We start from the raw sequence: 57,671 nt of genomic DNA, 5'->3' as shown, positions 1-57,671 counted from the left end.
ACGCTTTGCCACCGTTCTCCCTAGCCCAACGCTTCCCTCATCACCGCCTTCAACTGCGACGATCACTACCTCGGCAACAGCTACGATTCTGCCTACGATGACGATGCCTTCACCTGAGGCAACGAGTGGCACCGTAACGCCGCTGCCGGAACCGGTACAGGAGGTAGGCCTTGAGATCAGCAAGACACTGCTTGGTAGTGATGAAGTTCAGGTCGGCCAGTACCTCACTTTTACCATCCAAATCCGCAATACTGGTTCAACGGTGATCACGGAACTGCCGCTCGTTGATGAGTATCAGACCGCGATCCTTGACCCGGTGGTTGCGTTGATGGTGCCGCCACCGACGAGTCAAGAACCAGGTGTACTGCGCTGGGCAAACCTGAGCGACACTTTTGGTGATTTTGCACCTGGTGAGACTATCGAAGTAATCGTCGTCTTTCGGGCAATCACGATCGAGGAAGAGGTCATCAATCGGGTGCGCGTCGAGGCTGGCGAGGGACTGGGGGGCGAAGGAGGTGCGGCGGCTGAAGATAATGCGGGGGGTACAATCAAGGGTGGACGCATTGTGATCGAGAAGGCCCTTGTCGAGAGTTTTGTGCAACTTGATACGCCCGTGATTAGCTTTACGCTTTCGCTGCGCAACGACGGCTTCGCCGATATTGTCCGTGCGCCGGTCGTGGATTTCTACCGCCCCGATCTACTCAGTTTCCTTGGGTCAAGTGTGCCGCCCGATTTCCATAATCCCGTGACGGGCGAGTTGCGCTGGAATGATCTGCTGGCAAGCCTCGGCATCGAACGTCTGGCCCCGCAAGCGAGGGTTGCGTTTACGACGGCCTATCGGGTCAACGGGCCGATTGAAGATGCCGTCGTCAATCGGGCCAATGCCGTCAATGTGGCCGACGAGTTTGGCAATGCTGTCGTGTCACCCCGCGAGGCCGAGGTACGCATTCGCCTGCGCGGGCCGGGTGGGGCCGAGTTGCCGACACCAACCTCAGTCGTTGCGCCAATCGAAGAAGATCAACCGACCCCGGTCAGCGCGACCGCGACGGCAACGAGCACGGTTACCCCTACGCTAACCCTGGTGACGACGACGCCAACGCCGACAACGGAGCCAACGCAAGGCAGTGCCGAGACAACGCCGACGGAGGCTGCGGGCCAGCCTACGACGTTGCCGGTGACGGGGAGCCGTGGGGTGACGACGGCACCGGTCTTCATTGCTGTGCTGATCCTGATCGCCGGAGTTGCCTTGCGCTACGCAATGCGGCAACAGGGGTAACCGGGCGCGAGAGCGTCTCGCCCTCGGGGTGCATGCGAGGGCGAGACGCTCTCGCGCCCAGGCTTGAGGAGGAAGGCTAGGGCGGAGGAGGGCAACGATGAAGCATCAAAACAGGTACCGATGGTTGCGTCTGTGGCGCTATGGCACCCTCGTGATCCTATTTGCTCTGCTAAGTAGGAGTCAAGATAGTGTTGGTTCCAGTGCATCTTTGATGAACCTGCCGCTTGTCTGGCAGCGTGCGGCTCTTCACTCCACCGAACAACGCCCCACGCTCTTGAGCACGACCCCAGGGCAAACCGCGCCACCTTCGCGGTCGACCAGGGGGACAGCGGGACGAGGGCTGAATGAGCAATCCTTCCAGGTGTGGCTCCCAGTGATAGCGGAGGAGCCAGGGCCAAGTGCGAGGGTGCGTTTTGGTGCAGGTCGCAATGGTGACGAACTGCTTGAAGAAGGCACAAGCTTCAGCTTTGGGCTGACGACCCTCTACTATGCTGTCAACATCACCGATAGCAGCGAGGGCCGCTTTCGCGAAGAATGGATCATCAACGGGCAGCACCAACCAACGCTTGACCGGAGTGGCCTCTTGCCGCAGCCGGAAGGGGGCAATTATCTCAGTGGCATCACGCTCAGCACGGGGGCTCCGCTTCCCCTCGGCGAGTACGAGCTTCGTATTTTTGTTGATGAGCGCCAGGCGGGTAGAGGGCGCTTGCATATTCTGCTGTCGCCGTAAGAATGTTTTGGACAGAATGTGCTATCATATGCGGAAGCTTCAAGAAGGTGAGAGGACGGCATGACGCAGGGGTCACCTGAATGCCCACTTGTGCTGGTGGGGCTGAGCGGGGCGGGCAAGTCTACGGTGGGGCCGGTGCTGGCGGCGCGGCTTGGGCGTCCGCTGTGTGATACCGATGTGCTGGTGGCGCACGCGGCGGGGATGCCGGTGCCGACGATTTTTGCGACCCACGGCGAGGCGACGTTTCGTGAGCGCGAGGCTGAGGCGCTCGCTGAGGCGCTTGCGGGTGAACTGGCCGTTGTGGCGACGGGCGGCGGCATTGTGTTGCGACCCGCGAATCGTCAGTTGCTGCGCGAGCATGCCTTTGTCGTCTGGCTTGATGCACCCGATCGGTTGCTGCTGGCGCGCCTACGCACCGACGCTGAAGAACGCCCGCTCCTTGGCGATGAGGCAGCAACGCGCCTCGCCGCGATGCGGGCGGCCCGGGGCCCCTTGTATGCCGAGGTTGCCCATGTGACGGTTGAAACGAGTGGCCTCACGCCTGAGACGATTACCGATCAGATTGTCGCTGCGTATACAGATGCACTGGTGCGTGGGAGACGGAGTTGACTTCATGGCGAGGATTGAGATTCATGCCTGGTATCGCCAGTATCGCAAGCTAAAGGATCAGGCGGCTGATGCGATCTTGCTCTTTCGTTTTGGCGATTTTTATGAGACTTTTGATGATGATGCCAAGCTGATCGCCGAGTTGCTTGATGTGACGCTAACCCGCAAAGATTATGCGGTTGATAAGAGCAAGCCCCGTGAGCAGCAGAAGCTCTATGCGCCAATGGCGGGGATGCCGTACCACGCGGTTGAGCGCTATGTGACCGATCTCGTTGGGCGCGGCTATCGGGTGGCGATTGCCGAGCAGATGACGGAGACCGAGGCATCGCGCAATGATACGCGCCCGCGCTCGGTCTTTGCCTCGGGTTTGCAACAGACGACGCCCACTGAACACGGCAGCAAGATGGTGCATCGCGAGATTGTCCGGGTGATTACGCCCGGCACCGTCGTTGATAGCTCGATGCTGGCTGCGACCACAAATAATTATCTTGCTGCAGCCCTGGTGGAAGGTGAGGCGATTGGGTTGGCCTATGCCGATCTGAGTACGGGTGAATTTGCGGCGGTTGAATTTCACGGCGAGCGGAGCGCAGCCCAGTTGCACGGTGAGTTGTCGCGCCTCCAGGCTGCCGAGGTGCTGGTACCCGATCTTGAGAATCTGCGCCTGCCCGAGTTTGCCCCGTCGCAATCCCGTTTGACCCAGGATCTCGCGCCGATGACCAAAGATGAGCGCGACATGCTTTTGCCGCACGAGCGGGTCGCCCGACGGCTTGACCAGGCGAGTGAGGCGCGCTGGACACAGGGCCACGTGACGGCCTGGCCAGCCTGGCGCTGGGATCTGCGTGAGGCGACCGAGGTGTTGCTACGTCAGTTGCGCGTTGGTTCGCTGGCCGCCTTTGGCCTCGATGCGCACCCCCTGGCAACCCGCGCTGCCGGTGCGTTGCTCCAATATGTCCACGAGACGCAGCGCCACTATGCGGCCCAACTCAATACGCTGCGCGTCTATACAACGAGCAGTTTTATGCTGCTGGATCCCCAGACCCGGCGCAACCTTGAGTTGCTTGAGCCACAGCGCCAGGGGGCGAAAACGGCCCTGATCAGTGTGCTCGACCGTACGCGTACGCCAATGGGGGCGCGCCTCTTGCGCCGCTGGCTCAATCAGCCGTTGCTGGAACTGGAGCCGCTGCTGGCCCGCCAGGCGTCGGTGGCCCGGTTGGTCGAAGCAACGGTGCTGCGCGCTACGTTGCGTGAGGCGCTCGGCCCGGTGGGTGACATGGAACGTGCGCTCAATCGCATTGCCCAGGGCATCAGTGTGGCAACCCCGCGTGACCTTGTGCAACTGCGCAGTTCGCTGCGGGCGCTGCCGGCGGTGCTCGCAGCGACTGACGGTGCCCTCGCTGAGCTGTTGCCAGCGGAGGCAGCGCTCTTCGCTGCGGGCCACGCTGACCCTGCGCACGCGGGAGCAGCGGCGTCCGCAGCAGGCGAGGACGATCTCTTTGGGGACGCTGAAGACGCGGTGGTGGCGCAGCAGCCGCTGCTTGATCCATGTGGCGATCTGCTGGCTCTGCTCGAGGCGGGGCTTGATGATGATCCGCCAGCGCTGCTTGGGGCTTCCAATTATTTGCGCGCTGCCGAAGAGGGCGGCGAACGCCCGCGGCGCGTGATCCGCCCCGGTTTTGACCCACGGATGGATGCGCTGGTGCAGGCGAGTCGTCATGCGCAGGAATTTATTGATCGACTGGAAGGCAAAGAGCGCGAGCGTACCGGGATCAAAGCGCTCAAGGTTGGGTATAACAATGTCTTTGGCTACTATATCGAGCTCTCGCGCAACGTGGATGAGCGGCTGATTCCAAAAGATTATGAGCGGAAACAGACGCTGGTCAGTGCCGAGCGCTATATTACGGCTGAACTGAAAGAGTACGAGCAGATCATTGATCGGGCCAGGTTGCAACTGACCGATCTCGAACGCGATGCCTTCGGGCGGCTCTGCGAGGCGCTGAGCAAAGGCGTCGAGCGGCTGCGCAAAGCGGCGCGAGCGTTGGCGCACCTCGATGCGATAGCCTCGCTCGCCGAGGCTGCGGTGCGCGGGCGTTATGCCCGTCCGAACCTTGAAGCAAGTACGCGCCTCCAGATTACCGCCGGGCGCCATCCCGTCGTCGAGCAGGTCCTCGAAGATGCGTTTGTCCCGAATGATCTGGGGCTCGATACCGACGAGGCGCAACTGCTGATCATCACTGGCCCCAATATGGCGGGCAAGTGTGTCGTTGGCGCGACCCTGGTCTATAGTGAGCACGGCCTGGTGCGCATCGCCGATCTGATGCCATCTGGGGCTGTCGAAGGCACATTTGCGCCCCTCGGAAGGGTAGTGCAAGGCCTTGAGCAACCCCGCGAGGCGACTCATTTTTATCGCGGGGGGTGTCAGGCCACCATCAGGCTGACCACCCAGCACGGCTTTACGCTTGAGGGCACGCCCGAGCATCGCGTGCGCGTGCGGCAAGCCGACGGCCACGAGGTGTGGCGTTGCCTCGGTGATCTGCAACCCGGTGATCGGCTTGCCATCATCTGCGGCGTCAATCTTTGGGGGCGCGATCCGACGATCGCCCCGGCCCAGGCCTATCAGCTTGGGTATAACCTCGGGAGCCGGGGCACGATCCCGACGGTGATGGGTGGGCGCTGTATGAAGGACGCAAGGTCGCACCAGTGCCCCAACACTTCACAGGGGGATGCGACCTTGCCTACGGCGGCTGATGACAGCCTTGCCCAGGCCCATCCAGAGCAAGCTTGTTGCACGGCGACCGCCTCTGCCGAGTGTGCCTGCACCCTCCCGGATGCGCTGCTCGGTGCGCCCCGCGAGACGATTGTCGCCTTTTTGCAGGGGCTCTGTGCGAGCAAATTCGCCTCCTTCCAACCCTCCGGCATGCTTCACTGGCTTATGCCTTCAACAACCATTGCGCAGCAGGTGCAACTCTTGTTGCTCAACCTGGGCCTCATTGCGACAGTCGAAGGTACGATGGTCGGGTTGCCGCTCGATGCGTTGCCGAATGACGTGCTTTTGCATCCCAAGCGCAGCCTTCGCGTGCCAAAGCAACGCCCGTTCTACGACCCGGTGGTCAGCCTGACCCCCGGCGAGGCCGAGGTCTATGATCTGTCGGTTGACCACGATCACGCCTATCTCGCCAACGGCCTGGTGAGCCACAACTCGACCTGTCTGCGCCAGGTGGCCTTGATCGTCTTGATGGCGCAGATAGGCTCATTTGTGCCCGCTGAAGCCGCAACGATTGGCCTAGTTGACCGAATCTTCACGCGGATCGGGGCGCAAGACGACATCGCGACCGGCCAGAGCACCTTTATGGTCGAGATGACCGAAACGGCAGCGTTGCTCTTGCAGAGCACCCGGCGGAGCCTGATCATTCTCGATGAGGTTGGGCGCGGGACGTCGACCTACGATGGCATGGCGATTGCGCGGGCCGTCGTCGAATACATTCACAACGAACCGCGCCTGCGTTGCCGTACGCTCTTTGCGACCCATTATCACGAATTGACCGCGCTAGAAGCGGTTTTGCCGCGCCTGCGCAACTATCATATGGCGGCGGTCGAAAAAGAGGGCCAGGTCGTCTTTTTGCACGAACTCCGGCGAGGCGGGGCCGATCGCTCCTACGGCATTCATGTCGCGCAACTGGCCGGCATTCCCCAGGCCGTGATCGCACGGGCGAGCGCGTTGCTGCGTGAACTCGAAGGAGAGCGGAGCAAGCAACTGGGGAAAGAGTCCGGAGAGCCGCTTGCCCCCGGCGAAGCAGGTGCTGAACCGACGCCTACCGACTCGGCAGCGAGTGGGGCATCGCCGTCACGAGGGCGCAGCGACGGCGCGACCGGGCCGAGTCTGTCAGTGGAGCAAGCGCCAGGCGACGAGCGCCCTGCCCACGATGAGACAGCAGTAGCGCCAAGCGCACGACCCACGACGCGGCCTGCTGAAACAGTGTTGGAACCAGCGCCGGTCGCGCTCAGTGCACCGCCCTACGAAGGGCAATTGAGTCTCTTTGACCTTGCGCCGAGTCCCGTGATCGCCTACCTCCGTCGGCTCAACATCAACGAATTGACGCCACTCGACGCGCTCAACCGGCTTGCCGAGTTACAGCGCCTTGCCGGCGAAGAGCACCGGTCCTAGAAGCAGAGACACCATTCTATGTTGCATGTCAAAATCGCAGGTCTTGGTCACTACCTTCCCGAACGCATCGTTACCAATGCCGACCTTGAAGCTGATTACGGCCTCGAAACAGGGTGGATCGAGCGGGTCACGGGCATCAAAGAACGGCGACGGGCGACCCACGAGACAACGGTACACATGGGGGCCATAGCGGGGCAGCGTGCGCTGGCGGCTGCAGGGCTTGCCATTGATGACGTTGACCTGATCGTCGCCGCAGCGAGCGGGCGCCAACAGGCGATTCCCTGCACCGCCGCCTATCTGCAGCGCGAACTTGGCGCACCCGACGGAGGCAGCACCTGTTTTGACATCGATGCCACGTGTCTCAGCTTTCTGGTGGCCCTGCAAAGCGTTGCGCACCTGGTAGCCGCCGGGAGCTACCGGACGGCGCTGATCATCACTAGTGAGCGCACGGGCTACGCACTCAACCCCAACCAACCCGAAAGTGCCGTGCTTTTTGGCGACGCCGCCGCTGCCGCTGTGATCGTGCGTACCCCAGTCAACGAAGCGAGTGCGGTTGTCTGGGAGCAATTTGCCACCTACAGCAGCGGAGCCGACCTGACGACGATCTTGGGGGGTGGCACGCTGCACCATCCCAACGACCCGACGACGACCCCCGAGATGAACACCTTTGCGATGAACGGATCAGCGATCTACAAAAAAGCAGCGCGGATCTCTGAGCTCTTCTTAGACAGCTTCTTTGTACGCACTGGCTGGGCGCGCGAAGAGATCGATGCGGCCGTACCGCACCAGGCCAGCGGCCATGCGCTGGAAATCCTTGCCAGGCGTTACGGCTTTCGCCGCGAGCAACTGATCATCAACCTGCCCTCTCGGGGCAACTGCATTGCCGCCTCGATCCCACTGGCGCTCGCCGAAGCAGTTGCCGACGGACGGATCGACCGGGGCAACCGGGTAGTTCTACTTGGCACGGGGGCGGGCCTCACCCTGGGGGCGATTGGGGTGATCTTTTAAGCAACCGTTCCGGGTTATACCAATTACACTTGAAGGTGCCACATGGTCATGCTGAGCGGAGCGAAGCATCGCTGCCGTTGGGACCCCTGAGACCGTTCGCTCCGCTCCTGAGCAACAAATCTCATAGTCGGAGCGCAACGCCTCTGCGGTCATTCCGAACGAAGCCGCAGGCGCAGTGAGGAATCTGCACTGATCGTCATGGAAGACCCCTCACGTTCGTTCGGGGTGACATGGGCGGGCCGGTGCAACAAACTGGTTTCTCACGGTGTCACTGGCCCGCGGGCCATGTGGTACTCAGGGTGACAAGGTGGCCTACTGAACGGTACATGGGGTTAGGGATCAAACGATTCCGGTAAGCTTCTTTTGTGAGGCACTTTGTATGCCTATTTTTACCAACGCGACCGGCTGGATCTTGGCAACGACGTCAACTGCGTATGCGCTCGGCTTGAATGACGCCGGGGTGCTCACGCATTGCTACTGGGGACCACGGCTCCCCGCGCTGGCCGACTATCCGCCGCCGCCGAGTCCTGACGGTTGGAGCTCGTTTAACCCTCCGGCCCAACTGACGCCTGAAGAGTACCCCGGCTATACCGGGAACACCTTTGTTGAGCCATGTCTGAAAGTGACGTTTGCCGACGGTGTCCGCAATGTGGTGCTCGGTTATGTGGGGGCGACCGTAGAGTCAGAGCCGCTGCCTACGCTGGCGATCACGCTCGAAGATGGGTTCTACCCGTTGCGCGTCACGCTCTTGTATCGACTCTATGAAGCCTATGATCTGCTTGAGCGAGCGGTGCGGATCGAGAACCTCGGGACGGAACCGATGCTGATCGAGCGGATCTGGTCGGCGCTCTGGCATCTGCCGCAGCATGGACGTTACCGGCTGCGCCATATGGTCGGTCGCCATATGGACGAAGGGATCCTGCGGCACGAGCCGCTCAGCGAAGGGGTCAAGCGCCTGGAGAGTCGTCGGCTGGCGAGTAGCCACCACCATAGCCCCTGGTTTGCGGTCGATCGCGATCCGGACGCCGATCTGGGGCAAGGGGCCGATGAATGCGGTGGGGAGGTCTGGTTCGGGGCGCTAGCCTGGAGCGGCAACTGGCAGATCGCGGCTGAAGTGACCGATTTCGGCTCGACACGCATCGGCATTGGCCTGAATGATTGGGATTTCGCCTGGCGCCTCGACCCGGGCGAGGCCTTCACGACACCCGTGAGCTACGCAGGTTATACCGCTGCTGGCTTTGGCGCAATGAGCCGCTGCTGGCATACCTTTATCCGTGAGGTGATCTTGCCCGGTGAGCGGCAAGTGCAGAAGGTTTTTTACAACTCGTGGGAGGCGACGCACTTTGACGTTGACGAGGCCTCGCAGGTGCATCTGGCTGAGATCGCCGCCTCACTCGGCATTGAGGTGTTCGTGCTCGACGACGGCTGGTTCGCGGGGCGCAACGATGACACAGCGGCGCTGGGCGATTGGCGCCCTGATCCGCACAAGTTTCCGCACGGCCTGACGCCGCTGATCAGGCGAGTGCATGAACTCGGCATGGCGTTTGGCCTCTGGATCGAGCCCGAGATGGTCAGCCCGAAGAGTGAACTCTATCGCACGCATCCCGACTGGGTGCTCCACTTTGCGACCCGTGCCCGCACCGAGAGCCGCCATCAACTGATCCTCAATCTGGCTCGGCCCGACGTGCAGGACTACCTGATCGCCCAGTTCGATCGCCTGCTGACCGAACACCCGATCGACTTCATCAAATGGGATATGAACCGCAACATCAGCGAGCCAGGCTGGCACGATGCGCCGGGCGAACCGCGTGAAGTGTGGGTACGCTACATCGAAGGCCTCTACCGGGTCTGGGGGGCATTGCGTGAGCGGCACCCACAGATTGTCTGGCAGAACTGCTCAGGCGGTGGAGGGCGGGTCGATCTCGGCTTGATGCGGTTGGCCGATCAGTTCCAACTGAGCGACAACATCGATCCGACGCGCTTCCTGGCGATGCAGGAAGGGTTTTCACAGATCTTTCCGGCGAACACGATGCACGCCTGGGTCGCCGATCTGCCTGCCTCGCATCTCTCACTGCGGTTCCGCTTCCATGTCGGCATGTGCGGCATCCTGGGCCTTGGTGGGCACCTGGCGCGCTGGACGGCGGAGGAGCGGGCGGAAGCGGCGGCATTGATCGCGCAGTACAAAACGATCCGCCCAATCGTCCAGTTCGGCGAATTATACCGGCTACGCTCACCGCAGCGCCATGCCTTCGCGGCGGTGCTATACGTCGCGCCTGATCGCTCCGAAGCAGTCCTGTTTGCCTTCCGCACCCACCTACCGGCGCAGACGCGGCTACCACCGTTGCGCTTGCAAGGGCTTGACCCGCAGCGGCACTACACGATTGAAGGCCAACCCGAAGTGCGCTCAGGCGCGGCATGGATGCACCTCGGGCTGGATCTGCATCTCGGCGATTTTGCGAGTTGTGTGCTATTGGTGCGTCAGGTGTGAACGACATAGAGGTCTCTTCTCGTCCTTCTTTGAAACGTATTGCTGCGAGACCTGTGAGGTCTGGAAGAGCGGATTCATTTCTGGAACTCCATAAATGGAGATGCTTCCTACCGTTGGACCAATGGGAGATAGACGCGATTGGTGGTGGTGACGTTGCCTGGGACGCGCTGGCTGATGAGGACGCCGCCGATCAATTCGCCGTTGATGTAGCCCTCGACGGCGACTTGGAGATCGGTGTCCTGGAGGACAGGTTGCCCGCCTGGGTCGAGGGTCAGGATGGCCTGGCTTTGTTCGCCCGCGGCTAGTCTGAGGGCAGTCTGGTTGAGCGAAGCCCGCCAGTGCAATGGGAGATCGACGGGCCTGATGACGAGGGTGACGGTAGCCTCGCTATCAGTCGGGTTGCCTACCACAAAGGGAATGCTGTTGCTGGCAACCGTGGTCAGGGTTGTCGCATCAGCGGCGAGGGTGGCTGGCTGCAAGAAGATTCGCAACGCCTGGGCTGTTGCGCGGCTTTCGGTTGCCAGGTTGCGCAGAATGCCGTTGAGACTGGTGCTGGTGGTTGGTAGGCCCTGTTCGAGCGTTGCGATCTCGGTCTGGAGCATCGCCGTGATCTCGGCTTCGCTGAGGCCACTGGCACGGTGGAAGGCGATGGTTTCGGCGTCGTAGCCGTCAGCTTTGAGTTCAGCCAGATAGGCGCGGTACTCGTCGGGGCTAAAGCCGGGATCTTCCCCTGCCGCGAGATTGGCGCTCACCAGATCATCGGCAGCGGTAGCAAGCTGGTCGAGCAGCGTAGCGCGTTCAACCTGGAAAGCCCGGTAGGCTTCGGTCTGGCGCAGGGCGGCCTGCCAGTCTTGCGCCTGACTCGCCTGTTGCATGCGTTCGTAGGTTGCGAGCAGGGCAGATTCCAGCCCATTGAGTTGGGCCACCGTATTGGCGATCGCAGTTCCGGCCTGGGCCTGGGCCGCCGTCACTTCGTCGTCGGCGAGCAACGGTTGTGCTTCAAAACTGCGTGGCGTGACGAGCGTTTCGTACATACGGCTGCTGGCGAGCAGATTCCCCCCGATGTTCAGATTGCGCTTGACGACACAGATGACCTGTTGCATCTGTTGCTGCATATTTTTGCCATGTTTGCGCACGCCCTTCAAACCGGTGCTGCGCGGGATGAGTTTGGTCGCGTCGGTGTTACACTCTGGTGGCGGTGCCTTGGGTGGGGCGGTGCTCTTGGGGTTGCGTTGCCCCGCGAAGCGCCCGCTGTTCGCGAGCAAAGCCTGGCTGGTGGTTGTGGTAAAGTTGACTTCGTAGGCAACACAGCGGTGGGCCGTATCAGGTGGGAGGTAGCCGCCCTGGGCATTCCAGCTTTCACCCGGCGCGAGCGTGTAGCTCCGTGTCACGACGGGCGTCCACACCTGGCCGATGCCAAAGTTGCTGACGCGGAAGGCGACCTCGACATCGAGCGGCGTACTGTTGGTATTGCGCAATGGCAGGCGGAAAGTAATGGGAAAGCCGACTTCAAAAGGTTCACCTTCAACGAGCAAGTCGGGGCGAGCATAGGGTGTGCCACCGGCCTGCACGAGACCGCCGGTATTACCCGAACCTTGCCAGAAGACTACCGAGGTTTGGGTTTCAAGGCTAGTGTTGTCGGTGACGTTAAAGCCAGTGATCGTTGCCTCGCCTGCCGTGGTACTGGTAATCGTCGCGGTGGTGCGCCCGTTGGTATCCGTTGGTGCTTCTGGTTGCGCAAGCAGACCGCGGGTTGTTTCGAGCCGAACCTCTTTACCCACGAGCGGTGCACCTTCGGCATCACGGAGGGTCACCGTCAGTTGCCCCTGATCCTGGCCGTCGGCGATGATCCAGAAGCCGCCGTCGGGGGTGATCGAACTGCGATCCTGCGGCACGCCATCGACATCCTGCAGCCAGGGCCAGTAGATGACCCCATCACTTACCCTTTCGCCGTTGCCGGCATTGCTGCGCCCGCCAGGTGCGCAGGCGTCACGGGTCGAGGCCGAGGCATCAACGGGGCCGGTGGCGGTACCCCACCAGTTGCCGGCGGCATCGAAGCATAGCGTGTTGGCCCGATTGTTGCGAATAGCATCTTCGCTATGGTTGCTAAAGCGCGATCCGCGCACCACCCCACGGGCATCCCAGAGATTCAGGCCGATCCGGTTGAACTCGAAGACGCTGTCACTGATCTGGAAGCCCCCCACTTTTGCATTGCCTCCCGCATAGAGGGCCGCATTCTTGCTGAACTTGATGGTGACGTGGTCAAGGGTCAGCGTACCAGTGCCAGTCTGATTCAAGACGCCGTAATTCTGGCTCTCGTTGGGGACGCCACCACCGTAGAGCAAGTTCACCCAGTGGAGCTCGCTGTCGGCGGTAGAGAAATTATTGAAACTGATCTGGCCCCACTGGGCCACCTGATCGTTGGCCCTGGTGAAGGTGATGGGGGCATCGGGTGTGCCACGGGCGATGAGGCGCGCATCGTTGCTGAGCGCCCCGATGCTGAAGTTGCGATTCTCGTGGATCAAGAGCGTCGTGCCGGGCGCGATCTCCCAGGTGCTAAAGGCCCGGGCTGGATCGCGATTGCGCAGAGCGAGGCTACCGAGGATTTCGTAGGGCGTCGGGTGATTGCGCCAGTACTGATTGAAGTACATCGAGCCGAGCAGATTATCACCGAGGATTTGCAGGCGTTCGATGGCATTATCAGTGGTGACAATGCCTTCGCCGAGACCGCTGGCGGCAGCGGCAGCCATGCGGATGGGTGCGCGGGCGCTACTGGTAATCGTGACTCGCGAGAGGGCAGGCGGGGTCGGATCATTTTCGACATTCGGGTAGATGAAGATCCCGTTGGAGGCGCTGGCTTCGACGCGCACCTGGTCAAGTACTGGTGAGGCAAGCGCTGGCTGACTATGCCGGTTGCTAATATAGATCGTTGCGGCATCCGGATTGGAGGGCGCATTGGCCCCGCCACGCCGCAGGATCGCATGTTGGAGCAATGAGGTCTGTGCAAGGCTATCTTCAAAATAGAGCCAGCCCCAGGCGTCAACGGTTGGTGCCGGTTCAAAGACAATGGGAGCCTCGGCGGTGCCAACAGCAACGAGGCGCCCTGGTTGGAAAAGATCGCCGATCTTGAGGTTGAAGACCCCACAGAAATAGACGGTCACACCGGGTTCGATGGTGAGGGTGGCATTGCGGAGGGTGAGATTTCGTCCCAGATAGACATCCTCATTCCAGGTGGTATCGGTCGTCAGCGTGGTACCATAATCGCCGCCGTTGGCACAACGGGCAGGCAAGGTTTGGGCCGCGACTGGCAGGGTGATCGGCACGATGACGGTCAACAGGGCGAGTATCAGGGCCACAAAGGTGACACGGAGCGCAATTGATGGCAAGGGCCAGCCCATACGGACATCCTCTCTCTTAGCTTCGGCACATGTAGTATATCGCTGTTATACTGAAGGTGCGTCAATCTAGCGTCAATCTTGAAGCGTAGTGTCTTATGCTTGTCTTGCATCTGCTTGGGCCGACCCGGATTCTGTTTGACGGTGTACCGCTGACGGATCTTCCTGCGGGCAAAAATCTTGCGTTGCTTGCCTACCTCGCGCTCGAACGACGGCCCCATGCGCGTGAACGGTTAGCAGCCCTCTTGTGGGGGGATATGCCAGCGGCGCGCGCGCAGTCAAACCTGCGGATGGCGCTCTACACGCTGAATAACCTGCTCCCCGAGGTGTTGGAGAGTGGCCGTACAACAGTAGCGCTTACGGCAGATCTGCCAGTGAGGGTCGATGCGCTCGCGTTGCAAACGCTTGCCCATGAGCCGGAGGCAACGCTCGAAGAGCTTGAGGTGGCGGTTGCGTTGTGGCAGGGTGACTTCCTGCACGACCTGACCCTCAGTGGAGCCACGCTCTTTGATGAGTGGCTTGGCCCGACCCGTGAGCGGATCCGTCTAGCTCTGTTTGCCGTCAGTGAACGGCTTGCCGAGGCTTGTTTGCGCAGTGGCGAGCCAGTGCGCGCCGTGCCATCCCTCTATCGCTGGCTTGAAATTGAGCCGTGGCATGAGACGGCGCACCGTACGCTGATGTTGGCGTTGGCGCGAGCGGGGCGTTACACCGAGGCGCTGGCACAGTACAAAACGTGCGTGCTGGTACTCGACCGTGAACTTGGCGTTCCGCCGATGCCTGAGACAAGCCGCCTAGCCGAACAGATCCAGTGGGCGCGGGGCCTGGCCTCGCGGGATAATCTGCCGCAGGTGCTGACCCCACTGGTGGGGCGTGCTGCTGAACAGCGCCAGTTGCAACGGCTTCTACTCGATCCTTCCACGCGCCTTGTCACGTTGGTAGGCCTGGGGGGGATGGGCAAAACGCGGCTTGCCCTGCACATCGCCGCGATCTTGCGCCATGCCTTCTTGCATGGAGTCTGGTACGTCTCGTTGGAGGGTTCCACTGATGCCCCCGGCCTGTTAGCGGCAGTCGCGACGGCGCTCAATGTCCCTTTGACGGCCGGTGTCCCGCTCGAGACAACCCTGCTTGCGGCTCTACAAGGACGCGAACTGCTGGTGATCCTTGATGGCTTCGAGGGGGTTCACGAGCATGCCTTGTTGCTCAACGAGTGGCTCAGGGCGGCACCGGGGTTGACCTTGCTGGTTACCTCACGCCAGCGTCTGGCGATGCGTGGCGAGACAGTGTTTGTGCTGGAAGGACTTGATCCCGAAGCGGCAGGGGCGCTCTTTTGTGCCTGTGTCGAGCGTATCAAGCCCGGGTATGATCCGAGGCTTGACCAGGTGGCGCTTGAGGATTTGATCCGGCTGACCGGAGGAATGCCGCTCGCGCTTGAGCTTGCAGCGGCATGGATCGAGGGTTACCCACTGCACGCGATTGTGAGCCAGGTGGCGCAAGACAGTGAGGTACTGAGTGGGGTGTATCGTGATCTTCCTGCGAAGCAACTGAGTTTACGGGCAATCATTGCCTTTGCGTGGCATCTGCTCACCCCTGGGGCGCAGCAGGTTCTGGCGCAACTGGCGGTCTTGCGCGGCCATTTCGACGAGGAACAGGCGGCAGCCGTCAGTGGAGCCCGGCCCGAGGTCGTGACGTTGCTGCTGCATCATGCCTTGTTGCAGCGACCGACGCCTTCCACCTTGGCCATGCACGAGTTGGTCAGGCAATTTGCCTTGCACGAATTAGCGGCGCAGCCCACCTTGCAGGCACAGGCTCACGCGGCACAGCTTGCACACTTTGGGGCCATGCTCGGCACCCAGAATCGGCTTTTATCGGGAGGTGACACGACCGTCCGCGCTTTGCAGTGTCTCGCCGCCAACGTTGAGAACCTGCGGGTTGCATGGGAGTATGCCTGTACCCAACCTGATGAAAAGTGGCTGGAGGCTGCCGCTGAACCGATCCACAAATTCTGTGAAGGCCAGGGTCGGTATGCCGAAGGAGAGTTGCTCTTTCGTCGTGCGCTCGCGACGGTGACGACCCCGGCGCTTCGCAGCCGCCTGAATGTTCACTATGCCGCCCTGATCTTACGGCTCGGGCGGCTCCTGGAAGCGATTGAGGCTTGCGAAGCGTCTCACGACGCTTTACCGGAGGATCTTGCGGGGTTTGCTGCCAACCTGCTCGGCATCCTCTATGCCGCGCGTGGGCGCAGCCAGGAAGCATTGATAGCCTACGAGCGGAGCCTGGAGGTGTATCGTCGTACTGGCGACAACCGTCAGATCGTAAAGCCACTCGCCAATCTGGGTCCACTTCTGTTACGGCTGGGCCGAGTTGAGCAAGCCTTGACGACCCTGGGGGAGGGGTTAGAACTCGCTCGCACCATCGGCGATCGGCGTGGCGAAACGCACTTTCTCAATAACCTGGGGCTGGCCTATTTCCAGCAACAGAACTATGCCGAGGCCTTCACATACTACCAGGCGTGCGCTGAGCTCTGTCTTGAACTCAACAACGAGAGTGTCCGTATGGTCGCGCTCTACAACCTGGCTGAAATCGCGCTCATCCAGGATCAGGCCCTTACGGCACAGAAACTCGCCCAGGAAGCCGTTGGTCTTGCCGAAACATTCGGTGATCAGCGCAATCAGGCGCTCGCGTTGCGCATCCTTGGTATGGCCGAGTTATCCTTTGGGCAGCATGAGGCTGCGGAAACCACGCTAGCGCAGGCGTTGAACCTTGCGCGAACGACCCAAGCGCCGTCTGTCCTGCTCGACGCCGTGTATGGCTGGGCTAATCTGTTGCTTGCGCGGGGGGCAACGGATCAGGCGGCTGAATTGTTCGCCATTCTTCGCCACCACCCGGCGACCGACCTTCACCTCTTACCGCAGGCCGAACAACGGGCTCGCGGCCTGACGTTACCCGTACTCAGCCCTGCCGATGCTGAGGTGAGGTTGTCTGGACTGTCCTTGGGGTGAGCAGGGCTGAGCACCCTAATGACGAGGGTGGTAGATCCTGGCAAATGCAGGCTTACCGGCAGCGCAACCAACAACACAAGCAGGGTGGGGTGGTGCAGAGCGCAATACTCCTGCTTGTGGATTAACGCCGCCACCATAGTAGCAGTGCTCCGATCATAATGAGACTCACAGCAAGCACATAGAGACCAGGATAGCCTGGGCGTGTGTGTCCAAGCCCTGTGTAGGGTAAGCTGACCGCGATGTCGGGATTATCTGGGCCTCTGCCCGAGTCCGAGGGGGTAAACGCCTCGGAGGTTGGTTGCCCTCCCGTTGCAAGCGTCGGGATTGTCTGCGGCGTTGATATCGCTGGGACATCAGGGATGAGCAATAAGGTTGTCGGAGTCGTCTCTTCGGTGGGTGGGGAAATTGCCGTTGGTAACGCTTCCTCAGTTGGTACTGCAGTCGGCATAATGTTCGGAGGTGCAGAGGCTACCTGGGTGGGGGTGGACGACGGCACTGCGATGGGTGGAGGTAAGAGCTCATCGATGGGGGTGGGTGATGGCACTGCGGTGGACGACGGCACTGCGATGGGTGGAGGTAAGAGCTCATCGATGGGGGTGGGTGATGGCACTGCGGTAGGCAACGCGGTAGGTGACGGCACTGCGGTAGGTGACGGCACTGCGGTAGGCGACGGCACTGCGGTAGGCGATGGCACTGCGGTAGGCGGTGGCACTGCGGTAGGCGGTGGCACTGCGGTAGGTGACGGCACTGCGGTAGGTGACGGCACTGCGGTAGGTGACGGCACTGCGGTAGGTGACGGCACTGCGGTAGGCGACGGCACTGCGGTAGGTGACGGCACTGCGGTAGGCGACGGCACTGCGGTGGGTGATGGCACTGCGGTACGGGTGGGTGACGGTACTACGGTGGTAGGCGACGGCACTACGGTGGTAGGCGACGGCACTCCGGTGCGGGTAGCTGACGGCACTGCGGTAGGTGACGGTACTACGGTACGGGTGGGTGACGGCACTGCGGTGGGTGATGGCACTGCGGTGGGTGATGGCACTGCGGTGGGTGATGGCACTGCGGTGGGGGTGGCTGACGGTACTACGGCGGTAGGCGACGGCACTCCGGTGCGGGTGGGTGACGGCACTGCGGTACGGGTGGGTGACGGCACTGCGGTACGGGTGGGTGACGACACTGCGGTGGGTGATGGCACTGTGGTACGGGTGGCTGACGGTACTACGGTGGTAGGCGACGGCACTCCGGTGGCGGGAGGTGATAGCTCGTCGGTGGGGGTGGCTGACGGCACTGCGGTACGGGTGGCTGACGGCACTGCGGTGGGTGATGGCACTGCGGTGGGTGACGGCACTGCGGTGGGTGATGGCACTGCGGTGCGGGTGGCTGACGGCACTGCGGTGGGTGATGGCACTGCGGTGGGTGACGACACTGCGGTGCGGGTAGGTGACGGCACTACGGTGGGGGTGGGTGATGGCACTGCGGTGCGGGTGGGTGACGGGACGACGGTGGGTGACGGCACTACGGTGGCGGGAGGTGATAGCTCGTCGGTGGGGGTGGGCGATGGCACTGCGGTAGGTGACGGCACTCCGGTGGGTGACGGTACTGGGGTGCGGGTAGGTGACGGCACTGCGGTAGACGTGGTGGGCGATGTGGTGGGGGCAGGCTCGTCAGTGGGCGTGGGAGCAGGCTCGTCAGTGGGCGTGGGAGCAGGCTTGTCAGTGGGCGTGGGAGCAGGCTCGTCAGTGGGCGTGGGAGCAGGCTCGTCAGTGGGCGTGGGAGCAGGCTCGTCAGTGGGCGTGGGAGCAGGCTCGTCGGTGGGCGTGGGAGCAGGCTCGTCGGTGGGCGTGGGAGCAGGCTCGTCGGTGGGCGTGGGAGCAGGCTCGTCAGTGGGCGTGGGAGCAGGCTCGTCAGTGGGCGTCGATGGTGGTAGTTCACAGGTCGGCGTCGATGGTGGTAGTTCACAGGTCGGCGTCGATGGTAGTGGTTCACAGGTCAGCGTCGATGGTAGTGGTTCGCAATCCTTAGTCAGCGACATCATCACATCATCTGATGGCCCATCCGCAACAACCAGCCTCATCCTTCCGCTCACGAGGATGGTGAGCGGGAGGATGAGGACAAAGATGAAGGCAAAAGTAAGGTATTTCATCACATCTACCGCATAATCAAAGGTAAAACGCCATTCTGACGCGCCTTTGCTTTCGGCACACCCTGGGGATACGGAGCGTGCGGGTGGCCCGCACATAGCTAGCGCAAACTGCCCCGATGAATTAGGTTGACGAAGGTGAGGAGAATAACTGCTTGTGCTTGGATCAAAGCTTGTAGCGCAACTTAAGTATAATTCTGGGCTTGAGAAGAAGGTAGCAGGCAAATGGTGTGTTCCAGGTCAGGGTTTTCCTGTCAATGCCAGGAGGGTGCATCCCGACTGAGTGAGAGCAGGATGTCGACGGTAAAGGGGTAGAGTTAGGGTTCGCTCGGCAGCCGGATCAGTTCGGGCGGAAGTGCCAGAAAATCGGCGAGCGTGGCACGCGGGTAGCGCCCCCATGGCACGGCGTGCCTTGGCGCGTGCCACCAGACTGGAGGCTCGCCCTCAGTTGCGTTGCGCAGACCGACGCAGCGGATCGCGGACACGACCAATAGAGAGCACCCGCCGGCTGGCGGGCGCTGAGGACGGGCGCGCCAGGGGAGCGCTCGCCGGGCCGTGGGGTGGGCGCGTTACTCGTCTGCGGTAAGGCGGCGACGCTCCAGGCGCTCGGCGCCGGTGCGCATACGCTCGGCGGTGCGCTGCAGATCGTCCAGATAGCGGCCACCGTCGCGGATGAAGAGTAGCGAGCGGCGCAGGCCGTTGCGCTCGATCACCGCTGGCAGGCCGGTGGGCAGGGCGACAACCTGTTCGGAGACGCGGCTCACCAGGCGACTGCCAAGGCCGAGCAGGTTGCTGACCGGGTCGGTGCCCTGGGGCGGGCTGATGACCGCCAGAGCCATGCGGCGCAGGGTCTCGGCGAAGCTCTCGACGCGAATCTCGCCCGTGCCGCGGATCACTGTCTGGCAGGCCAGGCGCGTGCCGTCATCGAGCTGGGCCGGACTGAGCCAAGCACGCTCGATCTCGCTGGGCGGGCTGAGTTGATCGGCACCGGCGAGCACCTGGCAGCGGCAGGTTTGGCAGAGGCCGTTGTTGTCGCAGACAAAGCCAATGTGCGCGGCATTGCGCCGGGCGACATTCAGCACTCGCTCGCCGACCTTGGCCTCCATCGGGACATCGTTGATGATCACTGTGGTCATGGAATACCCTTTCACGTCTCTGCGGCTTGTGATTATCTTACGCCCGCCGGTGGCGTATGTCAAGCTTCGACCGTCGCCGTCATGGTCTTCCAGAAATTAATCCGCTCGACCAGACCTTGTGTGAAAGGCCGCCCTCCCCCGCTGGGCAGGCGCGCCGAAACGAAAGATCTGTGAGGTCTAGCCGGTGCCACGCATAGCGGATTATTTACTGAAAAACCATAACGGCTCGGCTCCTGCGGAGCTCAGGCCACCTTGGTAGCCTGAGCGAGTCGGCGAAAGGCCGGCTGCGCACGGGTTAGCCAGCGAGCAAACTTATCGCCGCACGAGCGGCAGATATGCGGTCGGGATATGCACGACGATCGCTGCCGACTCGCCGCCGCCCGGCTCTGGATTGATCACACGAACCAGGGCGAAGCTCCGCGCGTCTTCGGGTTGCAAGGCTACCTGGAGCGTGGTTGGGGTGACGTTGGTGGCAGCGCGGCTGACCCCGTTCCAGCGTACGATCGCCCCCGGTACAAAGTCGCTGCCCGCCAAGGTCACGATGAGTAGCTCACCATTGCGCCCCAGACCAAGCAGGCCCTGCACACTCGGACGTGGGTTGCTGCCCGGGGCCACGATGCTGAAACTCAGTCCGTTGGAGAGTTGGCCGTCGGGGTTGCGCACCCGTAGTTCGCCGGCCCCCGGTGTCAGCAGATCGGCCGCCGAGAGGCTGATCACGACTTCGTCTGCACTGATCAGCCGGGTTGGACGCGTGCTCCCGTTCCACTGACCTTGCGTGCTCTCGACAAACCCGCTGCCACGAAGGTTCAGCTCAAGACCGGTTCCCGCTCCGGCGACTACACTGGCAGGACTCAGGCTGATCAGGCCTGGTGGCGGTGGCGCACTGGGGCTGCCCACGTTCAGGGTAAGCACCTCTGAGGTGCCGCCGCCCGGCCCGGGGTTGACGACCCGCAGGCCCCGTGCCCCCGGTTGGGCCAGATCGGCTGCACTCAGGTCAACGTCGAGCAGTTCTGGCCCGCGGTAGCTCGTTGGGCGCTGCTGCCCATTCAACTCGACGTGCGAACTGGGGATGAAGCCGCTGCCTTGCAGACTGATCCGCACTGACCCGCTGCCCGCGAGCAGGCTCGTGGGCGTAAGACTCGCCAGCGCGGGCAGCGGATTGGCCTGGGCGGCACTCACCACAAAACTGCGTGCGCTACTTTCGCCGCCGCCCGGGCTAGGATTGCGTACCGTCACGGCCACATTGCCGGCGCTGCTCAGCAGATTGGCCGCCACGGTGGCCCGTAGCTCGCCCGATCCAAGCCGCTCGGTGGGCAGATCGCTGCCGGCCCAACGCACCACCGCCCCCGCCGCAAAACCCTCACCGAGCACGCGCAGACTCAACGCGGGGCTGCCAACGGGGGCGGATGCGGGCAACAGACTCTCGAGGGCGGGCAGCGGATTGACCGGCCCCAGGGTCAGCGCCACATTATCGCGAAAACTGGCGACAAACAACTGGTCGCCCTGCGGATCAACGGCCAGCCCGCGCGCCGCGCCCAGGAAGGGGCCGGTGGTGATCCCGCTGGCAGGCACGCGTACCAAGGCTTGCACAAACTGGAGTGTACCATCCGGCGTGCGGGCGAACGCCGCGATCCCATTGGCACTCTCGCCACTGACATAGACATAGCGCCCATCGGTACTGGCCGCCACAAACAGTGCCCCCGCCAGCCCGTTCAGCGTGCGTGGGCCACCGGTTTGGGGATCGAGCACCGTGTCACCCTGACGCCAGACTTCCTGGAAACGCAAGCGGCCTTGCTCGGCCAGATTGCGTTGGAAGACGGCCACCGCATTGGCGCGCTGACTGGCCGCATAGACGTGCTGACCATCGGGGCTGACCGTCACCCCAAAGATGCCGTCCAGCCCTGCGATCCTCCCGCCATCATTCAGGGCCTCGTTGAAGCTGAGGTGGCCGTTGGCCGGGTTTCGCGTAATGCCAACCAACTGATTGTTGGTATAGCCCGCTACATAGAGATTGCTCCCCTCTGGGCTGATGGCCAGCCCGCGTGCCCCGGCCAACTCACTACGATTCAGGCTCATCACAAAGCGCGGCCCGGTGGGGAAGAGGCCGCGTAGACCGCCATTCTCTGCCCGGCTCAGCACGGTCAGGTGGCCGGTGGCGCTCGCCACGATGACATGGCGCCCGTCGGGACTAACCACAAGGCCCTGGGGATTATCGAGGCTGCTGATCGTGCCGGCACATTCGATGGCCTGGGGCGGCGGGCGCACGCGGCAACCATAGCTATCACCCTGCTGCACCGTATCAATCAGGGTCAGCAACCCGGTGGTTGTCTCACGCGCAAAAGCGGTGACAGTGTCGCTGGCACTAGCTGTCACATACACATTGCGCCCATCAGGGCTGACCGCCACATAACGCGGACCGTCCAGGCGCAGCGTGCCTTCGGGCAGGGTTGCATTGTGCTGGTAGGTGGCCCCGACTTGCAACGCCCCACTGGGACTGCGCCGCAGCATGATCAAGCGGTCGCCGGTCTGGGCTGCCAGATAGAGGTGCTGGCCATCGGGGCTGATCGCCAACCCGTGCGGCCCGCTGCTGGCCCCGGTGCCGGCCTGCCCAAGGGCGAACGGGGCCAGCGGTGGTTGCAGTGGACGCACGCCCTGGCAACTCACGTCGAAAGTGACCGTGGGTTGTTGCGGGTCGTTGGTGCTCATGCTGAGCGTGGCGGCACGCAGGCCCGGCGCACTCGGCGTGCAGCGCAGGCCAAGATCCATCGGCGCACCGCCATCAGGGATGGTGATCGGATCATTGCCATTCCAGCCCACCAGGCTAAAATCGCCGGGATTGAGCCCACCCAGACTGAGGCCACTGATCGTCAGGCTCGCCCCGCCAACCTCACGAAGACTCAGGCTGCGGTCACGGCTGCCACCCACCAGAGCTTGGCCAACATCAAGCGGGCCAGGAGCCGCCGGATTGCTCGCAAAACCAGGCGTCGGTGCGGCGACGGCGTTGCAACTCAAGACATAGTTCAGGGTCGGCTGAGCCGGGTCGTCACTGCTCAAGCTCAGCGTCGCGCTACGCAGCCCCGGTGTCCCTGTTGGCGCACAAGCCAGATTCAGGCTGCCACTCGTGCCCGGATCAAGCGTGAGCGGGATGCTCGATATAACGCTAAAGCTTGCCGCAGCTAGCCCACTAAGCTGCGCCGTGCTCAGCGTGAGCGGAGCATCGCCCGTATTAGAGAGCTCGATGCTCAGTTGCTGGCTATTGCCCACCGTCACATTGCCAAAATTGAGCGGCCCGGGTGGCAGCGGGGTCAGGCTCGTTACCGGGGCCGGGGCAGGGAGTTCGAAGGCCCCAATATCGCAGCGGTTGCCTTTGGGGCGACTAAAACCCCGCACATCCTGGTTATCAACCGGTGGATTGGCACAAGTGGCCGGATCGCCCGCATCACGCAACGGACTGGCCCCCGTTGGACGGCTGGTCAGCATCGGACTGAGCGGGCCGCCATTGAAACTCGGCGCCTCAAAGCTCGCGCTGGTCGCACTCAGATCGCCGGGTTGGTTCAACCCACAACTGCTGCCATCATCCAGGTTATGGCCGAGCGAGGTAAGGCTTCCCCCCGCGCAGCCGCCCACCAGCGCCGTATTCACCAACCGCAGCGTGCCACTAGGCTGGTTGAACAGCGCCGCCCCCTGGCCTCCGGCACTATTGGCGGTGATCGTCACGTTGCGCAGATCCACAATAGCAGCGCCGCCGCCAGGGTCTTCATTGAACAGCCCGCCGCCATTGGCAGTCGCTGCATTGGCGGTCAATTCCACATTAGCGAGGCTCAGACCAAAGTCGCCACTGTTCGCAATTGCACCACCGCTGCCCGTCACCAGATTGTTGAGCAGCACACTGCGCACAATGGTCGTCAGGCCGCCAAAATTGGCTACGGCCCCACCCCGGCGATCATTGCCAGGCGAACCAGCGATATTGCCACTCAGCACACTATCACGCACCGTGACGGCACTGTTGGGGGCGACATGCAAGCCACCACCATTGCCACGGAGGCTCAGATTGCCGGTCATGATCACCCGGGTAAGGCGCGCGGCATCCGGGTTGGCCCCATTGTTCCGCACATAGAGTGCGCCGCCGCCCTGGGCATCATAGTTATCACCGGGATCGCCCTCGACCCCATTGTTATTGGGATCGCTGGCGAAAGCCAGGTTGCCATCAAGGATCACATCGGTCAGTTCAAGCGGCGCGATCGCATAGATTGCGCCACCACTGCGCAAGGCCCGATTACCCGAAAAGATCGACCCGGCAATCCGAGCCGGATCACTGCCGGCCGCCCAGATCGCGCCGCCGCCATCGCTGCCATCGGCCCCATTGCCCGTAAACAGGCTCCCGGCAATCTGCAGGGCCCCCTCGCTGCGAATGGCCCCGCCATCGCCAACGGTGGCGACATTATCAAGAAAACTGACCCCGGCTGCATTGAGCGTGCCACCAATGGCGACCCGGATGGCTGGCGCGCCTTTGGTCAGCGTCAAGTTGGTAAGACTCAGGCTGCCACCGCCATTGATCACAAAGATCGGGCTGTTTCCCTCGGGTCGTCCCACAATGGTGACCGGGCCAATCATCAGAAGATCGGCACTAATGCTGGGCAAATCCTTCAAAGGATCGCTCAATTGAAGCGGGCCAGGGGTGCTGAAACTGATCGCATATGGCCCGTTACCGCTGGCGTCGCACTGATGGTAGACGCCCTGGTCAGCAATGGCCTGCAACGCCTCGTAGAGCGAACACTTGCCATCACTATTGTTGTCAGCATCCCCGGCACTTGGATCAACCACGATGCTAACGGCAGCATTGGCCCTGGGCGCAGGCCAACCTAGACCCACCAGAATGAGGCTCAGCGCCAGCAACAGCCGGGCAAGCAAACGGCTCATAGGTGGCTCCTTTCAACGTGGTTTGGTGTACGCAGGGTGACCAACGCTCATTGGTATTATAACGTACCGTGCTGGTCTGTGGCGGGGGCTACGCTGAAAATGGGGGAACGTGGTTCCCCCATTTTCAGCGTAGCCCTGGATGTGTGGCGGGGGCGAGGATGGGTGGGCCGAAGCACGCGTGCGGGGTGTGGGGGCGTGGGGGGGGCAAGGGTGGGTGGGCCGAAGCACGCGCACCGGGGGTGGGGGCTGGTTGACGGGGTGCTGGTGGGCGCGTGCTTCGGCCTTACGGGGGTGTCTGCGCTAAGGTGCGCGACGATCTACCGCCGTACCAGCGGCAGCATTACGGTGGGCAGAGTCACTGTGGGCAGGGTGATCTGCTGCGTCAGCACACGTTCGCTCGGGTTGCCGGCACCGTCGAGCAGGCGCAGGTAGATGAAGATCGTCGTGTTTGCGGGCAACTCACTGGCCGGGGTAGCCAGCCCGGTCGCCAGGCTCCAGCGCCGCACCAGCGCGCCGTCTGCGCTGCGATCAGCGGCAGGGATCGGCAGACCAGCGGGCTGCACCAGTCCAGTACGCTCTCGCATAGGGGTGGGGAGGCACAACGTGGAGGCATCCCCCACCCCTGACTAGCCGTGGTAGAGCCTACGATTGCGGCGTGATCGAAGCTAGCCCTGCTCAAGAGGGCGCAGGAGATGCTCGTGGACGAAGCCCTGCGGGTCGGCCAGAGCCACCCAGTTAGCGCTGTCGCCAAGGGTTTCGCCGCTCACGAGCCCGTTTGCCACCAGGGTTTCGCCCTGGCGCAGAGTCATGATAACCACCGCATCGACGCTGGGTTCGGCGCGGACGTGCAACTCATCGAATATGACAAGGTAGCGCAAAGATTGTTCCGGCCCGTCCGCCGACGGAGGCGGAGGCTGTTGGGACTTATCCGCCTTGACCAACTCGACAAATTGCTCATTGTCCCGCCAGAACTGTAGGCGAGGCATCAACTTGGGTCCCGGGCAAATATTATCCGACCACTCCTGGTGGCCAAGGACGCTACGGCGCCCTGCCATGCCGAAATGTGCGATGAGTTCATCGAATAGGCGGGTCGTCGCCTCCCACTGCGCGGGCGTGGCATCCTGCTGCCCGCCGAGGGGCAACTGAACGGCGATGCTCATATCGTTGCCCTCGGTGATGCCGCAGTGCCAGAGCGTATCTTCCATGTCACGGGTCTGGGCAATGGAGCCATCGATGATGCCCATGGTCGGCGTCTCCTGGCACCGGTAGTGGTATGCCGCTGGCTCGCCGCGGGGAACAATGTGGATCGTGCCGGGCCGCAGCGTCGTGTGGAACGGGCGGCCCAGGGTGCCGCGCAGATCGACCACTGCCTGCAGCGGGCCGGTGATGATGTACTGCTCGTGCATCGGCAGTTGCAATGCCAGATCACGATGCAGGAACGCGGCACCGAACACATGGATGCCGTCGGGCATATGCTCGGCATCTTCGGTCAGACGCTGGTAAGGGGCGATGCTGGCAAGGTCGAAGACGGTGCTGGAGACCAGGGGGGCCTGCACCGCGTTACTCATTGTGTGCTCCTTCTGGTGACTACCGTCGAGGTTGGTGGCGGTGCCTGCCAACCTGGTTGACTCGTCCTCTGAAGCCCCGGCCCTCGGGCTTGGGCGCCGTCACTGAGGGGCGGATGTCGTTAGCAAGGGCAGATACAGACGATGTTTGTCACTGCTGGCCTGGGGCGGTGGCAGGGCATCCTCACTGAGTTGGTAGATTCCGCCAGCGGCCTGCTCATTGCTCACATTGCCCACAGCACCATCCAGGCGATACTTCTCCGATGCGCTCACGCTAGCCCCGCCGGCGGCAGTGCTCCACCAGACGATCCTGAAATTGTTGCCCTGGGCCTCGGCTGACAGCGCACCGAAGATCACGAGCCCTGCCAGAACCATCGAGAGCAGAACGGTCTGCCACATAATAGCCTTGTTCACCAAAGCCCCCTTTAGTTCGTCACCATTACCCACCCATGCACAAAGCCGTTGTTGCGTAATTCCAACTGCTGCGCTCCTGTGTTGTCGGTGTTTTGCAAACAAATACCTACCAGCCACGTACCAGGGCCAGGCGTAATGGTCGTGGCGGCCGGGAGAAGTGACTGTGAGGGGCTGACTTCGACCTCCTGAATGAATTGAGCTGCAGCACCTTGTGATGACCCTTCTGGAAGATAACAGAGCAGAAGCAGCAGGGTCGCTGTATCGCTTAATGTGGCTACAGATACCGATGCGCTCATCGTAATGCGCTGACTAACGGTCGTCGTAACGGTCACGAGTGGTCCTACCCACAACTCACCAGGCCTAGCAGTAGTGATCGAGCCCTCGAGAAGCGCAGTTGTCGCGATATCAGTCGGCAAAGTCTGTGGTAGCCACTGGGTGCCATCCCAACCAAGCACCTGGCCTTCCGCAGGCTGAGCGTCGCCCACCGGGTGCCCCCGTAACCCGTTGGCCGAGGCGCTGGTGATGGCGTAGGGCGAGGCCGTCAGAGCTTGCCGCGGAGCGAGTATCGTGAAGAGGGCGTCCTGAGGGCAGCGAACACTTATCTCAAGCCAGCGTGCTGCACCTGAAAAGGCGTTGGGGCCAAACTCACCGCCACCATTGAGCGTGACCGCAAACAAGCCCTCCTGGACGGCGACACTGTTGATGCTTTGCGTCGCACCAATTTGCGCACCATCCGACTCTGCATCCCATAGCTCAAACTGGAAGTCGCAGGTTGTAGACACCGGCCCGTCGGCGCTTTGGAGTTGGCCACGATACGTGAAGCTTGACCCGATAGCATCAGCTGTAGACACTGTGCCCTGAACCCGGCTCGCTGCGATGCCGAACCCGGAGAAGAAGATTGCGAAGATTGCAATGACAACCACTGTCAAGATAAGCGAGGAGGACAAACTCCGTCTGAGCCAAACCATATCTCGTGCTCCATTCTGATAGAATCGGTACCAAACTTATACCACCCCCCATGCCAGTGCGCCTTCAATAATCGTGCGCTATCCTTGCGGAATCGTGCGCTTTTGTCCCGTCGATGGAACGTGCTGCCCTGCTCGGGCGTTATGCGTCGGCGGGCTCCGCGTTTTGCGGTAGCCCGCTCCCAACCACCGCCACCGCCTTCACCTCTACCAGCAGCTCGGGCAAGGCCAGCGCCGTTACGCCGACGACTGTCCAGGTGGGGTAGTTCTGGGGGAAGAACTCGGCTTTCACTGCGGCAAAGCGTGGCAGTTCATCCATCGCCAGGTGATAGGTCACCAGTTCGACGACGTCGGCGGGCGAGCTGCCGCCGGCTTCCAACACGCTGCGCAGATTAATAAAGGCCAGCCGCGCCTGATCTTCAAGCGTGGTGCCGAAGCGACCCTCGCCGTCAACCCCGAGCTGGCCCGCGGTCCAGATCATTTCGCCAACTCGCACGCCTTGCGAAAACTGCCACGTCGTGTACAATCCCTCTGTGCCTGCGGGATTGATCAACATCCGCGGCTGCGGACTGAGCGTCTCACGCATTGTGCATTCCTTTCTCAATACCACTGCTCAGCTTTTCTTCGTGCTCTACGGCGCGAAACAGCGCGACCAGCTCGCGCAGAGCCTGGCAATCGCAGCCACGCCGGAAGAGCAGCAGGTACTCTTGCCGCTGGTCGCGAACTTCCTGCTGGTGCATCTGGGTAACGCACAGGCAGCGGCGCAACTGCTCGCGGTGAGCGCGCACCTCGGCCCGGCGAACGGGAACTGGCTCCTGCAGCTCCCCGAGATCACCGATCTCCCGGCGCAGTTGCTCAGTGTGCCTGGCCAGGAGGGCTTTACGGCAGCCGGCATGGCGGCACAGGTCTTACCGCTTGCAGATGCAGTCGCGCTGGCGCAGCGGCTGATTACCCAGGCCAGTGAGGTGCCAACCCAACCCTGCGCTTTGGCCCCACTGCCGAGGGCGGCACGCCATAGCGGCGCTTGAAGTGCAGGTTGAAGTGGCTGTGAGCGGCAAAGCCGACCAGGGTGGCGACCTCGTTGATGGTGTAGTCGCCGCTTTCCAGCAGCGCTCGCCCGCGCTCTAGGCGCTGCGCGATCAGGTACTGGTGCAATGATACTCCGGTGGCCCGTTTGAAGACCCGGCCGAGATGGTACGGGCTGAGGTGTACTTCCGCTGCAATGTCGGCCAGGCTGATCTGCCGGTGCAGATTGGCCTCGATGAACTCCTGCACCCGCCGCAGTCGCAGTTCCGGCTGCGCCTCTGCCCTCGCCAGGGTGTGGCAAGCCATGGTGCTATGCCGGCGCAGCAGATGCACCGCCATGGTCTGGGTCAGCGATTCCAGGTACAGTTTGCCGGCGATGCCTCCGTTCAGCAATTCGCCCAGAAAGGCCTGGCAGAGCTCGTAGAGCAGTGCGTCGGGCTCGGCCGTGCGCGGCAGCAGGTTGAGGTGGGCCGAGTCACACTCGATTGTCTCCTCAGCGACCCGCGCCAACACGCGCGGCGCAAGGAAGAAGATGCCCATGGACGGTGGTTCCTGGCAGCGGTAGTGATAACTGCCCGCCTCACCGCGTGGAACGATGTGCAGCATGCCGGGCTGCAAGGTCGTGTGGAACGGGCGCCCCAGGGTGCCGCGCAGCTCCACAACTGACCGCAATGGACAGGTGATGGTGTATTCCTCGTACATCGGTAGCTCAAAGCCGTGGGCGCGGTGTACAAACTCAGCGCCCATCACCTGGATGCCGTCGGGCATATCAGCGTGCTCGGCGTGCAGCAGCTGAAAGGGTGCGACGCTGGCCAGGTCGAAGTCGGTGCTGGAGACCAGGGGGGCCTGCACCGCGTTACTCATTGTGTGCTCCTTCTGGTGACTACCGTCGAAGACGGTACTTGCTACGCACTGCGCCGAACCAGATGGCGCTCCAGAAACTCCACCTGCGCCGTCACGACCTCGTCCCACAGCGGGGGCACGAAGACGTCGAAGTGTCCTCCGGGATAGCGCTTGAGCTCAGCGTGTGGGGCGTGCCTCGCGGTGTCATATACAAACTGGGCGGGGGCAATCCGATCTTGCTCGGCAGCGATGTAGAGGATCGGGCAGCGGATGCGGTGCGCTGTTGCCCCAGGACGATACAGGCCAATCGTGAGCGCAATCCGCGCCGCAACTTCGTTGCGCCAGGTTGACCCGGGCGGGGTCATCTTGGCCAATCCCGTAACCGCATCGGGGGTGGTCATGGCCGCGACTGCGCCGGGTGGCCCGGCTGCAGGGATGTAGTAGGGTGCCTGGCCGAGCAGCGCCCCAATCACATCCCGCAGTCCGGCGAGGCTCAAGCGCAGAATGGGGCCTAGCCCAAGAGCCGGAAGGTTCCGTAGGCCATCACACCATGGCACTTGCGCAACCACGGCGGCGATCGTCGAGTCACGGGCCGCTACGGTCTGTACGTGACCACCACTCAGTGATCCGCCGACCAGGGCAATGCGTGTTGCATCAATGGCGGGGAGGCCGCGCGCGGCAGCGATCGCCGCTTCCCAATCTTGCAACTGGCGCCGAATGCTGAGTAGTTGTCGTGGTTCACCCTGGCTCGCACCGAAGTGGCGATAGTCAAACAGGAACACCGCGAGGCCGGCAGCGGCAAACCGCTCGGCGTAGGCGTCGAGCCGCTGCTCACGAACCAGGGTAAAGCCGTGCGCCATAACAACACACGGGTGTGGGCCAGTTGTGTCCGGCTCATAGAGCCAGGCCGCACATTGGCTTTCGTCAACAGCGAATGTGATCTCGGTTCGCATGATCTCCTTTTGAATACCAGTTTTTTGCCATTTCCCAGTCTATTCCGGCACCCAGGTAGAGCATGTGCAGTAAATCAGATCACACCTTGAATACCAGTTTTTCGCCATTTCCCAGTCTATTCCGGCACCCAGGTAGAGCATGTGCAGTAAATCAGATCACACCCGCTGCCGCAAGAGAAGAAGGTGCACAAACGGGTGGACAAAAGCTCTGTCCTCTTCCGCACGGTACATGTTCCCTGGTTATGCTATACTGGAACTATCCTGTAAATAATTCGCTTCTATAACTATTTTTTACCAGTTGAAACACCGAGGAACTGCGCCTATGAGTCCCCCGGAGCGCTTCAACCAGGCGATGCGGCGAGTCCGCCGCAGCCGTGGGGTGACCCAGCGTGAGCTAAGCCAGCGTGCTTTCTGCTCGCTCGATACGGTCAAGAAGTTGGAGACCGGTGCGCGCCAACCTTCGCGTCACCTTGCCGAGCAGATCGCTACGGTGCTTGCCCTCGTCGGCGATGAACGCGACGCTTTTCTTGCCCTCGTCGGGACACGTTTCCCCCACCCCAATGAAGCGTCCTCTACGCCGCTGATCACGCCAGCGCCTCAGCCTTCACCGATCGGCCCCTTCTCGAACCTCCCTCTGCTTGGGCGCAAGGCCGAGCTCGCCGCGCTGCAGGATCTGCTCGCCGACCCCCAGGTTCGGCTGCTCACCATTCTTGGCCCCGGCGGCAGTGGCAAGTCGCGCCTGGCCCTGGCCCTCGCTGAAGAGGTGGGTGGCCGTTACGCCGACGGCATCAGCCTCGTTCCCCTGGCTCCGGTTACCGATGCGGCCCTGCTGCCCCAGGCGATTGCGGTCGCCCTCGGTGTTGGCCTCGCGCCCGAGCCCGACCCGGGTACCCAGGTGCTGGCCTGGCTCCACCACCGGCAGTTGCTGCTCGTGCTGGATAATATCGAGCAGTTGCGTGCGGCGACTCCCTGGCTGCAGGAGTTGCTTGTCACTGCCACCGGTGTTCAATTGCTCGTCACCTCGCGTGAACGGCTCCACCTCTCGGCCGAGTGGGTCTTCGATCTGCACGGCCTGGCCGTTCCGCCGCCTGGCGGCACGACGTTCGTGCAAGATCAGGCCGCCACGCTGGATCATTTGGGCAGGGACGCGGTTGATCGCCCTGACCTCCCTTCCCGCCTCCCGCTTCCTTCGCTCGAGGACTGGCCGGCGGTGGCGCTCTTCACGCACTGGGCGCGCCGCACTCGAGCCGGTGCGCCGATCAGTCCGGAGGAACTGCCAGCGATCGCCGCGATCTGCCGACTGGTTGAGGGCTTGCCCTTGGCGATCGAACTGGCCGCGAGCTGGGTGCGAACCTTGAGCCCGTCCGAGATTGCCCGCGAACTTGCCAGGGGTATCGACCTGCTCGCGGCGGCAGCGCCAACGGTCGCCGGGCGTCACGCCAGCATGCGCGTCGTCTTTGCCCACTCGTGGCAGCTGCTTACCGAACACGAACGGGTAGCCCTCGAGCGCTGCGCCGTCTTTCGGGGTGGTTTCACTGCCGAGCAAGCGGTTGCGGTTGCCGACGCACCGCTTCCGATGCTCGCCACCTTGATCGACAAGACCTTGCTGCGGCGCGGATCGGCGGGCCGTTATGAACTCCACGAGTTGGCGCGCCAGTACGCCGAGGAGCAACTGGCGCGGTGCAAGGAACTGGCAGCAACGCGTGACCGACACCTGGCGATGATGATCGCGCTTGCCGAGGCGGGTGACCGGGGGCTGCGCGGGCACGAGCAGTTTGCCTGGTACCAACGGCTCGCTGCCGAGGAGGATAACCTGCGCGCAGCCCTAGACTGGGCGACAGAGAGCGGCCAGGCCGTCGTTGGGCTCCAGTTCGCGGGGGCCTGCGGACTCTTCTGGCTGATGCGCTCGCATATCCTGGAGGGCTTCCAGTTGCTGCGGGGCAGCCTGGAGCAGACGGCGGGGCTGCCCGTCGACTCCGCACGCCACCGCGCGCTGTTCTGGGCCGGGCGCCTGGCGCAGGTGCGCCGCGACCCGGTAGCGCGGCACTACTTCGACGAACTGCTGGCTGTCGCCGGGGATGATCAACAAGCCCAGGCCTACGCCATGCTCGGCCTTGGTGATGAGGGGTGGACGCAGGAGGACTATGGAGCCATGCTCGTGCACCTGGAGGGTGCGCTGGAGCGCTTTCAAGCCTGCGGCGATACCTGGGGCAAGACTCGGGCCCTGGCCTATCTTGCCCAGCTCCGCTGGTTCATGGGTGACTATGCGCGCACCTGGGAAGTCGTGCACGAGGGGCTTGCGCTCTGCGAGGCGACCGGCGACCACTGGAGTGCAGCCTGGTTCCGCCTTGGGTTGGGGATGTGCTACTTCGCCGAGGGGAGTCACCCGGCGGCGGCGGACAGCCTCGCGGCGAGCCTCGCGATCTATGAGCAGTACAGTGATCGCGATAGCATCGCCCTGGTGAGCCAGCGACTAGGTATGGTCAACCTGCGGCGCGGCCGGCTCGACGAGGCTGCAGCCCAACTGGAACGGGCCAACCGGATCAAAAGTGAGATCTTACTGAGCCCCTGGCACTGGGAACCAAAAACCGAGAGCTCGCTCGGGCTTCACGCACTTGCCCGTGGCGATGTGGTGGAGGCCGAAGCGCACTTCTTGAGGCAGCGCAGCGCAAGCCTGGACGTCCCCCCGAAGGAGCAGGGCGTTCGCACTGCCATCGGTTGCCGCACACGGGCTAGCGCTGATCGCCGATCTGCGCGGTGACAAGCAGCACAGTCTGATCCTGATGACCGCGGGGCTCAAGCTCGGCGAAATAGGAGGACAGGGTTACCCCATCGACCAAGCTTGGATTTTTGAAGCCCGCTGCCTACGAGCGCGCCTCCTCACCAGTCTCGGCGAGGTTGACGAGGCGGCAGCGATCTACGCCGACTGCCTGGCGTGGTACGCCGAGCACGCCGACCGCTACGGGCTGTTGCTCTGCCTGCGCGGGATCGCCGTGTTGGCGCAGCGCCAGGGTTATGTCGAAGACGCGGCCTGCCTGGCCGCCGCCGCCGAGCACCTGGGCGAGGTGATCGAGGCCCCGGTCTGGCCGGTCTACCGCGAGGCCCACCAGGCCTGGCTGGCTGAGTTGCGGGGCGCACTGAGCGTTGAGCAGTGCGCCGTGTTCTGGAGTGAGGGCACCGCCGCCAGCCTCGAACCCGCCGCCTTGGAACGACTCGCCAGCGCTGTCCTTGATCGGGCGCGGGCAGCCCTCCAGCGCGAGGTGGCGTAAGGAACTTCTACAGCTCCGTCGTTGCCACCTTATCCAGCACAGCGTACCGTACCCCCGTCAGTTGCTCGGAGACTTCCCAGAAGCGCGTGAGGGCTGCCGCATCATAGGCGGCCTTGTTGGCTTTTTGCTCGGCAGGGTAGCCCCGCATATTGAACGTCTCGGGGCCGTAGAAGACACCACCCTTGGCGTCGGGTGCGGTCATGCCATAGAGCATCGGCAATACGCCCATGTGAATATCCTGAGCCAGGATGGGCTGGATCACCCGATAGAGGAGCGCCTCCAGCTGCGTCCCCGACTGCGCGACACTGTTCTCTTGCAGGTTCCCTATCACCAGGCCTGGATGCGATGTGTTGGTGATCGTATCAAACCCGGCTGCGTGTAATCGTTTTTGCAGCTCAAACGTAAAAAAGATATTCGCGAGCTTACTCTGGCCATAGGCCTCCCAACGCCCATAGTTGCGCTTGCCCATCAAATCGTCGAAGTTGATGCGCCCGGCAAAGTTGGCGCTACTAGAGACATTATGAATCCGCGCCTTCGGGGTCTTCACAAGCGTAGCGATCAGATGCCCAGTCAGCGCAAAATGGCCGAGATGATTCACCCCCAGTTGCATCTCAAAGCCATCAACCGTCTCTTGACGCGGGATCGCCATCAGACCTGCATTGTTCAACAGAATATCGAGGCGCTCATACTTCGCCACAAAGGCATCGGCAAACTCACGCACCGAGCTCAGGTCGGCCATATCGAGCCGCATCACCTCGATGACCGCGCTCGGATGAGCTTTGAGAATCTCGGCGCGAGCCTGTTCGCCTTTGGCCGGCGTGCGCACTGCCATCACGATCGTCGCACCCTTCGACGCCAGCGTGCGCGCCGACTCAAAGCCCAGGCCACTGTTGGCACCGGTAATAACGACGACTTTAGCGGTAAGATCAGGGATATCCAATTGGGTCCATTTCCGGCTCATCGTTGAAAACTCCTATAGAGAGATAAGGTGGTGAGTGGTTTCGGCAGAGCCGAAACCACTCACCACCTTGCATTGTGGCTTCTTCGTGTTGGTAGTATAACATGAGTAAAGGCGGCAATTCGGATTGCCTAACACATCAGTGGTACAATGAAGTTATGCTGATGCTTATCGACCATAGCGAAGACGAGGAGAACGCGTGACGGTGGATTCTGGGGTTGCAGCCGAACATAATCGGCATTCATGGAATGCGGCGGTTGAGGCCCATGCCAGCCATCGGCCGGGGTTGCAGCACTATCTGCGCACAGGTGGCTTGACGGTCTTTCCGGAAGAACTGGCCTTGCTCGGCGAGATGACGGGCCGTAGTCTGCTGCATCTGTTTTGCAATACCGGCCACGAGAGCCTGAGCTTCAATCGCCTTGGGGCGACTGTTACCGGCGTCGATCTGAGCGATGCCGCGATTGCGTATGCTCGCTCCCTGGCTGAGGCGACCGGCTTACAGGCCACCTTTGTGCAGGCCGATGTGTATGCCTATTTGAGCGCAGCGGCCCATGCGGGTCTCTCCTTCGATCGGATCTACTGCGGGTATGGGGCGATCTGCTGGCTCCGCGATCTCGCCACCTTCGCCAGCGGTGTGGCGGCGATCCTGGCACCGGAGGGGCGGTTTGTGCTGGTTGAGTTTCATCCGACGTCGAATATGTTCGATCCCGAATGGCGGCTGCGTTATAACTATCCCCACGGTGGAGAGTTGCTGACACTTGATGGTGTCGGCGACTATGTCGGGGCCGCCGGCGGCGGGCTCAGTCCTGGTGGTTTCGCCGAGGGTGTGCGTGACTTCGTCAATCCACACCAGTGCCATCTCTATCGCTGGGGTATCGGCGAGATCGTCAGTGCCTTCGCCGCTGCGGGTCTGCGTATTCGCCGCTTGCAAGAGTTCTTTTATGTGAATGGCGAGAAGCCCTTTGCGCGGATGCGGCTTGATGATCAGCGCCGGTATTATCCGCCTGATGATGTGCCCAAGATTCCGTTGATGTACGGATTGGTGGCTGAATAATGGAACTCGATAAAATCCATCTACGCGGCATGCGTTTTGTCGGTTACCACGGTACCCGACCTGAGGAACGTAGCCTCGGACAGCAGTTCGTGGTCGATGTGACCCTTTTTCTTGATCTGCAGGCTGCCGGGCGCACCGACGATTTGCAGCAGACGGTTGATTATAGTCAGGTTCACCAGCGCACGCGCCAGATTGTTGAAGGTGAGCCGCTGCAGTTGACCGAAGCTGTCGCTGAGCGGATCGCCGCTGCTGTGCTCGCCGACCATCTCCGCGTTCAGGCCGTTCAGGTGCAGGTTACGAAACCCTGGGTGCGCCTCGAAGATACGATCCTCGACGGTTCGGTCGTCGAGATTGTACGGCGGCGCGGATGAGCCGCCCACTTGTCACGCTGAGTTATGCGCAGACCCTCGATGGGCGGTTGGCGACGCGTAGCGGCAGCTCGCAGTGGATCAGCGGAACTGAGTCGTTGCGGTTCAGCCATGAACTGCGGGCGGCGAGCGATGCGCTGATGGTCGGGGTCGGTACGGTGCTGGCCGACGATCCTCGCCTGACGGTACGCCTGGTGCCCGGTACCGATCCGTTACGCGTGATTGTCGATAGCCGCTTGCGGCTACCAGACAACGCAGCCGTTCTGCGCGACGGGGCCGCTGTCGGCACGCTGATCGCCTGTACCAGTGCTGCACCGCAGCAACGCCGTGTGCAGCTTGCCGAATGCGGGGTCACCCTGATCGAGACGCCGGCCCTGGCTGATGGGCGGGTCGATCTGGCGTACCTGCTCGCGATCCTGGCCGAACGAGGCATTGCTACGCTGATGGTTGAGGGCGGCGCGCAGTTGATCACCAGCCTGTTGCGTCACCGCCTCGCCGATCGCCTGGCGCTCACGGTGGCCCCGAAGATCCTCGGCACGGGGATCGCAGCGGTTGGCGACCTGGGCATTGAGCACCTGGATGACGCATGTCTGCTGGAAGGAGTCACGCTGACGCACTATGGGGTTGATCTGATCATCGAAGGCCATCTACGCTACCGGCACGTCGGCTCGGCAACAGAAACTGGTTCGCCATGACGCCACCAACAACGGCTCGCGCAGCCTGGTTCAGCGCACCTCGCCAGGTTGAGTTCCGTGACGAGGCGCTGGTCCTGCCCGGCCCCGGTCAGGTGCAGGCCGTTGTACGCGCGTCGGCGATCAGCCACGGCACAGAAATGCTGGTCTATCGAGGCGAAGTAGACCCGCAGTTGCCGCTGGATCTGCCGACCCTGGCGGGCGGTTTCGGCTTCCCGATCAAGTTCGGCTATGCCTGTGTCGCCGAAATCACGGCGGTGGGTTCAGCGGTGACGTCGCTCGCAACGGGGGATCGTGTCTTCGCCCTGCATCCGCACCAGAGCCACTTCTGCATCGGGGCTGATCTCTGTCGGCGCTTACCGGCCCAACTAACACCGGAATTGGGCGTTTTCGCCGCCAATACTGAAACCGCCATCAACCTGGTTCACGATGCACGGATCAACCTTGGCGAGACCGCGATCGTCTTTGGGCAAGGCGTGGTCGGGTTGCTCGTCGTGCAGTTGCTCAAACGAGCCGGTGCGGCCCAGATCATTGTGGTTGAACCTGTCCCGGCGCGGCGCACGCTGGCGTTGCAGGTCGGTGCCGACGTTGCACTGGCGCCGGCGCCGACGCTTCCAGAGCAGATCCGCGAACTGAATGGGGGCCGGGGCGCCGACCTCGCCGTTGAAGTCAGCGGCTCACCGGCGGCACTCCAGACGGCCATCGCATGCGTCATGCCCGAGGGCAGTGTGGTCGTCGGCTCATGGTACGGACACAAACCAGTGCAACTTGACCTGGGCGGGCATTTTCACCGCGGACGGATCACCCTGCGCTCGTCGCAGGTGGGCCAACTCAGCCCCGAAGTGACAGCGCGCTGGGATCATAGTCGGCGCTGGGAGACGGTGCTCGCCTGGTTGCCGCAACTCCAACTGGCACCGCTCATTAGCCATCACATACCGTTCGCCCGGATCGCCGATGCCTACCGGCTGATCGACGCACAACCCGAGCAGGTCGTGCAGGTCGTCATCAGGTATAATTGAGTAGTGTGTAACTTACGTTTTTTGATACCAAAGGGGGCTTCGACCGGCTCAGGCTTCGACCGTTCGCAACGCCTCTGCGGTCATGCCGAACGAAGCCGCAGGCGCAGTGAGGAATCTGCACTGATCGTCATGGAAGACCCCTCACGTTCGTTCGGGGTGACAAGGGCGGGCCTGGGCAACACCATTGACGCAAAGGCGCAAAGCTGGGCATGCCGATCCATCAAAACTTCGCGCCTCTGCGCCTTTGCGTCAAACTACCCGTCTTATGTGCAAGCTATTGCATGAGGGGCAACAATGTTTGAAATTGGTGTAAGTGCCCGTTTTGAAGCAGCTCACCGCCTGGTTGGCGACTTCGGCCCGGCCACACGTATGCACGGCCACACCTACCGCATTGAGGTGGTGATCCGCGGGCCGCGTTTGCAACCAGACGGCACCCTGATCGATATCACGCGCCTGCAAACGGCGCTCGATGCCATCGTCAACGACCTGCATTACCGCGACCTCGCCGATGTGCCCGGGCTGGCGCAGATCAATACGACAGCCGAAAACCTGGCCCACTATTGCTGGCAGCGGCTGGCCCAGGCCTTGCAGGGCAGTCCAATCGTCACCCTTACGGTACGCATTTGGGAAAACCCCGATGCCTATGCCGCCTATGAGGATCAGTTCTGATGCATGTTGCATGCCTGACCGTCGGTGACACCCAACGTATGACCGGTGGCTACCTCTACCACCGTGAAATCTTCGCTCGCTTGCAAAAGGGGGGGGTTACCATCACTGAGCTTGTTCCGAGTGGCGCCGATCTCGCTGCGCAGCTCATTGCGGCCCCGAAACTTGGCGGCTTCGACCCGACCGCCTACGATCTACTGCTGATTGATGCCCTGGCACGCGGCCTCTGCGCCCACTGGGCCGATCGCTGGCGCGCCGTCCGCCCTCTAGTAGCGCTGGTTCACGAACTCCCCAGCGTCGCCGGGGCCGAAGGCGTGTCTGTCGGCGATCTTGAACTGGAGGCACCGCTGTTACGGGCCGACTGGCTAATCACCGTCAGCGAGCACGGGCGGCACATCCTTGAAGATCGGGGGGTTGCACCAGAGCGGATCACGGTCGCACCCGGCGGCTACGATCGGCTCACGTCGCTAGCCGCACCGCCAGCCGAGGGTTCCAGCAAACACCCCCTGACGGCGCTCTGCGTTGCCCAGTGGATTCCGCGCAAAGGCATTCTCGACCTGGTACGAGCGTGGAGCCAGGCCGCACCGGAGGGGGCGCGGCTGGAGTTGATCGGGGAGACCGACGTTGACCCGGGCTATACCCGCACAGTCCAAGCCGCCATTGCGCGCGCACCAACAGACTCAATCGTCGTACACGGCCCGATCAGTGACGACGAACTGGTTGCGGCCTATCGCCGCGCCGACCTGTTCGTCCTGCCGTCACGCTACGAAGGGTACGGACTGGTCTTTGCCGAAGCGCTAGCCCATGGGCTCCCGATTATCGCCTATGCCGTCGGCCCCGTTCCCAGCCTGGTCGGCCCCGAGGCAGCCATTCTGACTGCGCCGGGGAACCTCACCCACCTAGTCGCGGCGCTGCGCCAACTCTTGAACGACCCGGCGCAACGCACGCAAATGGCGGCAGCAGCCCGCACCCGTGTCGCCCAGCTACCCACCTGGGACGACACGGCGGCACAAGTGTTGGATGCGTTGCACGCAGCGCGACAGCGGTAGGGAGGGTCCCAGGGAGATTGCATCTTCCGTGTATGCACCCCGCAAGGGCACCCGCAAGGGCACCCGCAAGGGGTGCCCCTACATCGGGCGCGCCCCCCGGCCCTGTAGGGGCACCCCTTGCGGGTGCCCCACCCCTTGCGGGTGCCCCACCCCTTGCGGGTGCCCCACCCCTTGCGGGTGCCCCACCCCGGTACGGGTACCCCCTGCGGGTACCCCGTTGTATCCGATTTCGTATGATGCAATCGCCCTGGGAGGGTCCCAGGGAGGGCTTGCCCTCCCTGAAAAACCCCCTCCCTCCCTTCTAAATGCGTGCAAGCACAGCTTGCACGCATTTAGAACAAATGCCCCATGCGTTCACGCTTAGCCTGAAGATACGGCTGGTTATGGACATTCGGCAGCACGTGCGCCGCACAACGCTCGACAACAACGATCCCGTGCTGTTGCAGATCCTGGATCTTCAGCGGATTATTGGTCATCAGCGCCACCCGATCTACACCAAGGTCGGCTAGAATAGCGGCGGCCCGACTATACTCGCGCATATCGTCAGGCAAACCCAAGGCCCGATTGGCATCGACCGTATCCAGACCCTGGGTCTCTTGCAGCGCATACGCACGAATCTTATTCACCAACCCGATGCCACGCCCCTCTTGCCGCAGATAGAGCAATACGCCCCGCTGCGCCGCCTGGAGTTCGCTCATGCTCTGCTGCAACTGCTCGCCGCAATCACAACGCTGCGACCCAAACACGTCGCCGGTCAAGCACTCAGAGTGCAACCGCACCAGCACCGGTGCGGAACCGGCGAGCTCACCGACGACCAGCGCGACATGCTCCAAGCCATTATCATCAACATACACATGCATCTGAAATACGCCATAACGGGTCGGAAGCGTAGTGCTGGCAACAACGTTCACAATAGGTCGCAAACCCTCAAGCATTGGGGATCCTCATTTCATCTGTGCTTTCTGACAAAAAACAGTCGTAATTTTGATGCAAAGGCGCAAAGGCGCGAAGGTTTGATGGATCTACATACTCAGCTTTGCACCTTTGCGCCTTTGCGTCAACTTTCTTTGCAAGGCGTTGGCGCTAGCCTTTCGAAGCGACCTGTTCACTTGGAGACCGCAGCGGGCGCAACGTTACAGCTGCGGTCAGAAACGCGAGGCTGGCCAACCCACTGCCGAGCAAGTACGGGGCACCCGGCCCGGCCAGATCAAACGCCAACCCTGCCAGCAGCGGCCCGATAATCAGGGTCAGGCTCAAGAGCGCCTGGGTTCCGCCCATAACCGCCCCCTGGCGATGTTCACCGGCGCGCTGTGAGACCAGTGCGGACAACGAGGGAATGGCCAGACCCAACCCGACCGCCATGATGCCCACCAGTGGATAGAGCAACCAGGCCTGCGGAGCCAGGGCGATCAACAGCAAGCCGATCGTCATCAACCCCAACCCTGCCAGCACCAACGGTGCCTCGCCCCAAAGCGGCTGAAGTTTACCGATCAGAAAGCCCTGCGTCACCACGGCACACCCACCGACAAACGCAAAGAAGATCCCGTTCTGCAGCACGTCCCAACCGAAGCGTACCGTACTGAACAACGGAAAGTTGCTCTGCAACCCGGCAAAGGCCAGGTTCAGCAAAAAGATCGCCACCAGCAACAACCTGATCCGACGCAGGGTCAGCGCCTCGGCCAGTTGCGCAGTCAGGTTGCGCAAGTGCAAGGGCTGATGGCTCCGTCGCTCGGGTGGGAGCGACTCGGGCAAAACGATCAGAGCATAGAGGGTATTGAGCGCGGCAAAAGCAGCCGCGGCCAGGGCTGGCACAGCCAGGCCGTAGCTGCTCAGGAGCCCGCCCAGGGCCGGACCGATCATGAGCCCCAGCCCGAAAGCCGCCCCAATCAACCCCAACCCGCGCGCCCGATCCTCCGGCTTGGTCGTATCGGCAATATAGGCCTGAGCGGTCGGAAGACTAGCGCCAGCCATGCCGCCCAGACCAACCGCTAGAAAGAGCAACCCCAGCGTATTCGATAGCCCGAGCAACAGGTACGCCACACCCGAGCCAGCGAGGCAGCCAATCAGCACCGGACGACGCCCGATGCGATCGGAAACAGCCCCAAGTAGCGGGGCCATAAAAAGCTGCATCAGCGCATAGAGCGAACTGAGCAGACCAACGAGTAGCGCACTTGCGGAATATTCACGCACCAGAAACGGCAGCAGCGGCACAATCATGCCGTAGCCCAGCATATCGATGAAAACGGAAGCGAACACAATTGCCAGGGGCGAGCCACGCCGAACACGGGCAAGAACATGCTTCATGCTTGACGCAACCCTTCGATCAGACGGCGCGCCTCGGCCCGTACGGCAGCGGCAAGGTCGGGAAGCGTCGACGACAATGGACGCCCGAAGCTGACGCGCACATGCACCCGCCCCAACTGTGGGCGCAACAACTGCCAAATCGCGGCCAGCCAGCGTTGATCTTCGGGACGACGGCGCAAACGAATGATCGGATGCCGCAGCGCTTCAGGGGCGATCACACCACCCACAATCACCGGCACAACCGGAACCTGACCACCCAGGCGCGCAAAGAGGCCAATGCTCTCTGACCAGTGCGCCAGATCCGTGACGGCACGTGCATCGATCAGCGGATCATGCTCAATCCGACCGGCTGGAAACGTCAGGATCGCCCCACCCTCCCGCATATGCCGTGCCGCCGTGCGCAACACCGCCACCCGCTCACCCGGCTGCCCACCCACCGGGATCAAGACCGACCTGATATTTGGCAAACAACGCAGGAAGGGCCGGGTAATCGCCGGCACTCGCAGATCTTCACGCTGAATCCCGGCAAAGAGCGCCATCGCATCGAGCATACCGGGATGGTTCGCTACCAACAACAACGGCCCATCAGGTGGTGGCGCACCCAGCACCGTGAACCGTTCAGCCCACCGACCAACCATCCAGGCTCCACCAACCACCAGACCAGCGGAACCCACCAACTGGTCGAGCGCCACGATTTCCCGGGCAAAGCGCTGTGCCGCCGGGCGACAGAGGATCTCAAACACGCCACGCAACGGCCATTCGCGTTGCACCCCGAACGCGGTCAAAATATCGGACGTATTGAGATGGGTTAACTCGGCAATTGAGGCAGGGGGTAACCCTGCCGACACATTACTCGGCGCATAGGCGCGTGCTGATTGACGATTGTCCATTGATGTTTATGGCAAGGGAATAAAGTGTATCTTATTTCACTATACCACAGCCTTTTCGCCGGTGAGGGGTGTGGATTGCACGCGGGTATTCAGCAGCAGCAGCGTGTCAGGCCACAAGTCGCGGCCTTCGCGGCGATTTGCAAGGGGTGCGCTGCGCGAACCACCGTGCGCTGAATGGCGCAGCCACAGGGCGTACCCTACCAAACGGGCTTAGCGCTAACCGGCGGCGGCATCGTCCAGCAGCGCCCGCAACTGATGCAGCAGGGGAAGCGTGACCTTGCCTGTGGCGAGTTCGGGGCTCCACCTGGCGGGATCACGCAGGTCGAACCAGCCAACGGCGCGAACAGGCCTCAAGCTAGTTGCGCATTACGCTTGTTGCTATGGGGGTGCAAGGGTTTAAGCTCCTGTCCCGTTCGGAGGCGTGCAGCGCCTCCTGATGCGCTCGGCGCGTTCCTCTTTGCTCGCTGCGCCATCCTTGTCTTAGACCAGACCGTCGGTCACATCAAGGGCATAGCGGAGCAAGTCTTCGCGTCGGACGATCGCGAGGGCCGCTTCGTGGGTTGCGGCCAGCACGACGGGCGGCGCCTTGCCGGCGTCAAGCGCTTCTTGCCAACGGGCCGCACACAGACACCAGCGATCGCCAGGCTGCAACCCCGGAAAGCCAAACTCAGGTCGTGGCGTGCTCAGGTCATTGCCCTCCGCCCGACTAAAGGCCAGGAACTCGTCCGTGACCTGGGCACAGACCACATGCATGCCCACGTCGTCGGGACCCGTCTCGCAGCACCCGGTACGGAAGAACCCGGTCAGCGGCATGGTGCTACAGGTTGCCAGCGGCCCACCCAAAACATTGCGTGCGGGGGTAGAGGAGTGAGTACGACCATTCTGCCGTTGCGAAGGAGGCGTTGTCATTCCATGTTCACCTTGACTTCAATCCTGATGTCTTTAGCAGTCGTATTGTAGCATAACGCCGCAGTTCCTTGCTGCTCGTGGTGCCGATGCCCCGGCGATCGCGCCATGCCCGTGGGATAACGCCGGACACGGGCGATCCTCGGGCTCGTGCCATGCCCACGGTAGGGCGCAGCAGCGATGGGCGCGGCGGTGTGGTGGACGGGGGCGCGGCGGTGGCGCCTTGGCGTCAAAACAACCGTCTTATGGGCAAGGGATTGCCTCTAGCTGCCTGGCGGCATATGTGTGGCTGATCCGTTCCTGTTCGAGGCGTAGGTTTGTCTGCACTAGGTTGGCATAGACGGCTTGTTCGTCGGGGGTCAGTTGAGGGAGGTCGGCACTTGAGGAGGGTGTTCCGGCGACGGCAAAGGCGCGGAAGGTTTCGAGGGTTGCGGCGTCCATCATGAGGGAAGAGGCCTGGGGAAACAGGGCACGGAGCCGGGCGAGCAGCTGAAAGCCCTGGGCGTCAAGGTCGCCCCAGTACCAGATGCGGCAGTGGGCGAGCCAGGGGAGTTGCTGTAGGAGTTCGACTTGGAAGCCGCTGCCAAAGATGGCGAGGGTTGCTGGTCGGTGCGGTAGCGTGAGAAAGACCATTTTGTTTTCGACAATGATGGTGTCAAGGTCAGCGCATGGCAGGGCGGCAAGATCGGTGACCGGGGCGGCAAGATCGGTGAGCGGTAGCCCCAGACGCACGCCGAGCGATGGGTCGAGCAGGCGGAGGCGAACCAGTGGCACATCATACCGCAGGCCGTAACGTTGCTCGAATTGCCTTTTGGTTATGTCAATCTCGGTTTCAGGCAGAAGCACGTCGAGCAAGCGGGCGATGATCCCTGTGTGCTGTTCGATGAATTTGGTATGCACAGCAATGGGGAGTTCGCGGAGGTAGCGCTCGGGACGCGGGTTGGCGCGAAAATAGGTGCCGACCCGCAGCAGATCCGGCCATAGGCCATGGTGTTCGATCACATGCTGCGGATTGGTAACGAGCCATGCTTCGAGCTCGGGCAGGGTGGCACGGATCAAGGCCACGTCGTCCATCAAGGCGGCAAACTCTTCGCGCTTGTCTGCGAGGAATAAGAGGTCGTCGGCCGTGGCGATATTGATGCGGTGCGGCAGGGATTGTTGGCCGAAGGCCCGCGTTGTGCGCACCTGGAGTTCAACGGTGTATCCGGCACCGCGCTGCGCTTTCGCCCCCTGGAACAATACTTCTACGGCGCGTTGCAACGCTCGATAGTCGGGAGGTAGGCCACCCGCAGGAAGATTGAGCGGGGTGAATGGTTCGCCGCTGAGCCAGGCCCGCACAAACGGGAGATAGGCCCGGTTCGCCTTCACGGCAATCTCGTCGGGCGTGATCATCGCTCGGCTCGCGACAATTGGGCAAACGCCGCTTTTTGTTCGTAATACTCGCGGATCGTCAGATTGACGACCCGCGAGTCGTTCTCGTCAAGTGTATTGCTGACAAAGTGGCACGCTTCAATGTATGGTTCGACCACATGGGTTTTGTCGAGCGGTGTCACGACAAGGAGTTGCAGGTTCAACTGTTTGAAGAGGTTCATCGCATAGCGTGCGTTGTCTTCGTCGGATTTGCTAAAGGCTTCGTCAACCACCACAAAGCGGAAGGTGCGTGCGCGGCGTTCGTCCTGACCAAGCCCGTACTGATAGGCGATGGCCGAGGCCAGAATGGTATAGGCGAGTTTGGCCTTTTGCCCACCCGACTTGCCCGATGAGTCCGAGTAGAAATTCTTCTCCTTATCGTCCTCACGGTACCGCTCCTCGGCGGCAAAATCGAGCCAGTTGCGCACATCAGAGACCTTGCTTGTCCAGCGTTCCTCGGTTTCGAAGCGTTCAATGAGGGCGCGGATGCGCTGAAAACTTATTTCGTTGGACTCGGCAGTGCGCTGACCAACATCGGGAATGCATGCGCGCAGTTGGCGACGAAAGTCCTGGACTTCGGTGTCCCGCGTCTGGTCGGCACGCAGGCGGATATAGGTCGCCGGGGTGTAGTCAATCATTTGCAACGAGCGGTTGAGGGTTGCGATGCTCGCACGGATCGTATCAGTCTGCTGCTCAAGCGCTGTGTGAAAGCCGATAATTGAGTCGACGACTTTGCCATCAAGCCACTGTTTGAAGCGCTGGCGATAGACTGGCAGGTCGTCGCGTTCGATCCGTTCGCACATCCGCCGACATTCGCCAACTGCCGCAAGCGAGTTGTCGAGGTCAACGGTCTCGGCGGGGTAATCCCGTTTGAAGTTGACAATCTGGGCGATGACGCTGTTTTCCAATTTGCTGAGGTTGCTCCCGAGACTGCGGGCGCTGTTGTTGTAGAAGCGCTCGCTTTCGCTCTGTTGCTGGTCAATCGTCTCGAGGGTGAGCGTTTTGCCCTTCAGATCCGCCTCGATCCTGGCAAGCGCTGGCTCGTGCGCCGTCGCTGGGGTGCCTACCTGGGCGATACAGGCGGCACGCTGCTGCTCAAAGCGTTTGAGATCGCTTTCCCGCGTGCCGATCAGTTGCTGGATCTGTTCAAGCTGTCGGTCATCAGCGGTAATCTGCTTGATCAGCGCTTCACGCTGCTGCTGCAACTGTTGCAAGTGGTCGGCACTTGCTTCCAGCTCGCGCTGCTGTGCTTCAAGCGCAGTGATCTGCTGCTGGTCGGCACGCCAGTCAAGTTCGGTGTAATGGTCGAAGGCGAGCAGATCGCGCAACCCCTGGAGCCGCTGCTGCCATGCGCGGCGCTGCTGCTCATTGGTCTGAAGTGCCGCCCGTACCGTCTGGAGTTCGCGCTCGCGGGCTTGTAATTCGCGTTTGAGCGCCGCGATCTTATCACGATTATCCCAGCCAAGCACATACCGGGTGCGGTCATGCAGGGCAAAACGATCATCCTTTTCGTGGCGCGAAGCCCCGCTCTTGATCTGGCCGTTGAGACTCAGCGCCCGACGCTCGCGCTGGAACTGTTCGATCTGATCGCAACAGACATAATTCCAGTGCTCAATCAGATCGCCTTTGAGCCAATCGTGCAGGGTGCTGCCAGGCTTGATCTCGAGTTTGAAGATCAGGGCAGCGGCATCGAGGCCGGCGGTCGTCGGGGGCACGCGACGGTCGGTGACGCGATGATAGACCAGGCGGCCACGCAGGTTGGCCCCATCAACATACCCGGCGACCCGTCGGTAGTGGGCTTCGGTGACGAGCAATTGCCGCCCGTAGCCGCGCAGCAAGCGTTCGATCGCCCCTTCCCAGGACTTTTCGCTGTCCCGGACTTTCAGCAACTCCCCGACAAAGGGCATCTCTTCCTCGGCAAGATCGAGGGCACGGGCCAGTTCGGCCCGTAGCCGCAGATCCTCTGACGGAATCCGGCTTTTGCGCTGCTGCAACGAGCTAATTTCATCCTGAAGCTGTTGGCGTTCAGCCGCTAGCCGCCCCTCATCTTGCTTGATGGTATCCCGCGCAACTTCGAGTTTGTGCAGATCTTCATCAATGAGGGGTAATTTCTGGCGACTGAGCCGAACCATGGTCACAAAGGCAGCCTCATCGGTGAGCGCAGGAATGTCGAGAGCCGCAGCGATGCGATTGTAGCGGTCGGCCCGCTTCTGGCGATCGACCATGCGCTCCTGCACCCGAACTAGCTCCTGCTTAAGCGATTCGAGGCGTTGCCCAAGCTGATCATTGGTGATCGCCGCGTAGAGATCGCGTTCCTGCTGGCGCTGGCTAGCAAGTTGCGTCTGGAGGGCTACCCGGTGCGCGGCATGCTCGGCAAGATCCGCCCGCGCCACGGCAAGAGCCCGTTCGAGCAGATCGAGTTTGCGGCGGGCGAAGAAGCGGGGCACCAACTCGGCGCAGCATTCGGCTTCAACGATGCGCGCCTGGAGTTGGGCGTGCTGTTCGGCCTCGGCCAGCAGCAGACGCAGGCGCACAAGTTGCTGCTCGGCCTTGGCAATCGCATCGTGGGCACTGGTCAGGTTCTTATAGTGCTCGCGCAGCAGATCGATGCGCCCCTGGGCGTCGGTCTTTTCCAGCATATGTTGGCGCACAAACGCATTGAGCCCACCAATCTCTTTGATCGCCACGGTCTGATTGAAAAGATCGAGCGCCTTTTCTGAGCGCAGGCCAAAGCGTTTGAGAAAATCGCGGCTGTAGCGGGCGAACTCGTCATAGACTTCGGCCCCCAGGGTGCGCAGGGCGCGCTTGATCTCGTCGGCCTTCGCAAGCTGGAAATGCTCAACAATCGAGAGCGGGCGCGGCGCAACACAATAGATCTTCTTGAGCTCATCATCCTTGCCAAAAAAAAGCACCTGAGCCAGCGTCACCGTCTGCCCAGTCTGCTCATTCCTGAAACACGCCAGCAAGACACTGTAGCTCTTTTTGTCGCGCAAGTACTGCACAACCCCGTGGTGGCTCTCAAGATCCTTGATCCGGCCATACGCGCCACGGACATAGGTGCGCTCATCGCGCTCCTTCTTCTGCGAGCCCGAGGCCTGGTTGTAGCTGCGCGGGCGAGGAGGCACCAGCAGCGTCAAGAGCGCATCCACCAGCGTTGATTTGCCCGAGCCATTCGCCCCCGTCAGCAGGGCCGTGCCCCCGTGCGGTTCAACGATCCAGACTCGTTCATGAAACGTACCCCAATTATAGACTTCAAGGCGCTGCAGGCGGAAGCCCTCACGTGATGGGGGTTGTTCGTCAAGCATCGGTAGCTGCATACTGCTCCAGTCGCGCAAGCACCTCGGCCAGAATCTCAGAGCCAATGCGGGCCTTGATGACAGGCCGAACCTCGTAGCGGGACTCGTTGGCAAGCCGCCGCAGAAAGCCGAGCTCGACCACTCGGCTGGCTGTTTCGTCAATTTTCCGCACGAGGGCGCGTTCATCGCCGCGTTCACGCAGGAAGGGACGCATCATCTCATACAGATCATCGCTCGTCAGGATCAGACGGTCGGCCTCGGGCGTACTTGCCTCAAACTGATCAATGCGTTCGCGCAACAGCGCACACATCAAGGTCACATAATAGGTCAAGCGATCGCGGCGCGTCAAGCGCGGCAGCGTAAGCTTCTCGCCCTCTTCACCCTCGAGTTCAGGTTGACGCAAAAACGCGTACCCATCGGTCTCGTGCAACACCAATTCCAGTCCGATCTTCGCCAGATAGTCGCGCACCGGCGTTTCATGGTGCAGCAAGAGATTCCAGGTACCAGGATCATCGGTGGAAAGGACGCCCTGCAACAGGCGAATCACAGCGGGGGCATACGGGGCAAGCTGCTCAGGACGCATAGGCACTCCGGAAGGTAACGCGGGGCACGGCAAGCTCGCGTTCGGCAAGCTCGGGAGTCGTTGGCAACGTGATCAGATCGGTAAACTCATCTTCAATCGAATGACGCGGATCGCGGCTCGCAAGGGAAAGATAGGCGATCACCTCGGCCAGCCCTTTTTCAGCGGGATAAGCCACAAGCACCTCGGCGAGCGTACACGAAGGCTGCCTGGCAAGCAGGGTCTCGATGCGCTGCTGGAGCTTCTGCTCATCCACATAGAACTGGCGATACAACGCATCAATACGCATCTCGGTGTCGAGTTCACCCATTACCTGGGGCTGCGCCGTAAAGACCGTCGCCACATTCGGCTCCCAGAGGGGGCGTTCCAGCGGCAAATTGATCGCTGGCGCCCCTTCGAGCACAAGCACTGCACCCTCGGGCAGTGGCGCATCGGCCAGACGTGCCGCGTGCCGCTTGATCGCATCAATCAACTCGCGCACGCGGCGACTTTCGGCCAGGGCCCGGTCGTTGAGCAAACGGCGCAGTTGCTCGGCGAGGCGATGGTTCGACTGCACAATCTTTTCGCCGGCCTCGAGCAACGCCGGCGTCATCCGATAGAGCAGCGGATGGGAAGGCGCAAGATCGCTCAGCGCAGGCAACTCATAGACCTGATCGAGCAAATGGCGCAGCGCATCCTGCTGATCGGGCACCGTCAGAAACTCCCAGAACGCATAGAAACTCTGGCCCTGGTCAGAAGCGTGCAACGCCTCATCAGCATCGAGCACATAGCCCACCACCGAGCCCTTGCGGGCCTCGGGATGGAGTTGTTGTTCTTGCACATTGCGGGCAATCGCCCGGAAATTCTGTTCAACGGCGGCAAAATCGCGCAACAACTGGCGCGCCACCTCACCCGCCTGGAGAAACCGCTCTCTGATCTGCGTCGAAGTCAGCGCCTCAACGCGACCCGTCTCACGGATCCGGGTCATCTCGGCCTCAATCGCCGCACGCTCCTGCGCGAGTTGGGCCAACCGCTGTTCAACATCTTCGCTACTCCGCACCGCGATCTCTTCAAGCAACTGAAAGATCGACAAAAAGCGCGACTCAGTTCCAACAAACTCGCGGCGATACAAATCCTCAACCCAGCCCAAGGCGCGCTCGGCCTCGGCAGTCAATTCAACGGTTGTTGCGTCGTCGCTCCCGCGGACAATAATGCGAATGAGCTGATGTTCATCATCACTCCACTGCTTGAGATACGCCGCCGCACTGAGCGGATAGAGCCCAGGATGCCGTTCATTCAACGCCTCAAGGGCCGTCTCCAGCCGATCAAGCAGCGTGGCATAGGGCACCGCAGCGTGCTGTTCGTACTTAAAGGCACGATACAAAAAACTCACCATCAACGGCGCATGCGGACTCTTCAACATCCGGACACTTGCCGCCTGGCGCAGATCAAATTGAAGTTGATCGTGATCCATCATACCTGGTACGTGACTCCCATCATCCAGCTATCCTCTCATTGTACCGCATGGTGAGACGAGTTGCGCGTGTTGGAGGCGTGGGGCTTAGGGCGATTGCATCATACGAAACCGGATACAACGGGGCACCCGCAAGGGGTGCCCGTACCGGGGCGGGGGCCGAATCCGGTGTACGGGCACCCCTTGCGGGTGCCTTGGCGGGGTGCATACACGGAAGATGCAATCGCCCTAGGCGTGGGGCTTAGGGCTACGCTGAAAATGGGGGAACCAACCCGGTGCTCAGGTCGTAAGCATACGACAGGCGCGACCATCGCGACGTTAAGGACGCCGTGACGGTCGCGCTTTTTGGTGTGCGCGAGGCCATCCAGCGAGGCGGCGCACCACATCAGCCAGCTTGCGTTCAATCGCCGGATGCGCACGCCGGATCTGGCGATAGGTCTCCGAATGACGCACTCCTTGCGTGGAGTCCATCGTACACGGCAGGCCACATTTTTCAGCAGTCTCCTTTCGCCCTGGGAGCCGTCACGAGGGGGGATGCGTCCGACGAGCACGCAACTCGAGCAACACAAGGATAAGCAAGCCGAAAATCGCCAACCCTCCTATGAGGAGCGTATTCCAGCCGAAGAGCAGACTGGCAATTAAAAAGCCCACGATCACAAGGCTCAAGATATCTCGAGTTTTGGTATTCAATCCCGGGTCTCCGTTTCTCGGTGTCGACAGCCTGCTATGCAGGCACGCTTCGCTAAGACAGGCCCCTAGAGTACCACTATTGTACCCTGAGTATTCCAGGCCTCAGCGTATCCATGCCATTCGTGCGCAAGCCAAGCACGATCGAGGTGGGAGCCTGGCAGAATGACTCGGCGTAGTTTTTCAATAACCGTGACTCCTGGAGCACGTTGCCATCATCAGCGAGATGGTCGACCAGCGACCGCGTCACGAGGACGATGAGCTTGGCGCGGGCGCGTGAGGCCATGACGTTGAAGCGGTTGAGGCTGTAGAGGAACTCATCTTCGCTACGAATCAGGTCGGCATCGCCGAGGCCGAAGGAAGCGATGATCACATCGCGCTGCTGCCCCTGGAAGCGTTCGACGGTGTCGACCGCATTCCAGATGGCGGTTGGGTCGTGCTCAGGAAAGATCGCCTGGAGCCGACTGACGATTTTGCTCATCTGGGCACGGTGGGGCGTCACAACGCCCACGGTGAGATCCCAGAAGCGCTGGGCGTCGGCGGGCTTCCCGGTGAGCGGGGCAAACGCCGCGCCCTGGCGCTCGCCGGTGAGTTGCTGGTCGAGGCGGCCATAGAGCAGCCAGAGCAGCGCGGCGACTGCGTCTGCCTCGAACGCATTGGCCTGGCCGGCAATATCGTCCTCGTAGATAAAGCATGTTGCAGGATGCTGCGGATCGAGCAACTGGGCCCAGGCGGGAGTCCAGTAGAGGGCCTTCGGCCAAGCTGCAGGCTGCGCTGTGGGGAAGCCAGGGGCCAGAAGCGTGAGCCGCAGATCTTCGTGGTAGGCACGTAGGCCAGGATCATACCCGGCATGCTTGGTGAAGTCGACCAGCGTCTGGCACGAGCGATAGTTGATCTGCAAGGGCAGCGGGGCCACCTGGTGATGGTGCCGGATGTAGTTGTAGACCGAGCCGACGACGTGTTCCAGCCCTTCGGGTGGCGTCGCGGGCTGGATCGGCGGGAGCTGTTTGTCGTCGCCGGCGAGCACGAAACTGGCACCCTCGGCGGCCTTCGAAACAACGAGTGTCGCCTCGGCTACCCCGAGTTGCGAGGCTTCGTCGATGATGATGAGATCAAACCAGCGTTGCTGGGTGCGATCCGCAGTCTCTTTCTTTGACTTGTTTTTGGTCGCGATGGCGAGGTTATGCAGTTGCTGCGGTGGGCCAGCGACGACGACAATTCCCGTTGGGACATCGAGCAGCGTCTGAAGGTTCTGCACGTCAGCCGGGGCCTGTTTCGTTTTGACGATGACCGGCTCGATCGCAGGATGCTTCTGGAGTTCGGCGGGTGGGGCGTTGTATTGACTCTGGATGCGGAAGAGACGGTAGGGCTGCCCTGGGATCACCTGTGCCAGCAGGGTGTCGACGCCAATCAGCACGTTGTCGATGGCGGTGTAGTTGTTGGAGGCGATCAGCAGCCGCAGCGGTTGCCGGTGGTGATGGGCATCCCAGACGGCACCCGCGATGATCGCGCGCAGTGTCTGACTCTTGCCCGTCCCTGGTGGCCCCCAGATCAGTGCGAGCCGTCGGGTCAGGGCGGCTTCCCATGCCGCCCACTGCGAGGGGTTGAGACTTACCCCGCGCTCCTTCAATCGCGCCTGGGCAGCGGTCGTCGCACGGGTAACGGGCGTCGCGGCCAGAACCGGCGCTTGCCAGAGGAACGCGGAGGCGGGGCTTTCAGGGGTTGCCGTCGACGCATGTGGATCAGTCAACCCCAGGGCGCGGGCCGCCTGGGCATCCTCGCCAGCCGAGGCGGGGCGTCCAATGCCCTGAAGCGTGAGCGCGAGCTTTTTCGAGAGATAATCGTCACCGACGGGGTCGAGCATCACGTCGGTGCGAAAATCAGCGAGGCCCAACCGCTCTAGATCCAGGGCGCAGTTGGCGTGCCAGAGCTTGAGGGCAATCAGGCCCTTCACCCGGTCGATCGCGACCACCGAGACCCTGGTCAGGCCGGCCTCGGCAACTGAGCCCGCGAGTCGCCCGTTGATCTTGATGCCCGTGCCGTCGATGAGTGGGTAGGCCGACCGGCTCAGAAACGCCGGGTCGCTCTTGGGGGCGAGCGCGTAGCCCATGGCCGGCGGGCGGACATTGAACTCGTAGGAGTCGCGGTTGAGCCGGTAGATCAACAGGTTGGACGGCAGATCAAGCGGGTGCTGCACAGTCTTCTGAAGCTGATCATGCGCATCAAGCTTCGCCTGGTCTTCGAGCCGTTCGTGTAGATGAGCCGACTTGAAGCGCGCCTCACGCTCGTGGGCCGGCATCGCGCGCAGCGTATGCTCGTCGAGCTCGGCCAGCGCCTGGTTGAGCCGGGTATATTCGTACCAGAGCATGCTGCGCGGCGGTACGCCAGTGAGCCGCTTCAGGTTGCGCACCAAGGGCGGCGCAGCGGCGCGCACCAGGAGATCTTTGAGATCCTGCTCGAGTTGCGCGACCACATAGGCCAGCGCCTGCAACTTGCGCCCCGCCGTCTCCTCAATCGTGCGCTGAGTTTGGGTGTAGTTGCCGCGCCGCGTCCACATGTCGTGCAGTCGCTCGCCGGGGATCAGGTCGCTCAGTGGTTCACGGTAGAGCGGATGCACCGCGACCTCAGGAAAGTTCGCCGGGTGATAGGTTTGGGCTACTTCCAGCAGGGTATAGTGGTGCGGCACCGGAACGGCCACGGTGTTCTGCACAATGGCAGAGACAAAGGTGAACGACGATTTGTACGAGGCCTCTTCCGCGTGCGTCAGCAGCTCGGGGGGCGGGAAAAGCCAGGCGAGATCGCGCACGTTGGGATCGGCCAGGATCGCTGGCAGATGCCGCCCGACCACACGGGTCAACTGTTTGCGCTGGGCTTCGTCCCAGAGATAGATCTGATACGTGCTGCGCTTGAGCTTTTTCGGCTCATTGACGTCGCCGCGCCGCATATCGTTGATATCGCGTTCATCATGCTGCTCAACGGTCGTAATGATGCCGCGCAGCGTACGCAGAAACTTGAGCAACTCCTCGCGCTCGCGCGTCAGGTTGCGCTGGTCAACCAGAAAAACCTCTTGAAAGCCGGTGGGCTTGCCCTCGTGGCGGGCCGCCCAGCGCTGACGTTGCGCCTCGAGCGTCGCGCCAAACGGGAGCGGCTCTTTCCAGAAGGCACGGAGACTGAAGGTCGCCGTGATCGCGCTCGAAAGATCATAATCGAGAAAGAGATAGATGTGCAGATCGGGCCAGCGCGGCATCAGCGCATCACCACCAGAGTTCGGGATAATGCCCGTCAGATCAGCCTCAAGTGCTCGCGCGCGATGGGGGTAGACCGTGCGCTTCGCACGCAGCGAAGGACTACGCTCAAACACGGCATCTCCCGCTGAGAGTGAAGCAAGCCGTGTGACATCGGCCACATCGCTACACAGCAGCTTGGCCCCGCCCTTGGAGAGGCCAGCCACACGCGACAGATGATGGCGCGCCTCAGCCGTCGGCCAGCAGTGGAGCGCCGAGTTGGTCAGCTTGCCAGCCTTGTCGAGCCAGGGGTAGCCGAGAAACTCACAGCCTTTGCAGGCATGCGAGACATGCCAGGGCAGTTGATCCCACGGCGTATTGAGGACAAACGGCAATTCCTCCTGGAAAAAACGCCGCAGCCGCGGGGCAAAAGCATCAAAGGGCGCAACCTCGATATCATCTTCGAGCGCGAGGGCGAGTTCCTCAGCGGTTGGGTTGCGCCCCTCCTTCTGGCACTGGTTATGCACCTGACGGATCTGCGAGGCGTCGTAAGAGCCGGGCCAGACGGCGGGTGCGGCGACCACGACGAAGTCCTGAGCCCAGTGGTGCTCGATCAGCCACGCCGCCAGCGTAATCGAGTAGTACACCACCTCGGCAAAGTAGTGCGCCCCCGGCTCCGCCGAGAGCTTTATGTCAATAACACGCAGGCGCAGCCGCTGATCGCCCGGGTCGAGCGCAACGATATCGCCGTTTGGCTGCACGGCCAGCATCGTCGCCACCGGCCCCAGATCCTGCCCCACCAGTTCACACGCAGCAGGATGGGCCGCCGGTGGCAGCACCTGGATCAGGTCGGGCAGCGCGTCGCCAACACCAAGCGGCTGGCCAGCGGCATCCTGGAGCGTCGCGATCCCGACTGCGTCCTTGAAGGTCTGCGTGGCCGCGTCATAGTGCCCCTCAACCACAAACTGGTATGGCTTGAGCCGAGGCAGCACCGTTGCGAGCAGGATCGATCCAGGGCGGTTGCCTTTTTTCACCGGGTTGATATGGACGGCATCGTTGCCAAAGACCGCGCCCAGTTCGCTGACCTTCTCGTCCTGCCATGCATAGCCCATCGCCCCGGTCAGGCCGAGGCCAGCGCGTGCCTGCTGGCGTTCGGGCATCCCGTTAGCACGACGCTCGGCATCATTGTAAAGATTGAGCACAAGCTGGCGCTGGCAGCCCGTACGAAGGTAGAGCGAGAGGGCTTTCTTTTTCAGTGAGGGCATATCAGTCTGCTTTCTGCAACACTTCTGGCACAATCAGATCAACCCCGATGCTCTGTCGGCCCAACTCCTGCGCCACCGCGAGCGTCGTTCCACTGCCCATAAACGGATCGAGCACCGTGCCAGGCACCGTAGGCGCAGCGCACGCGCACCGGTTCCAGCCAACCATCCGCTTTGGCGCAAACGTAAACTCGCGGAAGTAGCCCCCGAGCGCGGCTTTGGCCTCATCGGCGAGCCGTTGCACCTCCGCCGCATTGCGCCCAGCGCCCTTCTGGATCAACTTGCCCTGACCGGCGTCGGAAATGCCGACCGCACGAATCGCCGCCAGGTGCGCCTCAGTCAAACCGTGTTCACGAAATAGCTCCATTGCGCGACGCGCCTGCGGACGGCTTGCATCAAGCTCGGCGCTCGGCACGAGTTGGCGCGTATATGGCGTACCACAGACCGTACAGACGTGCTCGGGGCACGCGAGCAGGATCGCACGACGCGCCAATTCCGGCGGAAACGGCGCCGGATGCCCGCTCTTGCTCCGCGTCGCATGGAGCTCCCAGAGATCTGCGGGCAGATCATCGCACACCGTCGGCCAGACATCGCCTGGGTTGGCTGCACTGGCGCGATCACACGCTAAAGCATAGCGGTCGAAGAAGATCGCGGCGGCGTTTTTTGCCCGTGTGAGCTGAAAAACCGCCTCGTGGCGCGACGACAGCCGATACGCAACCGGCTCAGGGCGACCAACCGACTTGGCCCAGACAATATGATTGACGACATTCCAGCCTGCATCACGGGCTGCAAGCTCAAAACGAGCTGGGATCCCAGCAAGAAAGCCGTCCTGGTAGGTGTCGCCAAGATTGAGGAATACGGATGCGTGTGGGCGCAGCAGCCTCGTCCAGCTATGCAGAATGCTTATCAGCGCCTCAATATACGCGCCCGGCGTAGTTTCCTGTCCAATCTGGTCAGGATGGCCGTAGTCGCGCCGACGCCAGTAGGGTGGCGAGGTGATGATGAGATCGATACTCGTGGCAGCGAGAAAAGCGAGATCGCGGGCGTCGGCGTGGTGGATGCGAGGCGCAAGATAGTGTTGGTCGCTCAGCGCCATGCTCTGCTTCAGGGCCATGCGGTGTTCCTTGATGATAGGGCAGCGAGACCTCATCGGGCTAAAAGACCTGTGAGGTCTTCCATCGCGTGATCCTTGATAGGCAAAGCGAGACCTCACAGGTCTCACAGACCTGTAGGGAGCTCTTTCTGCTTGAGGCGCTGGCACTCGTCGAGCGCAGTCGAGGCTTCGTCAATCGTCACCGGCGCATCCACGGCACCAATGAGGAGCAACTCGACCATCTCATAGTCTGCGAACCCTGAAAGGCCAGAGCGCAGAAAGCGCTTGCGGAGGCGCTGACGATGGCCGTGATAATGTGGCTGTTCGGATGTCATTGCCGTGACCTCATCGCAGCACCATCATTATGTTATCGTTTCGCCTACTATAACACGGGGCGTAGAGAAACTCAATCCCATGCCCTCAGCGAGGATAAGAACGATGTTATTATCGCATACAAATAGTAGTCATCACATGTTGTAACCCTGCAATCGAGCCGCACTGACCATTGGCCGCGCAGCAGCGCACCGCACTACGCTGGACGTTGCTCATCCGTCATCGCTCACCGCAAATAAGGCGGCTCTTTTGACGCAAAGGCGCAAAGGTTTTTGCGTCGGTGAGCGTCACCCTTCGCGGGACGGTAGGGGCACCCGCCAGGGGTGCCCCTACACCGGGCCGCCCCACGGACGGTACGGGCACCCGCCAGGGCACCCGCCAGGGCACCCGCGAGGGCACCCGCGAGGGGTGCCCCTACACCGGGCCGCTCCCCGGACGGTACGGGCACCCGCCAGGGCACCCGCAAGGGCACCCGCAAGGGGTGCCCGTACACCGGATTCGGCCCCCGCCCCGGTACGGGCACCCCTTGCGG

General features: G+C 62.1%; 43 protein-coding genes (1 of these 43 running past the window's edge). 17 read left to right on the top strand and 26 right to left on the bottom strand.

Annotated elements, in window-relative coordinates:
* From A9Q02_RS21495 to A9Q02_RS21465, 6 genes are all read left to right on the top strand, one after another.
* Window positions 1-1,276 carry the 3' portion of a hypothetical protein gene (locus A9Q02_RS21495; protein ID WP_097655127.1) on the top strand. It extends 158 nt beyond the left edge of the window, so 1,276 of the gene's 1,434 nt are visible here — the last part of the coding sequence; its start codon lies beyond the left edge, outside the window; the stop codon is at window positions 1,274-1,276.
* Between the two features lie 211 nt (window positions 1,277-1,487).
* Complete coding sequence (locus A9Q02_RS23975) at window positions 1,488-2,006, top strand: hypothetical protein (protein ID WP_141509119.1); 519 nt, start codon at window positions 1,488-1,490, stop codon at window positions 2,004-2,006.
* A gap of 60 nt (window positions 2,007-2,066) precedes the next feature.
* Window positions 2,067-2,615, top strand: a complete 549-nt coding sequence (locus A9Q02_RS21485; protein WP_097655125.1) for a shikimate kinase — start codon at window positions 2,067-2,069, stop codon at window positions 2,613-2,615.
* 4 nt (window positions 2,616-2,619) lie between these two features.
* Window positions 2,620-6,774, top strand: a complete 4,155-nt coding sequence (gene mutS / locus A9Q02_RS24985) for a DNA mismatch repair protein MutS (protein ID WP_425430801.1) — start codon at window positions 2,620-2,622, stop codon at window positions 6,772-6,774.
* 18 nt (window positions 6,775-6,792) lie between these two features.
* Window positions 6,793-7,782, top strand: coding sequence for a 3-oxoacyl-ACP synthase III family protein (locus A9Q02_RS21470; RefSeq protein WP_097655124.1), 990 nt, complete (start codon window positions 6,793-6,795; stop codon window positions 7,780-7,782).
* Window positions 7,783-8,161: 379 nt separating this feature from the next.
* A complete protein-coding gene (locus tag A9Q02_RS21465) occupies window positions 8,162-10,270 on the top strand; it encodes an alpha-galactosidase (protein ID WP_097655123.1) in 2,109 nt (702 codons plus the stop codon).
* A gap of 107 nt (window positions 10,271-10,377) precedes the next feature.
* Here the strand turns inward: A9Q02_RS21465 and A9Q02_RS21460 are convergent, their stop codons facing one another.
* A complete protein-coding gene (locus A9Q02_RS21460; protein ID WP_097655122.1) occupies window positions 10,378-13,668 on the bottom strand; it encodes an Ig-like domain-containing protein in 3,291 nt (1,096 codons plus the stop codon).
* Window positions 13,669-13,763: 95 nt separating this feature from the next.
* Between A9Q02_RS21460 and A9Q02_RS21455 the strand changes: the two genes are divergently transcribed.
* Window positions 13,764-16,664 (top strand): ATP-binding protein, encoded by a 2,901-nt coding sequence (locus A9Q02_RS21455; protein ID WP_097655121.1) that lies wholly within the window; start codon window positions 13,764-13,766, stop codon window positions 16,662-16,664.
* Window positions 16,665-16,785: 121 nt separating this feature from the next.
* Here A9Q02_RS21455 and A9Q02_RS23970 read toward each other — a convergent pair whose 3' ends face one another.
* A complete protein-coding gene (locus A9Q02_RS23970) occupies window positions 16,786-17,112 on the bottom strand; it encodes a hypothetical protein (RefSeq protein ID WP_141509117.1) in 327 nt (108 codons plus the stop codon).
* 1 nt (window position 17,113) lies between these two features.
* Here A9Q02_RS23970 and A9Q02_RS21450 point away from each other — a divergent pair, with 1 nt between their 5' ends.
* Window positions 17,114-18,823 (top strand): hypothetical protein, encoded by a 1,710-nt coding sequence (locus tag A9Q02_RS21450; protein ID WP_141509115.1) that lies wholly within the window; start codon window positions 17,114-17,116, stop codon window positions 18,821-18,823.
* A gap of 550 nt (window positions 18,824-19,373) precedes the next feature.
* On the opposite strand, the gene A9Q02_RS21445 is transcribed toward A9Q02_RS21450, so the two are convergent.
* From A9Q02_RS21445 to A9Q02_RS21415, 7 genes are all read right to left on the bottom strand, one after another.
* Window positions 19,374-19,940 (bottom strand): 2Fe-2S iron-sulfur cluster-binding protein, encoded by a 567-nt coding sequence (locus A9Q02_RS21445; protein ID WP_097655119.1) that lies wholly within the window; start codon window positions 19,938-19,940, stop codon window positions 19,374-19,376.
* Window positions 19,941-20,252: 312 nt separating this feature from the next.
* Window positions 20,253-24,860, bottom strand: coding sequence for a choice-of-anchor D domain-containing protein (locus tag A9Q02_RS21440; protein WP_097655118.1), 4,608 nt, complete (start codon window positions 24,858-24,860; stop codon window positions 20,253-20,255).
* Window positions 24,861-25,177: 317 nt separating this feature from the next.
* Complete coding sequence (locus A9Q02_RS21435; RefSeq protein ID WP_097655117.1) at window positions 25,178-25,444, bottom strand: hypothetical protein; 267 nt, start codon at window positions 25,442-25,444, stop codon at window positions 25,178-25,180.
* 81 nt (window positions 25,445-25,525) lie between these two features.
* Window positions 25,526-26,428 (bottom strand): N-acetylmuramoyl-L-alanine amidase, encoded by a 903-nt coding sequence (locus A9Q02_RS21430; RefSeq protein ID WP_097655116.1) that lies wholly within the window; start codon window positions 26,426-26,428, stop codon window positions 25,526-25,528.
* A 99-nt stretch (window positions 26,429-26,527) separates the two neighbouring features.
* The gene (locus A9Q02_RS21425; protein ID WP_141509113.1) at window positions 26,528-26,839 is read right to left on the bottom strand and encodes a hypothetical protein; all 312 of its coding nucleotides are present in this window, start codon (window positions 26,837-26,839) and stop codon (window positions 26,528-26,530) included.
* 11 nt (window positions 26,840-26,850) lie between these two features.
* Entirely contained in the window at window positions 26,851-27,621 is a 771-nt protein-coding gene (locus A9Q02_RS21420; protein ID WP_141509111.1) for a hypothetical protein, read from the bottom strand.
* A 325-nt stretch (window positions 27,622-27,946) separates the two neighbouring features.
* A complete protein-coding gene (locus A9Q02_RS21415) occupies window positions 27,947-28,390 on the bottom strand; it encodes a RidA family protein (RefSeq protein WP_172451251.1) in 444 nt (147 codons plus the stop codon).
* 1 nt (window position 28,391) lies between these two features.
* Between A9Q02_RS21415 and A9Q02_RS23965 the strand changes: the two genes are divergently transcribed.
* On the top strand, window positions 28,392-28,832 hold the full coding sequence (locus A9Q02_RS23965; RefSeq protein ID WP_141509109.1) for a hypothetical protein: 441 nt from the start codon (window positions 28,392-28,394) through the stop codon (window positions 28,830-28,832).
* On the opposite strand, the gene A9Q02_RS21405 is transcribed toward A9Q02_RS23965, so the two are convergent.
* Together A9Q02_RS21405 and A9Q02_RS21400 are read right to left on the bottom strand one after the other, a co-directional pair.
* Window positions 28,753-29,694, bottom strand: coding sequence for a helix-turn-helix domain-containing protein (locus A9Q02_RS21405; RefSeq protein WP_097655112.1), 942 nt, complete (start codon window positions 29,692-29,694; stop codon window positions 28,753-28,755). The two genes, A9Q02_RS23965 and A9Q02_RS21405, sit on opposite strands and share 80 nt — an antisense overlap.
* 41 nt (window positions 29,695-29,735) lie before the next feature.
* Complete coding sequence (locus A9Q02_RS21400; RefSeq protein ID WP_097655111.1) at window positions 29,736-30,626, bottom strand: alpha/beta hydrolase; 891 nt, start codon at window positions 30,624-30,626, stop codon at window positions 29,736-29,738.
* Window positions 30,627-30,948: 322 nt separating this feature from the next.
* On the opposite strand from A9Q02_RS21400, the gene A9Q02_RS21395 reads away from it, so the two are divergent.
* Together A9Q02_RS21395 and A9Q02_RS24510 are read left to right on the top strand one after the other, a co-directional pair.
* A complete protein-coding gene (locus A9Q02_RS21395) occupies window positions 30,949-33,387 on the top strand; it encodes a tetratricopeptide repeat protein (protein ID WP_097655110.1) in 2,439 nt (812 codons plus the stop codon).
* A 22-nt stretch (window positions 33,388-33,409) separates the two neighbouring features.
* On the top strand, window positions 33,410-33,895 hold the full coding sequence (locus A9Q02_RS24510; protein ID WP_097655109.1) for a hypothetical protein: 486 nt from the start codon (window positions 33,410-33,412) through the stop codon (window positions 33,893-33,895).
* Between the two features lie 7 nt (window positions 33,896-33,902).
* Here the strand turns inward: A9Q02_RS24510 and A9Q02_RS21385 are convergent, their stop codons facing one another.
* Window positions 33,903-34,856 carry an oxidoreductase gene (locus A9Q02_RS21385; RefSeq protein WP_097655108.1) on the bottom strand — a complete coding sequence of 318 codons (954 nt, stop codon included), beginning with the start codon at window positions 34,854-34,856 and terminating at the stop codon, window positions 33,903-33,905.
* Window positions 34,857-35,052: 196 nt separating this feature from the next.
* Between A9Q02_RS21385 and A9Q02_RS21380 the strand changes: the two genes are divergently transcribed.
* The 6 genes from A9Q02_RS21380 to A9Q02_RS21355 all read left to right on the top strand — a co-directional run bounded on the left by A9Q02_RS21380 (window position 35,053) and on the right by A9Q02_RS21355 (window position 39,701).
* Window positions 35,053-35,907 (top strand): class I SAM-dependent methyltransferase, encoded by an 855-nt coding sequence (locus A9Q02_RS21380; protein WP_245860803.1) that lies wholly within the window; start codon window positions 35,053-35,055, stop codon window positions 35,905-35,907.
* The gene (gene folB, locus A9Q02_RS21375) at window positions 35,907-36,278 is read left to right on the top strand and encodes a dihydroneopterin aldolase (protein WP_097655107.1); all 372 of its coding nucleotides are present in this window, start codon (window positions 35,907-35,909) and stop codon (window positions 36,276-36,278) included. Before A9Q02_RS21380 ends, folB begins: the two co-directional genes overlap by 1 nt.
* Window positions 36,275-36,970, top strand: a complete 696-nt coding sequence (locus A9Q02_RS21370; protein WP_097655106.1) for a RibD family protein — start codon at window positions 36,275-36,277, stop codon at window positions 36,968-36,970. Before folB ends, A9Q02_RS21370 begins: the two co-directional genes overlap by 4 nt.
* A complete protein-coding gene (locus A9Q02_RS21365) occupies window positions 36,967-37,986 on the top strand; it encodes a zinc-binding dehydrogenase (RefSeq protein ID WP_097655105.1) in 1,020 nt (339 codons plus the stop codon). The genes A9Q02_RS21370 and A9Q02_RS21365 overlap by 4 nt, the downstream gene beginning before the upstream one ends.
* Before the next feature lie 294 nt (window positions 37,987-38,280).
* The gene (locus A9Q02_RS21360) at window positions 38,281-38,655 is read left to right on the top strand and encodes a 6-pyruvoyl trahydropterin synthase family protein (RefSeq protein WP_097655104.1); all 375 of its coding nucleotides are present in this window, start codon (window positions 38,281-38,283) and stop codon (window positions 38,653-38,655) included.
* A complete protein-coding gene (locus A9Q02_RS21355) occupies window positions 38,655-39,701 on the top strand; it encodes a glycosyltransferase family 4 protein (RefSeq protein ID WP_097655103.1) in 1,047 nt (348 codons plus the stop codon). The genes A9Q02_RS21360 and A9Q02_RS21355 overlap by 1 nt, the downstream gene beginning before the upstream one ends.
* Window positions 39,702-40,033: 332 nt before the next feature.
* Here the strand turns inward: A9Q02_RS21355 and ribA are convergent, their stop codons facing one another.
* The 14 genes from ribA to A9Q02_RS21300 form a co-directional block, all read right to left on the bottom strand.
* Window positions 40,034-40,636 (bottom strand): GTP cyclohydrolase II, encoded by a 603-nt coding sequence (gene ribA, locus A9Q02_RS21350; protein WP_097655102.1) that lies wholly within the window; start codon window positions 40,634-40,636, stop codon window positions 40,034-40,036.
* A 148-nt stretch (window positions 40,637-40,784) separates the two neighbouring features.
* Window positions 40,785-42,005, bottom strand: a complete 1,221-nt coding sequence (locus A9Q02_RS21345) for an MFS transporter (RefSeq protein ID WP_097655101.1) — start codon at window positions 42,003-42,005, stop codon at window positions 40,785-40,787.
* On the bottom strand, window positions 42,002-42,895 hold the full coding sequence (locus A9Q02_RS21340; RefSeq protein WP_097655100.1) for a 1-acyl-sn-glycerol-3-phosphate acyltransferase: 894 nt from the start codon (window positions 42,893-42,895) through the stop codon (window positions 42,002-42,004). Before A9Q02_RS21340 ends, A9Q02_RS21345 begins: the two co-directional genes overlap by 4 nt.
* A gap of 216 nt (window positions 42,896-43,111) precedes the next feature.
* The gene (locus tag A9Q02_RS24505; protein ID WP_172451249.1) at window positions 43,112-43,249 is read right to left on the bottom strand and encodes a hypothetical protein; all 138 of its coding nucleotides are present in this window, start codon (window positions 43,247-43,249) and stop codon (window positions 43,112-43,114) included.
* 126 nt (window positions 43,250-43,375) lie between these two features.
* Complete coding sequence (locus A9Q02_RS21335; protein WP_097655099.1) at window positions 43,376-43,804, bottom strand: DUF2237 family protein; 429 nt, start codon at window positions 43,802-43,804, stop codon at window positions 43,376-43,378.
* Window positions 43,805-44,044: 240 nt separating this feature from the next.
* Window positions 44,045-45,193, bottom strand: coding sequence for a Wadjet anti-phage system protein JetD domain-containing protein (locus A9Q02_RS21330; protein WP_097655098.1), 1,149 nt, complete (start codon window positions 45,191-45,193; stop codon window positions 44,045-44,047).
* Complete coding sequence (locus A9Q02_RS21325; protein ID WP_097655097.1) at window positions 45,190-48,528, bottom strand: ATP-binding protein; 3,339 nt, start codon at window positions 48,526-48,528, stop codon at window positions 45,190-45,192. Before A9Q02_RS21325 ends, A9Q02_RS21330 begins: the two co-directional genes overlap by 4 nt.
* Window positions 48,509-49,090, bottom strand: coding sequence for a DUF4194 domain-containing protein (locus tag A9Q02_RS21320; RefSeq protein ID WP_097655096.1), 582 nt, complete (start codon window positions 49,088-49,090; stop codon window positions 48,509-48,511). The genes A9Q02_RS21325 and A9Q02_RS21320 overlap by 20 nt, the downstream gene beginning before the upstream one ends.
* Window positions 49,080-50,543 (bottom strand): DUF3375 domain-containing protein, encoded by a 1,464-nt coding sequence (locus A9Q02_RS21315; protein WP_097655095.1) that lies wholly within the window; start codon window positions 50,541-50,543, stop codon window positions 49,080-49,082. Before A9Q02_RS21315 ends, A9Q02_RS21320 begins: the two co-directional genes overlap by 11 nt.
* 315 nt (window positions 50,544-50,858) lie before the next feature.
* A complete protein-coding gene (locus tag A9Q02_RS24500; RefSeq protein WP_172451247.1) occupies window positions 50,859-51,011 on the bottom strand; it encodes a hypothetical protein in 153 nt (50 codons plus the stop codon).
* Between the two features lie 51 nt (window positions 51,012-51,062).
* The gene (locus A9Q02_RS23950) at window positions 51,063-51,230 is read right to left on the bottom strand and encodes a DUF4175 domain-containing protein (RefSeq protein ID WP_141509105.1); all 168 of its coding nucleotides are present in this window, start codon (window positions 51,228-51,230) and stop codon (window positions 51,063-51,065) included.
* A 76-nt stretch (window positions 51,231-51,306) separates the two neighbouring features.
* Entirely contained in the window at window positions 51,307-55,716 is a 4,410-nt protein-coding gene (locus tag A9Q02_RS21310; RefSeq protein WP_097655094.1) for a bifunctional RecB family nuclease/DEAD/DEAH box helicase, read from the bottom strand.
* Between the two features lies 1 nt (window position 55,717).
* Window positions 55,718-56,827, bottom strand: coding sequence for a DNA-methyltransferase (locus A9Q02_RS21305; protein WP_216361576.1), 1,110 nt, complete (start codon window positions 56,825-56,827; stop codon window positions 55,718-55,720).
* A gap of 104 nt (window positions 56,828-56,931) precedes the next feature.
* Entirely contained in the window at window positions 56,932-57,141 is a 210-nt protein-coding gene (locus A9Q02_RS21300) for a hypothetical protein (RefSeq protein ID WP_097655093.1), read from the bottom strand.
* Between the last annotated feature and the right edge of the window lie 530 nt (window positions 57,142-57,671).

Origin of the sequence: Candidatus Chloroploca asiatica (genome assembly GCF_002532075.1) — a bacterium.
GTDB lineage: Bacteria > Chloroflexota > Chloroflexia > Chloroflexales > Chloroflexaceae > Chloroploca > Chloroploca asiatica.
This window is presented reverse-complemented; position numbering and strand designations above follow the sequence as displayed.

Excerpts from the sequence above, each read along its gene's own strand:
- A9Q02_RS21310 (WP_097655094.1), bottom strand. The coding sequence starts at position 55,716 with ATGCCCTCACTGAAAAAGAAAGCCCTCTCGCTCTACCTTCGTACGGGC.
- A9Q02_RS24510 (WP_097655109.1), top strand. The coding sequence starts at position 33,410 with ATGACCGCGGGGCTCAAGCTCGGCGAAATAGGAGGACAGGGTTACCCC.
- A9Q02_RS21370 (WP_097655106.1), top strand. The coding sequence starts at position 36,275 with ATGAGCCGCCCACTTGTCACGCTGAGTTATGCGCAGACCCTCGATGGG.
- A9Q02_RS21335 (WP_097655099.1), bottom strand. The coding sequence starts at position 43,804 with ATGACAACGCCTCCTTCGCAACGGCAGAATGGTCGTACTCACTCCTCT.
- A9Q02_RS21400 (WP_097655111.1), bottom strand. The coding sequence starts at position 30,626 with ATGCGAACCGAGATCACATTCGCTGTTGACGAAAGCCAATGTGCGGCC.
- A9Q02_RS21345 (WP_097655101.1), bottom strand. The coding sequence starts at position 42,005 with ATGAAGCATGTTCTTGCCCGTGTTCGGCGTGGCTCGCCCCTGGCAATT.
- A9Q02_RS21305 (WP_216361576.1), bottom strand. The coding sequence starts at position 56,827 with ATGGCCCTGAAGCAGAGCATGGCGCTGAGCGACCAACACTATCTTGCG.
- A9Q02_RS24500 (WP_172451247.1), bottom strand. The coding sequence starts at position 51,011 with ATGGACTCCACGCAAGGAGTGCGTCATTCGGAGACCTATCGCCAGATC.
- A9Q02_RS21355 (WP_097655103.1), top strand. The coding sequence starts at position 38,655 with ATGCATGTTGCATGCCTGACCGTCGGTGACACCCAACGTATGACCGGT.
- folB (WP_097655107.1), top strand. The coding sequence starts at position 35,907 with ATGGAACTCGATAAAATCCATCTACGCGGCATGCGTTTTGTCGGTTAC.
- A9Q02_RS21360 (WP_097655104.1), top strand. The coding sequence starts at position 38,281 with ATGTTTGAAATTGGTGTAAGTGCCCGTTTTGAAGCAGCTCACCGCCTG.
- mutS (WP_425430801.1), top strand. The coding sequence starts at position 2,620 with ATGGCGAGGATTGAGATTCATGCCTGGTATCGCCAGTATCGCAAGCTA.
- A9Q02_RS21365 (WP_097655105.1), top strand. The coding sequence starts at position 36,967 with ATGACGCCACCAACAACGGCTCGCGCAGCCTGGTTCAGCGCACCTCGC.
- A9Q02_RS21320 (WP_097655096.1), bottom strand. The coding sequence starts at position 49,090 with ATGCGTCCTGAGCAGCTTGCCCCGTATGCCCCCGCTGTGATTCGCCTG.
- A9Q02_RS21330 (WP_097655098.1), bottom strand. The coding sequence starts at position 45,193 with ATGATCACGCCCGACGAGATTGCCGTGAAGGCGAACCGGGCCTATCTC.
- A9Q02_RS21315 (WP_097655095.1), bottom strand. The coding sequence starts at position 50,543 with ATGATGGATCACGATCAACTTCAATTTGATCTGCGCCAGGCGGCAAGT.
- A9Q02_RS21415 (WP_172451251.1), bottom strand. The coding sequence starts at position 28,390 with ATGCGTGAGACGCTCAGTCCGCAGCCGCGGATGTTGATCAATCCCGCA.
- A9Q02_RS21455 (WP_097655121.1), top strand. The coding sequence starts at position 13,764 with ATGCTTGTCTTGCATCTGCTTGGGCCGACCCGGATTCTGTTTGACGGT.
- A9Q02_RS21405 (WP_097655112.1), bottom strand. The coding sequence starts at position 29,694 with ATGAGTAACGCGGTGCAGGCCCCCCTGGTCTCCAGCACCGACTTCGAC.
- A9Q02_RS23970 (WP_141509117.1), bottom strand. The coding sequence starts at position 17,112 with ATGCCGACTGCAGTACCAACTGAGGAAGCGTTACCAACGGCAATTTCC.
- A9Q02_RS21470 (WP_097655124.1), top strand. The coding sequence starts at position 6,793 with ATGTTGCATGTCAAAATCGCAGGTCTTGGTCACTACCTTCCCGAACGC.
- A9Q02_RS23975 (WP_141509119.1), top strand. The coding sequence starts at position 1,488 with ATGAACCTGCCGCTTGTCTGGCAGCGTGCGGCTCTTCACTCCACCGAA.
- A9Q02_RS21340 (WP_097655100.1), bottom strand. The coding sequence starts at position 42,895 with ATGGACAATCGTCAATCAGCACGCGCCTATGCGCCGAGTAATGTGTCG.
- A9Q02_RS21460 (WP_097655122.1), bottom strand. The coding sequence starts at position 13,668 with ATGGGCTGGCCCTTGCCATCAATTGCGCTCCGTGTCACCTTTGTGGCC.
- A9Q02_RS21325 (WP_097655097.1), bottom strand. The coding sequence starts at position 48,528 with ATGCAGCTACCGATGCTTGACGAACAACCCCCATCACGTGAGGGCTTC.
- A9Q02_RS21300 (WP_097655093.1), bottom strand. The coding sequence starts at position 57,141 with ATGACATCCGAACAGCCACATTATCACGGCCATCGTCAGCGCCTCCGC.
- A9Q02_RS21445 (WP_097655119.1), bottom strand. The coding sequence starts at position 19,940 with ATGACCACAGTGATCATCAACGATGTCCCGATGGAGGCCAAGGTCGGC.
- A9Q02_RS21465 (WP_097655123.1), top strand. The coding sequence starts at position 8,162 with ATGCCTATTTTTACCAACGCGACCGGCTGGATCTTGGCAACGACGTCA.
- A9Q02_RS21435 (WP_097655117.1), bottom strand. The coding sequence starts at position 25,444 with ATGCGAGAGCGTACTGGACTGGTGCAGCCCGCTGGTCTGCCGATCCCT.
- A9Q02_RS21395 (WP_097655110.1), top strand. The coding sequence starts at position 30,949 with ATGAGTCCCCCGGAGCGCTTCAACCAGGCGATGCGGCGAGTCCGCCGC.
- A9Q02_RS21450 (WP_141509115.1), top strand. The coding sequence starts at position 17,114 with ATGTTCGGAGGTGCAGAGGCTACCTGGGTGGGGGTGGACGACGGCACT.
- A9Q02_RS21485 (WP_097655125.1), top strand. The coding sequence starts at position 2,067 with ATGACGCAGGGGTCACCTGAATGCCCACTTGTGCTGGTGGGGCTGAGC.
- A9Q02_RS21440 (WP_097655118.1), bottom strand. The coding sequence starts at position 24,860 with ATGAGCCGTTTGCTTGCCCGGCTGTTGCTGGCGCTGAGCCTCATTCTG.
- A9Q02_RS21430 (WP_097655116.1), bottom strand. The coding sequence starts at position 26,428 with ATGAGTAACGCGGTGCAGGCCCCCCTGGTCTCCAGCACCGTCTTCGAC.
- ribA (WP_097655102.1), bottom strand. The coding sequence starts at position 40,636 with ATGCTTGAGGGTTTGCGACCTATTGTGAACGTTGTTGCCAGCACTACG.
- A9Q02_RS21385 (WP_097655108.1), bottom strand. The coding sequence starts at position 34,856 with ATGAGCCGGAAATGGACCCAATTGGATATCCCTGATCTTACCGCTAAA.